The organism is Pseudonocardia sp., from assembly GCF_050250275.1.
In the GTDB taxonomy this organism is placed as follows: Bacteria; Actinomycetota; Actinomycetes; order Mycobacteriales; family Pseudonocardiaceae; genus Pseudonocardia.
This window is the reverse complement of the sequence record NZ_JBFWOY010000016.1, coordinates 1-52,414: the sequence shown is the minus strand read 5'-3', so window position 1 is coordinate 52,414 and position 52,414 is coordinate 1. Positions and strand designations below refer to the sequence as shown.

The following is a 52,414-nucleotide window of genomic DNA, read 5'->3' as shown; positions in this document are numbered from 1 at the left end:
TCGGCAGGCTCAGCGTCGGCCCGTCGTGCAGGGCCCACGGGTAGGTGATCCGGCCGAGCTGCAGCGTCTGCGCGCGGGAGTCGGGGCCACCGGCCATCGGGACGTCGACGGGCACGACGGGGGTGACGATGACGTCGAGATCGGCGAACACGCGCGCGAGACGGGCGCGGTACCCGGTCCGGAACGCCAGGGAGCGGACGAGGTCCACGGCAGGGACGTCGAGGCCGGCGGAGATGCGGCCGAAAACGTCGGGGGAGAAGTGGTCGGGGTGGGCGAGCAGTCGCTCCTGGTGGAACGACGCCCCCTCGCTGCCGACGATGCGCGTCCAGGCCTCGTGCGCGCCGGTGGCGCCGAAGTCGGGGACGTCGGCGGTGGTGGTGCCCTGGTCGGAGAGCCAGCCGAGGAACGTCTCGATGCGCTCGCCGACACCGTCGTCGAGGTCGTCGAAGAAGAACGACCGCGCCACGCCGACGGTGAGGCCGTCGAGCGGCTTGCCGATCGCCGAGGTGGCGGGCGCGCCCGTCGACACCACGGAGTAGGGGTCGGCCGGGTCGAACCCGGTGAGGGCCTCGGTGAGGCGGGCGGCGTCGACCGCGCGCCGCGCCATCGGGCCCACGGTGTCCTGGGTCTTCGCGGCGGGCAGTACGCCGTCGATGGAGATGGAGCCGACACTGGGGCGCAGCCCGACGACGCCGTTGAGCGCGGCGGGGATCCGGACCGAGGCACCGGTGTCGGTGCCCAGCGCGAGGTCGCAGTAGCCGGCGGCGATCGCGGCGCCGGAACCACCGGAGGAGCCGCCGGGGATACGGTCGAGGTCCCAGGGGTTGCGGCAGGCGCCGTAGGTCAGGTTCTGCGTCGTCGCGCCCCAGGCCAGCTCGGCCATGTTCAGCTTCGCGTTGACGACGGCTCCCGCCGCGCGCAGCCGTCGCACGACGGTCGCGTCGGCGGACGCGACGTTGTCGGACAGGAAGGAGGCGCCTGCGGTGGTCCGGACCCCGGCGACGTCGATGTTGTCCTTGAGCGCGACCAGGACACCGTCGAGCGGGCCCAGCGCGGCGCCCGTGGCGCGGCGCTCGGCGGCGGCCACGGCGTCGGCGCGCGAGGAGTCCACCCAGGTGATGACGGCCCGGACGCGGTCGTCGACCTCCTGGTACCGCGAGTGTGCGGCGTCCCAGCCCTGGGGGCCGCCGAGCGGTGCGTGGTCGTCGGGGAGCTGCACGCCCGACCTCCTGTCGTCGAGGGACGCCGTCGACCCGGCGCGGCTGCCCCAAACTGTATGCAACCCGCGGTTGTGGAGTCAACGGCCGAAAACGTGGTCCCGATGCTGAATCCGCAGCCAGCAGGCGCAGCGACGCGTAACCCGCCGGAAACAGTCGTGCGGATCGCGCGCCGTGAACTGTGCACAAAGTTCGACGATTCTCAGGGTTTCGGAGCCCGCGTGGGTGGCGCAGGCCGCGCGGACCTGTACCGTCTCGCCGGGTGACGTCGAGTAACGAACGGGCGGCCGACCGGGCGTACCGCATGATCCGGGCGGACATCATGTCCGGTGACCTGGAGGGCGGTTCCCGCCTGGGCGAGGCCAACATGGCAGAACGCTACGGCCTGTCCCGGACCCCGGTCCGGGAGGCGCTGCGCCGCTTGCAGTCCGAGGGGCTCATCGAAGCACTGCCCCATCGCGGTGCCCGGGTGGTCGACTGGCGCTCGCTCGACATCGCCGCGATCTACGACCTGCGCGCGGTGGTCGAGGGCTTCTTCGTCCGCCGCGCCGCGCTGACGATGTCCGAGGCCGACATCGACCGCCTCGCGGAGCTGTGCGACGAGGTCGAACGCAGCGCCGCGGCGCTGCCGCTCGGCGACCCCGAGCTCATCGACCTCACCGCGGCGTTCAACCGTGAGTTCCACGGCTCGATCGCCCGGGCGGCCGGCGGCGAGATCTTCGCCGCGGTGCGCGGCAGCGTCGTCATCGGCCCGCTGATGCTGCGTACCGTGCACGACTACACCCGCGAGGACCAGCAGCGCAGCAACCGGCACCACCGCGAGATCATCGCCGCGTTCCGCGCCCGCAGCCCCGAGTGGGCCGAGTCCGTGATGCTCGCCCACGTCTACTCGGCGAAGTCCAGGCTGCTCGAGGGACGCGAGCAGGTGTTCGGTCCCGCTTCCGTCGAAGCGAGCTGACTGCATACAATTCGCGGGCTTTCCTGCTGCGCGCCGGTTTCGCCGAGCGTTGCCTGCCCCCGAACGGAGCCCGCATGGCCGTGACGCCTGCCCCCGCCTCCTACGACGTCGTCGTCCTGCCCGGCGACGGCATCGGCGTCGAGGTCATGGACGCGGGTGTCGCCGTCCTGCGCGCCGTCGCCGAACCACTCGGCCTCCGCTTCGATCTCGCCTTCCACCAGGCCGGAGCCGGCGCATACAAGGAGACCGGCGTCGCGATCGCCGACTCGGTCATGACGGCGGCCGGCGACGCCGACGCCGTCCTGTTCGGGGCGATGGGCCTGCCCGACGTCCGCCGCGACGACGGGACCGAGGTCGCCCCGCAGATCGACCTCCGCGAACGCTTCGGCCTGGTCGCCGGTGTTCGACCCGCGACGCTGCTACCTGGCATTGCCCCGGTCTTGTATGCACCGAAGATCGATCTGGTCACCGTGCGGGAGAGCACCGAAGGCCTCTTCGCCGGCCGCAACGACCCGCCTTCGGCCGACCCGGACGTCGAGCACGACCGCATGACCGTCACCCGCGCGGCCAGCGAGACCCTGTTCGAGGTCTCCTTCACCCTCGCCGCCGCCCGCCGCCGCGCCGGCGGACCCGGCCGGGTCACGTTGTTCGACAAGGCCAACGTGCTCAAGAGCCAGGCGTTCCTGCGCCGCATCTTCGACGAGGTCGCCGAGCGCCACCCCGGCATCGAGACCGAGCGGATCTACGTCGACGCCGGCGTCATGATGATGGTCCGCGAACCCGAACGGTTCGACGTCGTCGTCATGGAGAACATGTTCGGCGACATCGTGTCCGACCTCGCCGCGGGCATCACCGGCGGACTCGGCCTCGCCCCGTCGGCCGACATCGGCCGCGACCACGCCGTCTTCCAGCCCTGCCACGGCAGCGCCCCCGACATCGCCGGACGCGACCTCGCCAACCCCGTCGGGATGATCCTCTCGGTCGCGATGATGCTCGACTGGCTCGGCGACCGGCACCAGGACACCCGCTGCACCGACGCCGCCCGCCGCGTCCGCACCGCCGTCGGCGACACCCTCGCCGCCGGGACCCGCACCCGCGACGTCGGTGGCACCGCGGGCACGACGTCGTTCACCGAGGCGGTCGTCGCCGCGCTCCGACCGTCGCCCCTCACGATCTCGCGGACTCCGTGAGGTCGCGGTCGGGCAGGCCGCCCAGGGTCGCGAAGGCGGACAGGTAGGGCTCGACGTCGCCGCGGGTCGTCCACGACCGCAGCTGCGCCGCGGACCGTCGGCCGACCAGGGCCCGCGCGAGGTCGAAGTCGGAGGCCTCGACGACGACCACCGGGTCGGCACCGGAGTCCCACGACCATGTCCCGCCCCTCAGCGCAACCGGCGGCAGACCGTCCACGGCCGCGGCGAAACGGGGCAAAAAGCGGTCACGGACGGCGATCAGGCCCGCGGTGTCCTGCCCACCCGGGACGCCGAGGGCACCGCGCAGGTCCTGCTCGTGGATGATCACGTCGCCCAGCGGGCGGGGACCGTTGGCGCGCATCCAGGCCCGCAGCGGGTCGGCGACCTCCTCCCACTCCGCGACCAGCGACGCGACGTCCCGCCCGCGGCGCGCCACGACCTGCGCCTGCGTCCACGCCGCACCGTGGTCGTCGGGCTCGTTGCCCGCGACGACGTCGGCCCCGAGGCCGACCATGTGCGAGAACAGGTCGCGCACCGTCCAGTCCGGGCACGCCGGCACGGTCGTCGCCGCCTGCTCCGCGGTGAGCCCCGCCACCAGCTCGACGACCCGGCGCTGCGCGTTCGTCCACTCCTCGATCGGATCCACGCCGCCAGCCAACCACCGCCGACCACGTGGCGCGCGGACCGGTTTTCCGGAGATCCGGGACGAACCAGGACGAACAGCGCCGGCTCCGGTAGTGCCGGCGGCCCGTCGTGCGACTACTCGTCAGAGCGCCGACGAAACGGGACGAGAATGACCGGGCTGATCCCCTTCACCAGCAACTTCTCCGACATGAGCACGAACGAGGGCTACCAGTTCGAGTTCCGCTGCCAGCGCTGCGGTAACGGTTTCCGGTCGCGGTTCCGGCCGTCTGCGGTCACTGCGGCACGCCTCCCTGAAGGGTCAGCGCCTGGCCACGACCCAGCGGAACGCGCTCGCCAACAGGTAGGACCCGTCGGTGGCGCGGTGCGGCGCGGCGGCGTCGAGGATGGCGGCGCGCACGGCGTCGGTGCCGATCTGCTCGATCGTCGCGACGACGCTGCCCGCCGACATCAGGCCGGGCAGGAGGGTCGCGTCGTCCGGTGGAGCCCACGGGACGGCGTCGTCACCGACCGCGGTGCCGTGCCCGAGCCCCCTGGCGTCGGCCACGGCCTCCCAGACGGGCGCGGTCATCGGCGCGTGGTGCTCGGCCCGGGCCGCGCGCCCACCGACCAGCGCCGCCCGTACGTGCGGGCGACGCCATCCGGCCCGGTCACGCCGCACCGCGCGGGGCCGGGTAGTCCCGCAGGTCGACGTCGGTCGCGTAGCCGTCGGTCATCCTCATCATGAGCAGGAGCATCGGCCGGAACCGGAACAGGGCGTTGCGCACCCACATGCCGTGGCGGGTGCGGGGCGCGAGGAACGGGCCCGCGTTGCCCTTCTCCGCGACCTTCGCGTAGCGGCGCATGACCTCTTCGTACTCCGCGAACGCCACCCGGTGGTCACCGCGGGCGGCGGCCAGCTCGCCGGCGAGGACGTGGGCGCCGACGACCGCCAGGCCGGTCCCGAAGCCGCCCAGCGTGTTGCCCCACGCCGAGTCGCCGAGCAGCACGATCCGCCCCGACGAGTACCGGTCGATGCGGACCTGGCTGATCGAGTCGAGGTAGAACCCCGTCGACCCCGGCAGCTTGTCGACGATGTCGCCCACCCGCCAGCCGGCGCCCCGGTAGGCCTCGGCGAGCAGCCGCTGCTGGGCGGGGGCGTCGTCGCGGACGGCGTCGAACCGGGCGGCGGTGTCCGTTGTCGCGAAGACGAAGAACGCGGGAGCCTTCGGACCGCCGACCGCGCACATGCGGCCGCGCTCGTTGTACATGACGGCGCCGTTCGTGCCCCCGACCGCGCCGACGTCGGCCAGCGCATAGTGGAAGCCGAGGTGGCGCACGTAGTCGGCCTCCGGCCCGAACGCGACGCGGCGGACCGCGGAGTGTATGCCGTCGGCGCCGACGACCAGGTCGAACGTCCGCGGTGCGGCGGTGCGGAAGGTGATGTGCACGCCGTCGGCGGTCTCGGTGAGCGAGGTGACCGTGTCACCGAAGACGTACTCGCAGTCCTCGACGGTGCGCTCGTAGAGCAGGGCGGCCAGGTCGCCGCGCCGGATCTCGACGTCGCCGCCGGTGAAGTCGCCGGGGATGACGGTGACGGCGCGGCCCCCGGCGTCGATGACGGTCTGGTCGTGGCCGCCGGTCGCCCGGCGCTCGATCTCCTCGTAGAGGCCCATCCTGTCGAGGACGGCGCGGTGGACGGCGCCCTTGAAGTCGACGGCCTGACCGCCGGTGCGCAGCTCGGGCGCCCGTTCCACGACCGTGACGGTCGCGCCGTAGCGGACGAGCCACCAGGCGAGTGCGGGGCCCGCGACGCCGGCGCCGGAGATGAGGACGGTGGTGCCGGTCAGGTCGTTGTTCGTCATGCCCCGAACGGTCGCGCGCACCGCTGACAGCCGGCCGACACTGCGCTGACAGGCTCACCGGGTCCGGAGGGCCTCGTCGCGGGGGAGTGCGGCGCCGCGGGCCCAGGCGGCGGAGAAGGCGTCGGGGCCCAGGGTGTCGCGGGCCGTCGCCGCCACGCGGGCGACGTGCGGGTCACCGGCCACCGCGGTGCCGCGCAGCGCGACCGCGACGCCGAGCAGGAACGGCGCCCGCTCGGGGTCCGTCGCCGCCAGCCCTTCGAGGGCATCGGCTCGTGCCGCGGCCGACAGGTGTGACGCCGCGAGCGCCGCCTCGTGGAGCCGGCGGGCCTCGGCGGGGTCGTCGGCGACGCGGCCGCGGGCTGTCAGGGCGGCCGGTCCCCGCCCGGCGCCGGCGAGTGCGGCGCGCGCCGCCCCGGCGTCGCCGCGCGCGATCGCGATCTCCGCCGACGCGAGGTGCGCCTGCTCCGGCAGCGGGTTGCGGCCCGCGGCGGTCCACAGGCCACGGGCGTGCGCGACGTCGGCCGCCGCGGCGGTGGTCTCGCCGCGCCGCAGCAGGCCCATCGCCCGGTGGCACAGCACCTCCGCGCACTCGTCGAGCGCGCCCAGTTCCTCCTGCAGCCGCAGCGCCTCCGACCACAGCTCGTGCGCGCGGGTCCACTCGCCGCGGCGGCTCGCGACGAGCGCCAGCCAGTCGAGCGCCTGCGCCCCGCCCCAACGCTCGCCCAGCTCACCGAACGCGTCGCGGGCTGCCGTCAGCTCCGGTTCGGCCTCCGCGGGGCGCCCGTCGAGCACGGCGAGCAACCCGCGGGAGAACCGCTCGAGGGCGAGACTCCAGGCGTCGGTACCGAGGATGCGCGGGCCGGGACCGCGGTCGTCGGGCGGGCCCGCGGCCATGCCCCACAGCGCGACGCCGAAGGGGTGGCGCAGCGAGCGGCCGGGGGTGCGCATGATCGTCTCGCCGCGCGCCCAGTGCTCCGGCGCCGCGCGCGGGACCGCGTGGGCGACGACGGCCGCGTACTCCTCGTCCATCCCCGCCGGCGGTTCGCCGTCGAGCAGCTCCGCCGCGACCGGGCCGGACCTGCTGTGCCTCCCGGACAGCCACCAGTACGCCGCCAGGGCCGCGACCAGCGCGAACGCGGTGGGCCGGTCGTGTGTGGCGGACCAGCGAAGCGCCGCGGTCGTGTTCGCGTCCTCGGCCGAGAGCCGCGCGAGCCAGCGGAGCTGGTCGGCACGGCGCAGCTGCGGATCGGCCTCCCGGGCCAGGGCGAGGTGGTAGCGGGCGTGGGCGGCGGCGGTCGTCTCGCGCTCCCCGGCGTCGTCGAGCCGGGCCAGGCAGAACAGGCGGACCGTCTCGAGCATCCGGTAGCGCTCGCCGTCGGTCTCGACGAGCGAGCGGTCGACGAGGTCGTCGAGGACGTCCCCGGGCACCCCGCACACGGGTTCGACGGCCTCGGCGGGTGCGCCACCCACGAAGATCGCGAACCGCCGGGCGAGGGTCTGCTCCGCCACGTCGAGCAGGTCCCAGCTCCAGGCGACGACGGCCTCCAGCGTGCGGTGCCGGGCGTCGGCGGTCGGGTCGCCGCGGGACAGGACCCGGAACCGGTCGTGCTCGGAGAGCTTGCGCGCCAACGTGTCCACCCCGAACTGCCGCAGCCGCGCCGCGGCCAGCTCGATGGCCAGGGGAAGACCGTCGAGGTCCGCGCAGACGGCCTGGACCGCGGCGCGGTTGTCGTCGTCGACGACGAAGCCCGGCCGCACGGCCGCGGCGCGTTCGGCGAAGAGCCGCACGGCGTCCGGGAGCGGCCCCAGCGGCAGCAGGGTCTCGCCGGTGAGCCCGAGGGGTTCCCGGCTCGTAGCCACGATCCGTGTTCCGGGGCACGCCGTCAGCACCTCGCGGGCGAGGGTGGCCGCGGCGGCGACGACCTGTTCGCAGTTGTCGAGGACCAGCAGCAGATCCTGATCGACGAGCGCCGCGACGAGGCGGTCGAGCGGGGCGCCGGTGGCGGTGGCGGTGGCGGTGGGTGAGTCTCGCACCCCGAGCGCGGCGAGGACGGTGGCGGCGACGGCGTCGCGGCCCGCCGACGGTCCGAGTGGGGCGAGGTCGACCCAGCACCCGTCGCGGGCCGCGTGCTCGGCGGCCAGCCGTGTCTTCCCCATGCCGCCGGGCCCCACGATCGTCACGAGCCTGGTGGCGTCGAGTGCGGCGAGCCGGTCGAGCTCCGCCGCGCGTCCGACGAACGACGTCAGCTGAGCAGGTGCCCGGCGGCGCCGTGGCGGGGCGGGGTGCTCGGCCCGCAGGATCGAGGTGTGCACCTCGGCGAGCTGCGGTGACGGGTCGGCGCCCAGCTCGGCGCGCAGCAGCCTGCGGACCTTCTCGTACTCCTCCAACGCCTCCGCCGGCCGGCCCGCGGCGTGCAGCGCGCGCATCAGCAGCCCGCGCAGGCGTTCCCGCAACGGGTGCTCGGCGGCGAGCTGCTGCAACGTCGCGACGGGAATGCCGCCCGGCAGCGCCAGCTCGGCCTCCGCGAGGTCCTCCCGGGCGTCCAGGCGCAGCTCGTCGAGGCGGGTGGCGTCGGGTCCGGGCGGAAGGTCCGGTACCGCGGGCCCGCGCCACAACGCGAGCGCGTCACGCAGGGCGGCGGCGGCGTCCGCCGGCGCCCCCGAGCGCAGCAGCCGACGACCGGCGGCGGCGAGCCTTGCGAACAGCAGCGCGTCGACGTCGTCGGGTTCGGCGACGATCCGGTAGCCGCCGCCGGTGAACTCGATCGTCCCCGGCGGCAGCGCCCGCCGCAGCCGCGACACCTGCGCCTGCACGGCGTTGGCGGCGTCCGTGGGGAGGTCGTCCCCGTACTGGCCGTCGACCAGCGCGTCCACACCCACGACCCGGCCCGCCTGCAGCAGCAGCATCGCCAGCAGGGCCCGGGGGCGGGGGCCGCCGACGGCGACGTCCTCACCCGCGTCGGTGCGGACCTGCAGCGGTCCGAGGATGCCGAACTGCACCTCCCGCATCCTGCCCCACGTACCGGCCGACGGCGGCGCGCGGTGGTTCGAGCGCACCCGCACGGTCGCCGGACGGCGCCGGGCCACAGTGGGGTTGCGCGCGTGTCACCGCCGGTCGGGCCTCGCCCACAGGCAGGATGCGGCGATGGCGTCGTACACCGTCAACCCGGACGCCGTCGCGTACGCGCGGCGGCTGATCGACTCCCGGCAGTACGTGCTCAGCAGCCGTTGGGGCGACGTGCAGCCGAGCGCCGAGCAGGAGAACGACTACCTCGAGCGGCACTCCTGGGACGACTACGCGGGCTGGCACCTCGGGCTCACGGAGGGCGCGAAGGACGAGACGAAGGCCCGGTACGCGTTCGTGTTCGGCGACTTCCGCCGCATCCACCGGATGGGCATCATCGCCTGCCACTACCGGGCCGCGGAGTGGCGACACAAGGAGGTCGAGCTCGCCGCGCACGAGCTGCTGCAGTACCTCGTCGCCGCGACCGCCCCGGGAGCGCGCTGAGCAGCTCGGGCCCACCGCGCAATGTCCACTACGGCCCGAGTCGTTCAGCACCCTCCCCGCCGAGCTCGGCCAGCACCTCCGCGGTGTGTTCGCCCAGCGTCGGGGGGTTGCGCAGCACGACGTCGGGGGACAGGAACGGCAGCCGCGGCAGGGCCGGGGCGCCGTCGGGGGCGCCGACGGGGTCGACGAGCAGCCGGCGTTCCTGCGCGACGGGGGTGGCGAGGGCCTCGTCGAGCCGGTTGACCGCGGACACCGGGACCTTCGCGTCGCCGAGGAGCCCCTCCAGGTCGCGCCGCGAGTACCGGGACGTCCGCGCCTCCAGCAGCCCGTGCAGCGCCTCCCGGTGCACGACGCGTTCGCCGACGGACCCGAACCGTGGGTCGTCGGCGACCCCGGGGACACCGAGGGCGACGCACATCCGCCGGAAGATGGCGTCGTTGCCGGCGGCGACCATCAGCTCGCCGTCGGCGCACCGGAACGTCTCGTAGGGGGCGGCCATCGGCGTGACCGCGCCGGTCTTGACCGGTGGGCGGCCCGTCGCGACGAGGTTGACCAGCTGGTGGCACATGAGCGCGAACCCGGAGTCGACGAGCGCCATCTCGACCCGCTCGCCCCGGCCCGTCCGTGACCGGCGCGCCAGCGCCGACATGATCCCCATGGCCGCCCACATGCCGGTGGTGATGTCGACGACCGACGCCGGCACCCGCGCCGAGGGCCCACCGGGGTGGCCGGTGGCGTCGACGAGCCCGGTGAAGGCCTGCACCACGGGGTCGTAGCCGGGCAGCTCCGCGCCGAGCGGGCCGCGGCCGAAGGCGGACACCGAACAGTGGACGAGCCGCGGGTTGCGCGCCGACAGCGTCTCCCACGACAGCCCGAGCTTGTCGAACTTCCCCGGCCGGTAGCTCTCCATGACGACGTCGGCCCGGTCGCACAGGCGCAACGCGGCCTCACGACCCGAGTCGGTCGTGAGGTCGAGGACGACGCTGCGCTTGTTGCGGTTGAACGTCGTGTAGATCGTCGAGATGCCGTCGTCGGCGAAGGGGGCGAGGCGGCGGGAGTCGTCGCCACCGGGGCGTTCCACCTTGACGACGTCCGCGCCCTGGTCGGCGAGGATCATCGCGGCGAAGGGCCCGGCGATCATGGCGGTGAAGTCGACGACCCGCAGGCCTGCATACGTCGAGCCCTGGGCGTTCACGGCAGCCGGGGGTCGAGGACGGGCTTGATCTCGGCCATGGCGCGCATGGCGGCCATCGCCCGGTCGAGCTCGGACAGGCCGTAGGTGGTCCCGAGGACGCGGTTCCAGTCGAAACGGTCGGAGTGGCGGTCGAGCGCGTCGAGGGCGACGGCGTAGTCGCCGATGTCGCCGCTCATCGAGCCGCGCAGCCGCAGCCCGTACCCGACGATCCGGGCGACGTCGACCTGCTGGCGGTCGCCGCCGAGGGTGCCCATGAGGACGTAGCGGCCGTTGCGCCCCATCATGTCGACGCCCTCGGCCGCGGCGCCGGGTGCGCCCGCCATCTCGAACCCGACGCTCGGGCCGCCGCCGGTGAGGTCACGGACCAGCTCGATGCGCGACTCGGGGTCGGGGTGCTCGTCGACGGACACGACGTCGGTGGCGCCCCATTCCTGGGCGAGGGCGAGGCGGTCGGCGGGCCCGCCGACGACGACGAGCCTGCGGGGCCCGTGCAGGGAGGCGAGCGCCGTCGTGAAGAGCCCGACCGGGCCGGCGCCCAGGACGAGGACGGTGTCGGTGAATTCGATGCGTCCCATGACGTCCAGGGCCCGCACCACCGTGCGGACCGCGCAGCTGCCGGCCGCGGCCCAGGTGCTCTCGACACCGTCGGGGACCACCAGCCGCCCGGCGCGGGGGACGACGTAGCCGACCTCGGCGAACGTGCCGGTGAAGTGGGGCGGGCGGCTGCAGTCGGACATGTAGCCGATGTAGCGCTGCGGGCACAGCGTCGGCTCCTTGTCGAGCGTGCACTGGCGACAGCGCCCGCACGGGGTGTGCGCCCAGACGACCCGGTCGCCGATCCGGACCGGGTTGCCGAGACTGTCGACGTCGGCACCCGCACCGATCGCCGTGACGCGCCCGGCCATCTCGTGGCCGAGGATCAGGGGCAGGGAGATCGGGAGGCGCCCTTCGAGGTCACCGGCCCACACGTGCACGTCGGAGCCGCACACGGTGGCGGCCTCGATGTCGACGACGAGCGCCCCGGGTTCGGGTTCGGGGCGCGGGAACGTCTCGACGGTGAAGGGGGCGCGGTACTCGGTGAGGACGGCTGCTCTGGCGTCGGTCACGCTCTCTTCCTAGCCGATGACGCGGCGCCGCGCCGGGCTCTCCGGGGTGCCGGACGCCGCCCTCGATCGGGTGAGGTGCCGGACCCGGGGACGGACGACTGCCAGTGTGACGACATGGGCGGCGGTGCGGGGCGCGTCATGACCGGGCTCGTGCGGGTCCTCGTCGTGTGCGCGGTGCTCGCGGCGGGGCTCGTGGCGACGACCGCGGCCGCGGCGCCCGGTGCGCAGGAGGCCGCGACCCCCGCGGGCATCACGATCTCCGGGCTCGACCTGCACGACGGCATGATCCTGCAGGCCGACGGGGCGTACCTGCTCTACGGGACGATGTACGGCTGCGGGTTCGCGTGGGGTGTCGCGTCGCCGTGGTGCGGGTTCGGCGTGTCCCGGGCGACGAGTCCGGCGGGCCCCTGGTCGGCGCCGACCCGGCTGTTCGCGCCCACCTCCGTGAGCCCGTTCCGGGGCGCGGTCTGGCAGACGATCTGCGGCGACTCGGGCGCGGGCTGCTTCAACCCGCGCATGGTGCACCGCACCGGCTGGGGTGCCGACGACGGCGCCTGGATCCTCTGGTTCAACGCCCCCGACGACTTCGCCCGCTCCCGCGCCAACGCCTACTACTCGATGGAGTTTGACCTCGGGGTGAAGAAGACCGACACCGGTACCTCGAGGACCCGGGCGACGGCTTCGAGGTCGTCGACGTCGAACGCCTGACGGCCGTCGAGGCGCTTCGCGACGAAGGACTGCGAGCGTCCGAGGGCGCGGGCGAGGCCGGCGCCTGACAGGCGGCGACGCGCGAGCCACGCACGGACCTCGTCGGCCACGTGCATGCGCAGTCCGTCGGAGCTACCGGTGGGCGCGGGGGCGGTCATGATGCCTGCCTTTCGTGCGGCTTTCATGTGCTGACCTGACGGTATTCGTGTCGAGACTAGTCGGTCAAGTGTTACTGACGCACGCATGATGTGTCGCAGCTTGCAATCAAGTCGCCATCGGACTAGAACTGTCCCTCATGCGCAACCCCCCGGACCCCATGGCGGGTCACATCCGAGCGGTGCTGGAGGGCGCGGGCCTCACGCAGACCGTCGTCGCCGAGGCCCTGGGCATCCAGCAGTCCGCGGTCAGCAAGCGGTACCGCGACAAGAGCGCATGGCCCGCCAGCGACCTCCGCGTCCTGGCCGAGCGCTTCGGCATCCCCATCACCGATTTCTACCCGGTGTCGTCCCCCGCAGAGGCGTCGTGACCGCCGACAACAAGAGCTGGAACAGCCCGCCCCAGCTCCTCACCCCCGCCGTCGAGAACACCCAGGCCGCCCGCGTCGCCCGACGACGCGCGTTCCGCCGCCAGTTCGAGTACGCGCACGAGGCCCGCGGCTACGTCCCGCAGACCTACAGGAACCAGCTCACCCCGACCCAGCAGCAGACCGTCGACGAGAACGCCTACCGCGACGACGACGGCAGCGAGTGGGGCGACGACCTCACCGCGTCCCTGCTCGACGTCATCGACCAGCACGCGAACGGCGAACGGGCCGGAGACCACCACAACTCCGGCCCGTTCTGACACCACCTGCACCCACGAGAAGCCACGAGGACACCTCACTCATGACCACCAAGAGCATCGCACACCCGATGCCGATCCCGACCCCTCCGCACGGGATTCCGCTCGTCACCGCGCCCCCGTCGGCTGTCCGGCCCCGCCCGGGCCGTCACCGTCTCGTCCGCCGCACGTGGTGGCAGCGGACCCTCGACGCCGTCACCGCCTGGGTGGTGTCGCCGTGATCCTCGCCGGGTTTCTGCGGGCCGTCGCCGACCGCCTCGACGGCGCGGACGCCCTCGACCGCCACGCGGCCGAGGCCGCCGCGCTGCTCGACGACCCGGCCGAGGTCGTCATCGCCGGGCCCGACCTCACCGACAACCAGCAGCTGCAGATGGCGGTCCACTTCCAGGAGACCCGCCGCGAGCTCCGGCGCTTCCAGCTGATGTACGGGAAGGCGTCCGCGACGATCGGCCACCTCCGCGGGCGCAACGCATTCCTCGCCGAGGAGCTGCTCGGCGCGCGGACGACGATCCGTCAGGCCCGCGCCGCGCTCGGCCTCGCGGCCGGAGAATCGCTGACCGAGGCGATCACCCAGGTCCGCGGGAACGCACGGACGCTCAAGGCCAAGCTCGCCGAGAAGAACGGGGCATCCGACGTCGACCGCGACGCCCTCGCCAACGAGCTGCTTCGCGCCTACACCGGCAACGACAGACTGCTGCACGGCACGGCACTCGGCTGGGGAGACGTCGCCGACCGCGCCATCGCCATTTTCACCGGCACCGAGGCGCACACGTGACCCGCGCCGCCGTCCTCGCCACCATCACCGGGCACCCCACCCGGCCCCGGCGGCTCAACTGCGACCACTGCGGCTCGATCGGCTGGCTTCACCTCGTCGACGACGAACTGCTCTGCGACACCTGCGACACACCATCCCGACGTCGGGATTTGCCGCGGGCCGTGCCCGCCCCCACCGCCGTCGTAGCCGTGATGGCCTGCGGGTCCTGCGGCACCGTCGTCGACCTCCACCAGCTCCGGTGGCGCAACCGGCGCACGCTCCACATCGGCTGCCAGTTCTGCACCCCGATGGAGGACCCGTGCCCGTGACCGCCGACTACCCCGGGCTCTACACCGACGTCGCCAGCTCCGCCCACGCGCTGCTCCAGTCCCACTCCTGGATCACCCGCGACCCCGACACGCGCGAGCTCCACCTCGTCGACCTCGACGCGATGACCCCCAGCCACCGCGCCCACCTCCTCGACTGGTTGCGCCGCAATGCCCACGTCATGCGCGGCCACGTTCACCGATCCATCAACCAGTCCCAGCGGTGGGGCGCGATCACCTGGGTCGAACGCGCCGAGCTGATCCGCGACCTCGAGGCCTACCCGCCCGAGGTGTGGATCGAGGACACGCCCCTCGTCCGCCGCCTCGTCCAGCTCGAACCGCCGGCCGCCCCACGTCGGGAACGGCAGCGCTGGCTCCCCGCCCGCCTCCGGAGGAACCGTTGAACCTCACCTATCCCGGCGACGTCCGCAACGTCGCCGTCGGCCGCGTCATGGGCCCTGACCTCCACGGCGGATTCGTCGTCGCCACCGCCGCCGAGTACGACCCGGGCACCGACAAGACCCGCGTCGCGTTCCGCCCCCTGCAGCCCGCCGAGCGCGAGCACGTCGTCGAGGGCACCGACGGCGCCCCTTGGCTCGGACAGATCGGAGTCGCCTGGTGAACACCTACGTCGGGCCCATCCGCCGCCGCCAGTACGGCCGCAGCGGCCACGGCTACATCGACGCCAACGGACTCAAGGTCCCCGGCGTCACCACCATCCTCAAGGCGCTCCCCAAGGACGCCCTCATCAACTGGGCCGCCAACGCCACCGCCGACGCCGCCGTCGACCGCTGGGACGAACTCGCCGCGCTCAAGCCCGCCGCCCGCCTCGCCACCCTCAAAAAGGCCCGCTACGAGGACCGCGACACCGCCGCCAACCGCGGCACCGAGGTCCACAACGCAGCGCAGCGCTACCTCCAAGGCGAGGAGATCGAACTCCCCGACGACATCGCCGGCCACGTCGAGTCCTACATCGCGTTCGTCGAGGACTGGCAGCCCGAACCGCTCCTCGTCGAAGCCGTCGTCATGAGCCACAAGTACGGCTACGCCGGCACCTGCGACCTCGCCGTCACCTTCGACGACCCCGCCATCATCGCCCGCCTCGCCGAGCAGATGCGCATGCCCGAACTCGTCGACCTCGACCGGCCCGTCGTCGGCATCGGCGACATCAAGACCAGCCGGTCCGGGATCTTCCCCGAGACCGCCTGGCAGGTGTGCGCCTACCGCTACGCCGACGTCTACATCGACGCCGCCGGAGCCGAGCAGCCCATGCCCGCCTTCGACTTCGCGTTCGCGCTGCACGTCCGCGCCGACGACTACGGCCTGCGCCCCCTCGTCGCCGGGCCCGAGCAGCTCCGCGAGTTCCTCTACATCCGCGAGGTCCACCGCGCCGTCGAGGAGACGTCCAAGGCCTACGTCGGCGAGGAGCTCACCCCCGGGCGCCGGCTCAAGCGCCGCCGCCTCGAGGTTGTCGAGGAGCCCGCCCCCACGACCGCGCGCCGCCGCGCGAAGGAAGGACAGCCCGCATGAGCGCCGAGCTCGACCACTACCAGACCCCACAGGCCCCGGTCATCCCGATCACCGGCGGGCAGCTCGTCGCACCGCTGCCCCCGGCGAACGACGTCGACGGCTGGATCCAGGTCGTCGCGCAGGTCGCGCACCTGGCCGAGCGCATCGCCGACACTGACTTCGTCCCCGACGCCCTGCGCCGCAAGCCCGCCGCGATCACCGCGGCGATCCTGTCCGGCCGGGAGATGGGCGTCGCGCCGATGACGGCGCTCGCCCACATCAACGTCATCAAGGGCAAGCCCGGCCAGGACGCGCTCCTCATGCGCGCCCTCGTCCTCGCCGCCGGACACCAGATCGAATACGGCGACTGCTCCGACACCCGCGCCCTCGTCCGCGGGAAGCGCCGCGGCGAAGAGACCTGGACCGAGGTCGTGTTCACCGCCGACCAGGCCCGCCGCGCGAAGATCGACCTCGGCGGCTACCCCGAGGACAAGCTCATCGCCCGCGCGACGTCGCGGCTGTGCCGCCGCAAGTTCGCCGACGTGATCTCAGGCCTGTCCTACACGCTCGAGGAGCTCCAGGACGGCGACACCGAGTTCCTCGTCGGCGACGAGCAGTCAGCCGCGCTCCCGGCCGGAGGCGACGAGGCACCCGCGCCGGCGCCCAGGACCGCGCAGCGCGCCACACGCCGAAAGGCAGCACCGAAGACCCCCGCGGCCGCAACCGGCGGCGGCACGGCCGCGGGAACGGGCGCGGCGGCCCCGAGTTCGGCGGGGCCGCCGCTGCCCGGTGAGGACGGCTACGACCAGCCCGCCGACGAGCCGGCCGACCGCGACCCGAACCGGCCGTCGAGCACCGAGCAGAACCGCCTCATGCACGCGCTGTTCCGTAAGGCCGAGCTCGGCGGCCAGGACGACCGCGACGACCGGCTCCGCCTCACCGGCCTCCTGCTCAAGCGCCAGCTCGACACGTCGAAGGGCCTGACCGTCGCCGACGCCTCGCTCGTCATCGACGCCCTGTCCCAGCTGGAGAGCAGCGGGCACCCCGACGGCCTGGCTGGCGCCGCGGCGGACCTGCTCACTGCGGACGACGTCCGGCGCGAGGAGGCAAACCTCGCAGCCGAGGAGCAGCAGGAGGCGGCCGAGCAGGACGCCGCGAACGACGACGCCCGGACCGAGTCGTGATCCCCGGCGTGCAGATCGCCGGCCACACCGGCCGCGTCGTCATCGAACCCATCGCCTCCACCGACGGCAAAGCCGCCGTCTGGCTCCGCCCACCCGACGAACGCGCCACCTGCGTGTGGCTCACCGCCGCCCAGCTCCGCCACCTCGGCGAGATCGCCACCGAGCGCGCCGACTACCTCACCGCGAACGCCCCCTACGTCTGCCAGATCGAAGCCCTCACCGACCCGGCACCCGAGCCGGCTCCGCCCGCGCGCACCTGGCGGTCGCGGCTCCGCGACGCCCTCGGGTTCCCCACCACGCCCGAGCCCAACGCATGACCGGCCGACCCCCACCCGGCCGCGTCCTCCCCAGGCCCGCCGGCCACGCACCAGCACGACGTCGACGACGCGACCCCATCCCGTACGAGCTCACCGACCTCGCCCGCGCCGCGCTCGCCCAACCCCCGAAGGGACACACCCCATGAGCGACAAGCCCGACCCCGACGAGACGTTCGTCCGGTTCACCGGCATGAAGGCCGCCGCGATCGTCGAGGAGCTCCCCACCCTCGGCGGCCGGATGCGGTTCTCCGGCATCGCCGAGTGCGTCAAGGAACCCCACCACGAGCTCATGGCCGACGGGCACCACCGCCCGGTCGTCGGGATGAAGGTGATCGAGGTGGAGCTCGGCGAGGTGACGCCGGCGCCCGAGGGCGACCCGCAGCTGCCGTACGACGCCGACACCGAGGAGATCGGCTGATGGCCGCGCAGCGCTACCGGAAGCGGCCCGTCGAGGTCGACGTCGCCGGCCCCCTCACGCCGGAGAACCGTGACGAGATCGCCGCCTGGTGCAACGGGAAGGCCGAGGAGGCGAAGGTCGCCGGGCCCGGTCGCGGGCTCGTCACCGCTGTCGTCATCCACACCCTCGAAGGCGACATGAGGGCGTCCTACGGCGACTACGTGATCCGCGGGGTGAAGGGCGAGCACTACCCGTGCAAGCCCGCGATCTTCGCCGAGACCTACGAGGCCGTCGCGCAGGAGTGACCCGACGTCGGCGCGCCAGCCCTCGCGGCGCGCCGACGGTGCCGCCCCGGTGCCCCGGGAGCAGCACCACCCGGCCGGGCGTCACTTCCCCTCCGACGCCCGGCCGGGCACCACCGCCGACACTGACCCTCCAACACCACCGAGGAGGACCCCATGGCCGTCACGAAGCGTCTCCGCTACGAAATCCTGCGCCGCGACAACCACGCCTGCCGCTACTGCGGAGCGACCGCCCCCGACGTGAAGCTCACCATCGACCACGTCGTCCCCACCGCCCTCGGCGGCACCGACGAGCCGACGAACCTCGTAACCGCGTGCGCACCCTGCAACAGCGGCAAGAGCGCCAGCAACCCCGATGCGCCCCTTGTCGCGAACGTCGCCGACGACGCCGTCCGCTGGGCCGCAGCCATGCGTCGCGCCGCCGAGATGCAGGCCGTTGAGCGCCACGACGAGCACACCTACGTGCACACGTTCACCGAGCGGTGGCAGGAGTGGCACGGCCGCGATGGCGAGCCGTTCCTCGCCATCACCGGCGAGCACATCCCGTCCCTGCTCAACTTCCGTCGCGCCGGCCTCTCGCTCGACGACCTGGCCTACGCCACCGGTGTGGCCATGAACGCCACCCAGGTGCCGCAGGGCCGCCTCTGGCGCTACTTCTGCGGCATCTGCTGGCGCCTCATCGAGGAGCGGCGCGAGATCGCCGCGTCGCTCATTCAAGCCGAGGAGGCCTCACCCGATGGCACGTGAGCACGCCCGGATCCTGTGCTCCATCTGGCGCCCCGGGGACGACTTCCGTGATCGCTCCCCGGAGGCCCAGCGCCTGTACTTCCTGATCGTCTCCCAGCGCGAGCTCAACAACGCCGGCGTCATCCCGCTCATGGTGTCGAAATGGGCCCGCTGCTCCGCCGGCACCACCGTCGACGACGTCGAGGACGCCCTCGCCGAGCTCGAGCAGAGCCGCTATGTCGTCGTCGACCGCGAGACCGACGAGGTCCTCGTCCGCACGTTCATCCGGAACGACGGCGTCGCGAAGCAGCCCAACATCCTCAAGTCCGCGCTCCGCATCGCCCGCCAGATCGAGTCCCAGACGATCCGCGACGCCCTTGCCCGCGAGCTGACCCGCATCCCCTCCCGCGACGCCTTCGACACGGCCGTGGAGATCGCTCCGGCCGTCGTCCAGCGCCACACCGACAACCCTTCGGGAAAGGGTTCCGCAGACCCTTCCGTAGACCTTTCGGCGAACCCTTCCCACGGACCCGCAGCGAACCCTTCCCGCGGACCCGAGACGAACCCTTCGCCCAGCCCTGCGGGGAGGGGAGGGGGTAGGGGAAGGGGGAAGGGGTCTAGTTCCGTAGGTGGTTCCGTTGGGGGGACGCGCGAGCGCGCAACCACACCCCCCGCCGAACCGAACCTCGATCCGAACAACCCGCGCTGCGCCGACCACGCCGCGATCCCCGCGACCGAACGCGGCCCCGACTGCCGCGCCTGCCAGGCCGTCCGCCGCGAGGTCCAGGAGCACGTCGCCGACGACGTCCTCGCCGAGACCGCCCGCCGCGCCGCGTGGCGCGCCGAGGTCGACGCCTGCGACGAGTGCGACGAGAACGGCAAGCGCCAGCTCGACGACGGATCGCTGACCACCCACCACCCGCATCCGAGCGCACGCCGGGAGGCGTCGTGAACCTCGAGTGCGCCAAGGACCGCGACCGCGCGATGACCGTGCCGTGCGCGTACTGCCTCGCCCAGGCCGGCGAGCCGTGCGTGCGGAAGGGCACCGACGAGGTCCTCGCGAACCTGCCTGCACACGTCTCGCGCCTGTCCGACGCCGGCGTCGTACACGCGCCCCTCGACTCCCGGGAGTACACCCGTGGCTGACTCCGCGCCCACCACCTGCAACTACTGCCGAGCCGAGATCATCTGGCTCACCACCAGCACCGACAAGCGCATGCCCGTCGACGCCCGCCCCGACCCCGAGCGCGGGAACGTCCTGCGCCAGGGCGACCGCGCCGGCGTCCTAGGCAAGAACCAGGCCGCCGCGGCCCGCGCGCAGGGCACGCCGCTGCGCACACACCACGCCGTGACCTGCCCGTACGCGTCGGCGTGGAACGGCCCGCGAGGAGCCCGCCGTGCCTGACGACGTCCCGCCCTGCTCCGGCTGCCGCAGCGCGCTCTGCCCCGACTGCAGCCCCACCATGCGCATCCCCGGCATCCGCATCGACCCGCCCACCGCCCCGATCGGGATCCGGCCCGAGTGGCTCCCCGGCCAGTGGCAGCCCGCCCCGCCGACCAACGGCCACGACCACGAGCTGAACCAGGCCATCGACGACGGCGGCCAGGTCCTGCGCATCGCCGCGGCCACGTGCTCGCTCGCCGTGCTCGTGTCGACAGGCGGCCTCTGGGCCACCGGGAACCTGCTGTGGCTCCTCGGGATCATGCCGGGCGCGGTGATCGCCGCGGCGGTCGTCGTCGGGCTGGCCGAGCTGGTCAGGCGGCGGCGATGAGCGGGCCTGTGAGCGTCGCCGCGTTCATCACCGGTATGCCGACCCTGGGCACCCCCCGTTCGGGGTTGCGTAACGCTGTTGGGGGGTCGCAATGAGCCCCCACGTTCTCGGCCTCGACCCGTCCTTGACCGGATTCGGCGTCGCTCGCTACACCGAGACCCAGCGCATCGACACCTGGGTCAAGGGCACCGACTCGCTCCCCAAGGACGCCCCGATCCTCGCCAGCTCCGCCCGCATCGAGGTCCTCTACCGCTGGCTGTTCCGGTCCGAGGCGAACCTCGTCAACGCCAACACCGTCCTCGCGATCGTCGAAGAACCGCTCAAGGCCACCCACGGCGGCGCCGGCCTCGGGAAGCCCATCGAACGGCACTGGCTGTTCGGCCGGATCATCGACGGCTTCCGGCTCCGCGACATTCCCGTCGCCGTCATCAACCCGACCTGGGTGAAGATGTACATCGCCGGCCACGGCCGCGCCGACAAGGGCACCGTGAAGCGCGCGGTCGCCGCATCCTGGCCCGGGCAGGGCCTCGGTCGGATCGGTGACAACGAGGCCGACGCGGTCACGCTCGCCGCGATGGGCGCGGACTGGCTCGGCTGGGACGGGCCGTGGCTCGACGGCCGGCGCGGTGTCGACTGGCTGAAGAAGGCGAACTGGCCCGAGCGCGAGTCGGTGCGCGCATGACCGCCGAGTCGAGCTGGGCCCTGATCGTCGACGGCGGCCGAGCTCACCGAGTCCAGCCCGCCGGCGGAGACGGCTACTGGCGCTGCGGCTGCGGCGTCATCGTCAACCGCGAGCCCACCCCCGCCCCGAGCCCCGACCACCCCCGCTGCGGGAAGTGCGTCCGACAGCTCGAGGGCAGCCAGGCCAACCGCCCCATCATCAACGGAGGTCGTCGGTGACCGCCTCGCTGGACCCGGACGTGGTCGACGCCCTCGACGCCGGCCTGCGCTGGCTGTTCGACACCGAGCAACCCGACAACGCCCTCGCACCGTTCGCCGCCAGCCTCGACGCCGCCGAACGCCACCTCACGTTCAACCCGGCCTGGCACCCCATCGGACAGCCCGCGCGTCCCCGCATCTGGCTGTCCACCTGGCCGATCACCGAGCTGTCCGACCGCGAGCTCGTCGCGTTCAAGCGGGCGCTCGCCGCCCGCGTGCCCGTGCACTCGACCCCGGCCCGCGACGGCTGGCTCCTCGCCCGCGACGCCCACCCGTCGCTGCTCGCCGCGGTCGGCCGCCACTACGACCCCGGCTGCCCCGAGCACGGGAACCGCCAGTGCGAGCTGCGTGATGACTGCCCGTGGCGACCCGAGGGCCGGGCCGCGCTCCGTCCGCCGGCCGTCGTGGGCCGGCCTGTCCAGCTCGCGCTGTTCGCCGCATGACCACCACGGAGACCCCGATGACCACGACGCCCGCCCCGCCGGCGCCCCTGTACCCCTGCGACCGCTGCTCCGAGGTCCGCCCCGTCTACCCGTACCGGCCCGGTGAGCTGCTGTGTCGCCCGTGCCGGGACGCGGCCCGCCATGCCGAGAGGAACCCACGATGACCACCACACCCGACGCGTCCCGGGACAGGCCGTGGACGTGCCCGATCTGCACGAACAGCCCGTGCACGTGCGAGGGGAAGCGGTGACCGCCCCGACCCCGGACGAGGCCGCCGCACCCGTCACCCGCACGTTTCGCGCGGCAGTCGCCATGGCTCAGACCGAGCAGAAGCCGCTGACACTCCACGACGTGAACGGGCTGGCGCGGCTGCTCGCCGCCTTCGATCGCTGCACCACCGAGCGTGACGCTCTCCGCGCCGAGGTGGAGCGGGCGCGTGACCGAGAGCAGGCCGTGCGCGGCGCAGCCCGTCAACTCCTCGACGCCCTCACCTCGGAGCCCGTCTTCACCCACCGCGAGATCGCCGAGAGCGAGCGCCGGACACACCAGGCAGTCACGAGCCTCCGCGCCGCTCTGGGCCCTGTCGAGACCCCGCAGGAGGACAAGTGATGACCGAGCAGACACCGGGCAACCTGCCGCCGCTGGTGGAGATGGACTGCTACGACGCCATCGAGATCGTCGCGGCCCGACCTGATGCTGCGTCCCGGCTCCTGGCGGAGAACGCCCGCCGGGTGGCTGACCTGTGGAACGACCCGCCGGGCTCGATGTGGCCTAGGGAAGAGGCTGCGCGGGCGTTCCCGGAGCTGGCTGAGGCGCTGTACGAACTGCTGGGAGGTGGCCCCTGTGGCTGACCGGACCTCGAACGTCGACCGGGCGCTCAAGATGCAGGAGGGCTCGGTGTTGGCCCGTGAGGTGCTGCAGCTGCGTGCCCGGGAGCAGGCCGCCCGCCCCGTACTCGACGCCGCCGCGGCATGGCTCGCGCACATGGACGGGTTCCGCGACTTCCGCGGCAACGTGGGCACCGGCCCGGAGCGGCGTCTCGTCGACGCGGTCGACGCTTACCGTGCGGCAACCGAAGACGATTACCTCCCGACCTGCCCTGAGTGTGGCCACGATTCGGACCACAGTGGCGGCGCGTGCATGTGGTACTCCGACGAGCTGGTCAACGGCGAGTCTGTGCAGCGGACGTGTGGGTGCACGGGTTCCGCCGAGGCGGGCGCCGGTGAGCACGACACCGACGGGGTGCACCGCGACGACGTCTACCCAGACGTCACGCGGGCCCTGCTGCGAATCGACGCCGAGGCAGGCGCCCCGGCCGCCGAACCCGCGCCGCCTCTGCAGATGCGCCGCATGCACCTCGCCTGGTCCATCGCCCGCGGCGACCACACCGCCGACTCGGTCATCCGCAGCGAGAGCAGCACGCGGCCCGTCCCGGACGATGAGCGGCTGCAGTACGTGCGGGCCGAGCTGAGGTGCCGAGGCCGCCAGTACGGCAAGGCGTCGGAGACGATCGGGCACCTTCGAAACGAGATCGCCGCACTCCGGGCTGGGGCGGGCGCCCCCGAACCCGCGCAGGACGACGAGCCCGACTGGGCCGCCCTCTTCGCCAAGCACATCCACGACGACACGTTCCGCGAGGCGTTCCACCGAGCCGAGCGGGAGTACGACGACACCCACTGCTCGTGCGGCGGGGATCGCTGGGTCGATGACCAGAACTGGGAGCCCGCGTTCCGCGGTGATCGACGGCAGCCCGGCGGCCCGGGGCGGCTGCCGTGTGGGTTCTGCAACGAGGGCGGCTGGGACGTCGCCGACTGCGTCGCGCTCGCTGCTGGTGCGCCGCAGTCCCCGACCGAGGAGACCTGATGGGTTACATCCACCGCGCACACCACTGCCCGAAGCCCTCGGACGGGCGGAGCGGCGACATCTGGGAGTGCGACGAGTGCCGCCGGCAATGGCAGATGACGATCCTCGGCTGGCTGCCCCACGTCCCCAAGCCCGCGCCGCAGCCGGACGTGACGACATGAGCGCGCAGGCCCACCTCGACCACCCGGACGACTTCCACTGGTTCAAGGGCGAAGGGCCACGCACCGTCATGGGCCCCTGCCCGCACACAACCTGCCGGCACCACGCCCAGTCCGTCATCGCGTGGGGCCCCGACCTGACCCGCTACGAGCTGGTCACCTGCGATGTCGACGAGCACTGCGCCGGGAACTGCCGAGCCTGGACGGACGGCTCCGCTCGCTCGACCTCGCCGTGGCTGCAGGTCGCCGCGCTGGCTGGGTCGGCCGACGACACCCGCGAGGAGACCTGATGAGACCCGGAACGAAGTGGGCGATGCTGCTCGCAGACATCACCCACTGGATCAGCGACCTGCTGCCCGGCGTGATCTGCGACCTCGCCCACGAGAACGACCGGCCCCGATGCACGTGGCGTGACCTGCGAGGTAGCGATGTCTGACGACGGGCACGAAGACCACGCCGAGCTGGTCATGCCGTTCGTCGTCGTCGCATCCAAGGGCGGCCCGTTCGACGACGATGCCTACACCGCGGGCTACGAGATGGGACTGCTCGACGCGGCTCTCGCGGCAGGTGGCATCGCCATCGGGCAACGAACGCTCCGCGAGGAGAACCGCGCCCAGGCCGACCTGATCGCGATGCGGCACGGCTACGTCGCCGAGTTCCAGCACTCGGATGTAGAGGGCTGGGTGTACATGCGCTTCACGCGGCCTGAGGCCGACGACACCCGCGAGGGGACGACATGAGGCTCACCCTCTGGCTCCTCGGCACCGAGGTCCTCACCATCAGCACCGACCGAGCCGACCCCGACCAACCCGACGACGACCACCACATCCGCCACGACGGCGCCTTCGAGATCGGGTTCCGGACCACACCGGGCTGGCTGTCCGACGTCGAGGCCCGGCTCCAGCGCCACCCCCCGGGTCCTCGCAGATGACCCCCCGCCGGCGCTCACCACTACCCCCCGGGTGGCCGAAGCTCCGCCGCCACGTCCTCGACCGCGACGGCGAGCGCTGCCAGCTCCGGCTCGCGGGCTGCACCGGCAAGGCCACCGAGGTCCACCACACCCGAGCCCATGACGACCACCGACCCGAGCACCTCGCCTCCGCCTGCACCCGATGCCACGCCACCGTCACCGGACAAGACGCCATCGCCGCACGACACAAGCTCCAACGCCGGCCAACCACCCAACACCCAGGAGTCCGACCATGACCGAACAGCAGCACGCCATCGAGCAGGCCGAGCCGATCGCCGAGCAGCATGATGACGCAGGCAACCTCGTCGTCATCCTCACCGACGGCACCGTCCTCACCTGGCCCGCTAAGAGGACAGCGTTCGTCCACAAGGCGAGTGGCTCACTCCATCTCTATCCCTGGGACGCCGGGACCAACACCCGGAGCGAGGAGATCATCGCCATCTTCGCCCCGGGCCAGTGGGCAACGATGTACGACGACCAGCACCTCGCGAGCTGACCCAGGGGGGCCGCCCCCCGCCCCCGGCCACCGCCCACTCGGTAGGCATAGCCGCTCCGGCCCCGTACGCCTGGGGCAACGCCTGGGGGCAATGCCCCGGCCCGATTAGCATTCTGGATGTCCTGTTTCGGTGGGCACGCCCTTGGAGGTTCTCGAATGGCCACGATTCCGAAGCCTGCGGAGCAGCGGCAGCGCCGAAACAAGCGGGTCGTCGACACGCCCCCGGTCGCACCGCCGGAATCGGCGGTACCGCGGCGGGCGTCGGAATGGCGGCGGGCTTCGTCGAAATGGCACACGGCTGCGCGGGACTGGTATCTGTCGTTGCGCGATTCGGGGCAGTCGTTCTATTACCAGCCGTCGGATCGGATGGCGGCGTGGTTCGTGGCGGAGCAGATGTCGCGGGCGTTGCTGGATCCGGAGACGAAGGCGTCGGGCTATGACTCGGTGATGCGCGGCATGGAGCAGTTGCTGTGCACGGAGCGGTCGCGGCGGCAGGCGCATGTGGAGCTCGCGCCGCCGGGGGCGTCGTCGCGGCCGCCGGCGGGCGCGGGGTCGGCGGGGGAGCGGCGGGCGGCTGAGGTGGACGCGGGGATCGCGCATCTCGACGACGCGCGGCGCCGGCTGGCCGGGTCCTGAGCCCGGCGTGCTGGAGCCGCTCGACACGCTCCCGCCGGGCATCCCGGACCTGACGCTGGGGTGGGGTGTGCTGGAGTGGGCCGCCGGGGCCCAGCACGGGGAGCCGCTGTTCTACGTCCCGGACGGGGAGCTGGCGGGCCTGCCGATGGCGCTGACGGACTACCAGATCCGGTTCGTGCTGTGGTGGTACGCGCTGGACGAGCACGCGCGCTGGTTGTACCGGGCGGCGCTGGTGCGGCTGGCGCGCGGCACGATCAAGTCCCCGACGGGCGGGTTCCTGTCGCTGGCGGAGCTGTGCGGGCCGGTGCGGTTCGCCGGGTGGGACCCGGACGTGCCGGGCGGCGCGCGGGGGAAGCCGGTGTCGATGCCGCTGGTGCAGCTGTCGGCGGTGTCGGCGGCGCAGGTCGGGAACACGTGGAACTACGTGGCGGCGTGGACGGCGCGGGGGACGCCGCTGCAGCGGTTCTACAACCTGGACCCGGGGCAGGAGCGGATCTATCTGCCGGCGGCGCCGGGCATCGCGGGTGGTGCGTTGCGGCGCACGACGACGTCGCCGTCGACGGCGCGTGGCGGTCGGCCGACGTTTGTCCTCGCCGACGAGCTGTCGGAGTGGACGGTGTCGAACCACGGGCAGGACTTCTATGGGGTGCTGTCGGACAACGCGGCGAAGGTGCCGGGGGCGCGGGTGCTGGGGCTGGCGAACGCGCCGGAGCCGGGTTCGGGGTCGGTGGCTGAGGACCTGTGGGAGGCGTGGTCGGCGGAGCAGGAGGGCCGGACGCGTGGCCGTCAGCGGTTGCTGATGGTGGTGCGGGAGGCGCCGGCGGACACGGATTGGTCGGACCCGGAGTCGATCCGGGCGGCGCTGCACACGATCTATCACGACTGCCCGTGGGTGGATCAGGAGCAGATCCTGGAGCAGGTGCTCGACCCGCGGCGGCCGATCGAGCAGTCGCAGCGGGAGTTCGGGAACTGGCGGGTGTCGAGCTACAGCACGTGGGTCGCGGCGCAGGCCTACGACGCGTGCGCGGACCCGGAGGTCGTCGTCGAGGACGGCGAGGAGATCGCGCTGGGGTTGGACCCGTCGGAGTCCGACGACGCGACGGCGCTGGTCGCGTGCCGCATCTCGGACGGGTTCTCGTGGCCGATCTGGATTCACGAGCCGCGGTTCGCCGGCGCCCCGGTCGACGTGGCGGAGCTGGACTACTGGGTGACGCAGGCGCACGAGCGGTACCGGGTGTGCGCGTTGTGGTCGGACGTGCGGCCGATGGAGCAGTTGGTGCGGGTGGAGTGGCCGGGCCGGTGGGGCGCGGGCTATGACGCGCCGGCGACTCCGGCTTCGCAGGGCTCGCCGTCGGACCCGATCGCGTTCGACATGCGCCGCCACATCTACCGGTTCGCGTTGGGGGCGGAGCTGGTGGCGTCGGAGATCGAGCAGGGGACGCTGGTGCATTCGGGGGACCGGGTGATGGCCCGGCACGTCTACTCGGCGTGGCGGCGCCCGTATCGGGATCGGGTGTCGATCGGGAAGGGCCCGGACCGGGACCGGAAGGTGGATGCGGCGGTGTCGTTGGTGATCGCGAGGATGGCGCGGCGGGCGGTGTTGGAGTCGAAGTCGTACAAGAAGCGGCACCGCTCGCGGGCGGTCGTGGTCCTCGGGTGATGGGAGAGTGGCGTGGTGAGCGAGCTGATCGAGTGGTTGTCCGCGTGTCTGGATGACGACGAGCGTGCCGCCAAGCTGATGGCCGAGTTCTATCCCGGGACGTGGGAGATCGCGGATCGGGGCTGGATGGCTCGGGTTGTCGCTGACGGCCCGTCGTTTTGGGAGGTGACGCGGCTAGAGCAGTGGCCGACGATGCCGACCGGCGCTGACGCCGCGACGTTGGGCCAGATCATCGACCATGTCGAGCGCTGGCAGCCGGATCGCGTGTTGGCCGAGGTCGCAGCCAAGCGCCGGATCCTCGCCCTGTACACCGGTCCGGCTGACTTCCCGGACTGGGATGGGGGTTACACGTCTGCCATGGGCGACGTGCTGCGGGCCCTCGCGCTGCCCTACGCGGCGCGGGACGGTTACCGCGACGAATGGCGGCCCGTTGACGAGGAAGCCAGCACGGGGTGAGGCTGGCTCGGTGACCGCCGCGCTGCCCCGCACCGACGCCCAGGTCCTCGACCGCATCGAGGCCGACGCCCTCGCCTACGGCGGCGAGGAGTTCCTCGCCGAGGTCCGCGACGAGGCCGCGGCGTGGGCGCTGGAGCACGACGACCCGGCGCGCTGGTCCGCGTACCTCGGTGTGGCGTGGCAGCTCGTCGACGCCCACCGCGCCGAGCTCGTCGGGCAGCTCGTCCCGACCCCCGACGGGAAGTGGCGGACCGTGACGCCCGCGCGCTGCCCCGCCGGGCACTCGTGGGACCACCAGAAGGTGTCCCCGCTCGTGTCGTCGTGGCTGCCGTGCCGCGGGCCGGACCATCGCGGGCATCACCGCGTGCGCTGTGTCGCCGACGTCGGCGGCCGCGAGTGCGGGGAGATCGTGGTGTTCCCCGACACCGTCGAGGGCTGCTCGTTCGTGGGCATCGGCGAAGGGGAAGGATGACGGCCGTGAGCGAGGAGCAGCCCGGCGCGGTCCCGACGGTGCGGGACCGGCTTGTGTCGGCAGGCCTGTCCGCGGGCCGGATCGAGCGTCACCTGCAGACCGGCCGGATCGCGGTCGACGGGGAGCCGGTCAAGGACCTCGACGCCCCTGCTCCGATGCCCGGGCGCATTACGATCCTCGGATCGTGACCGGCGGGGGTCGCCCCCAGGTAAGTCCAGACCGCAGGAAGGGGCACAACGGGAGGTCTGGCGCCCCCACCGCCGGTCCGTAGGATCGGGCCCAGATCCGCCCCTCGGTGGGCTCCCGGCGCCCCGGTGGCCGCGCACCGAAAGGGCGCCCAGCGTGGCCGACCTCGACGTCCTGCGTGGCCTGATCGAGAAGATCTCCGACGGCGCGACCGAACGCCGCCGCCTCAACGCCTACTACGACGGCGAGAAGCGCCTCGAAGCTCTCGGCATCACCCTGCCGCCGGAGATGCGCCGGCTCGCCGTCGTCGTGAACTGGCCCCGCCTCGCGATCCGCAGCCTCGAGGAGCGGCTCGACGTCGAGGGGTTCCGCCTCGCGGGGGAGCCCCGGGTGTCGGAGCGGCTGTGGGAGTGGTGGCAGGCGAACAACCTTGACACCCGCGGCCCGCTCGGGCACAAGGAGGCCCTCGTCACCGGCGACGCCTACATCGTCGTCGGGCGCCGGGACGGGGACGACGAGACCCCGCTGATCACCGTGGAGTCCGGGGCGCACCTGCACGCCGACATCGACCCGGGCACGGGCGAGGTCCGGTCAGCGGGTCGGGTGTACGCGGCCGACGACAACGGGGTGCCGCAGCGGGCGGCGCTGTACCTGCCCGACGTCACGCTGCTCTACGAGCTCCGGGCGGGGTCCGGGTTCCGTGAGGTCGACGCGGTCGAGCACGAGCTCGGCACGGTGCCGGTGGTGCCGATGCTGCACGCGGACCGTCTGGACGACGTCGGGGGCCGCTCGGACATGCTCGACATCATCGGGCTGACCGACGCCTGCTGCCGCACCCTCACGAACCTCGGTGGCGCGCAGGAGCTGCTCGCCGTGCCGCAGCGGTACGTGCTCGGCGCGACGGCGGGCGACTTCCAGAACACCGACGGCACCGCGAAGACGGCGTGGGAGGCCTACATCGGCCGGATCCTCGCCCTCGGCAACGAGGACGCGAAGGTCGGCCAGTTCACCGCCGCGGACCTGCGGAACTTCACCGAGGTCATCAACCAGTACAGCAAGCTCGTCTCCGCGATGACCGGGCTGCCGCCCCACTACCTCGGCTACTCCACGGAGAACCCCACGAGCGCGGACGCGATCCGGTCGTCGGAGTCGCGGCTGGTGAAGCGCGCGGAGCGGGTCGGTACCCAGTTCGCCGATGCGTGGGAGTCGGCGCTGCGGATCGCGCTGCGCTGGATCGACGACACCGACGACGTGCCCCGGTTGGAGACCCGCTGGCGGGACCCGTCGACGCCGACGTTCGCGGCGAAGGCCGACGCCGTCACGAAGCTCGTGCAGGCCGGGATCATCCCGAAGGAGGCCGCGTGGGATGCCCTCGGCTACTCCCAGGAGCAGCAGGCTCACTACGCGCAGCTCATGGCGTCCGACCCGCTCGCCGCGCTGATCCGGTCCGTGGGCGCCGACGGCGCCCAGCAGCCGGCCGCGGTGGCTGCGGCGCCGGCGACCGTCGAGGAGTGACGCGGGGTGCCGCTCATCGAGCTCCGCCGCCAGCAGGACCTGATCAGCCAGGAAGCGACCCAGCTGCTGCTGCCGATCCTGCTGCGCGGTGCCGAGGCCGAGCTGCCCGACGCGGGGTGGGTGCGGCTGGCGACGATGCTCTACCCGCAGCTGGTGGGGTGGCGTGGGCAGTCCGCGTCGATCGCCTACCTCGCCGCCCGGGCGGTGCTGCCGGGTGCGTCGCGGCCGCCGGCGCTGCCGTATGAGCTGCCGTGGACGGTGAAGGCGCTGCAGAAGACCCTGTTCGGGGTGCCGCGGAACACGCCGGGCTGGTCCCCGGCGAAGGTCGCCGCCGACGGCACGGCGCGGCTGGTGCGCCACGTCGAGCAGGCTGGGCGGGAGACCACGATCCAGGTGTCGGCGGCGGCGACGACGAAGACCCGGTGGGCGCGGGTGTCGGACGGGTCGCCGTGCGCGTTCTGCGCGCTGATGATCTCCCGTGGGCCGGTCTATCACTCCGACGCTGCGGGGGCGGGCGGGTTCCGCGCGCACGATAGGGACCGGTGTGTGGCGGTGCTGGTGCCGAAGGGGTCGCGTGATTGGCCGGGCCGCGATGAATACGAGCGGGTCAGCGAAATCTATGCCGATTCGACCAGTGGGCAATCCGGTAAGGACGCGGTGAATGCATTTCGGCGCGCATGGGAGCGCCCTGCTGAGTGAAGTAGTATTTGCTGGTCGCTAGCGGTGCCGAATGGCCGCGACCTGTGAGCCCCGGGTGGGCGAGCTCCCCGCGATTCTGGAGTCTTTCGTGACTGAGCAGCAGCAGACCACGAACACCACCGAGACGGTCGACCCGAACGGCGCGGGGGAGGGCGGAGAGCAGCACGAGCCGTTCGACTCCGACCGCGCCATGGAGAAGATCCGCAAGACGAACTCTGAGAACGCCGGGCTGCGGAAGCGGCTCAAGGAGCTGGAGCAGTACGAGGCCGCGGCGAAGGCCGCCGAGGACGCGAAGAAGTCCGACGCGCAGCGGTTCGCCGAGCAACTCGCCGAGGCCAACCGGCGCGCCGAGGAGGCCGAGCTGGGTCGTCTCCGGGAGCGGGTCGCGCGGCGCGCGCAGCTGCCCGACGAGCTGGCCGACCGGCTCCGCGGCACCACGGAGGAGGAGCTGACGGCCGACGCGAAGGCGTTGGCGGCGCTCACCGCGAACGTTCAGGCGACCGCCCGCGAGGAGCGGCGGAAGGCTCCTGACCCGTCGCAGGGGCAGGGGATGGCGCTCAACGGTGACCCGCTGCTGGACTCGTTGAAGTCCAAGCTCGGCATCTGATCGGCTACCCTCGCCGCATCCAGTCCCCCGCGGTGGGGGCGCGCTCGCCCGAGGTGGCGGTCCGACATCGGATCCTCACACTCGAAAGGCGGGCCCAGTGGCTATCACCGCCCCCACCGTCACCGGCGACTTCTCCGGCTTCCTGACCAAGGAGCGCGCGGAGCCCATCTTCAACGAGGCCTACCGGGCCTCCGCCGCGCAGCAGCTCGCGCGGAAGGTTCCGCTCGGCCTGGCCGGCACCGAAGTCCCTGTCATCACGTCGAAGCCCACCGCGGCATGGGTCGCGGAGGCCGGGCAGAAGCCCGCGTCCAAGGGCGGCATGACGCTCAAGTCGATGACCCCGAAGAAGATCGCGGCCATCGCGGTCGTCTCCGCCGAGGTCGTGCGCGCCAACCCAGGCGGCTACGTCGACGAGATCCGCCCCCAGCTCGGCGAGGCGTTCGCCATCGCGTTCGACGCTGCCGTGTTCCACGGCACGAACACCCCGTTCGGCGCCTACCTCGACCAGGCCACGAACGCCGTCGGGATCGGCAGCACCGCCGCGAACGCGGGCAGCGTGCACGGCGACCTCGTCGCGGCGCTGCGGTTGCTCGTCTCCAGCGGGAAGAAGCTCACCGGGTTCGCGCTCGACACCCGCTTGGAGCCCGACCTCCTGGGCGCCGTCGACACCACCGGCCGCCCGCTCTACATCGAGTCCCCGTACGAGGGCACCGCGCCCGCGGCCCGTGGCGGCCGGCTCCTGGGCCGCCCGTCGTCGATGGCGGACGGGATCGGCGCCGCGACCCCCGGCGGCACGTCGGTGACCTACCCCCTCGGGTACGCGGGTGACTGGTCGCAGGTCGCGTGGGGCCAGATCGGCGGCATCTCCTACGACGTGTCCACCGAGGCCACGGTCACGATCAACGGTGAGCTCACGTCGCTGTGGGAGAACAACCTCGTCGCGGTGCGGGCCGAGACGGAGTTCGGGCTGCTCATCAACGACGTGTCGGCGTTCGTGAAGCTGACCAAGACCACGCCGAGCTCCTGATGACCGTCTACAGGCACCCGGAGGCGGGGACCGTCGTCGAGACCGACGGCCCTGCCCCGGAGGGGTTCGAGCCCACCGACGACCTCGACTACGGCGACCCGGCGGAGGGCAGCGACGATGGCGCTGGCGGAGACGACGGACGTGGCGACCGCGCTGCGGCGGGAGCTGACGGCGGAGGAGAGCCGGTTCGTCCGCGGGCAGCTCGAGGCCGCCGAGGCAAGGCTGCTGACGCGGCTGCCGAACCTGCGGATAAGGACTGACTCCGACCCGTCCTACGCGACGCTCGTCCGGAACATCGAGGCCGAGGCTGTCGCGCGGGTGCTGCGGAACTCCGAGGGGTTCCGGCAGGAGTCCATCGGGCCCTGGTCGGCCACCCTCGACACGCGGGTGGCGGCTGGGTTCCTCACGATCCTCGACGAGGAGTGGCAGCTCCTCGGCGCTGGTGGCGGGGCGTTCACGATCGCCCCGTTCGCCGAGGTGCCCACACTGCTGCCGTCGCACCTGGCGGGGTGGGCCTGATGCGTTACCCCGACACGGTCGTCCGGTGCCGCCCCGGTGGCGTCAACCGGTTCGGCGACCGCGGTGCGGAGACCCGCACGGAGATGGCCGGGGCGTTCGCGCCGGTGTCGTCGACGGAGGACCACGTCACCCGCGGCGACACGGTCACGACGCAGGCGACGCTGTTCCTGCCCTACGGCAGCGACGTCGTCGCCACGGACGTCATCGAGATCGGTGGCCGGCGCTGGCACGTCGACGGCGACCCCGCGCAGTGGTCGTCGCCGCTGACGGGCCGCCGCGCGGTGTGCTCGGTGTCGCTGCGGGCGGTGTCGGGATGAGCACGCCCAGGGCCCGGTTCCGCCGCAACAGCAACGCGATCCGCGCGTACCTCGCTCGCGACGTCGCGTTGCGCCAGGCGGTGCGCCGCCACGCCGACGACGTCGCCGCCCGGGTCGCGTCCGCGCCCGCCGGGGTCTACGACCGCATGCCCACCCCGGTGGTCACGCAGTCCGCGGCCGCCGGGGTGCGCCGTGACCGCGCCGGCGCGACCGTCGTCGTCCCGGCCCCACCGGCCGGGGAGGTCCGCTGGCCGGACGTGAAGTCGCGGTTCCGCGGTGTCGTCGGTGTCGTCGGGTCGGTGACCCATGGCTGAACTGCTCGCGGCGTGGCCCGACGCCGAGGTCGTGATGCTGGAACTCCTCGACCCGGCTGTCGCGCCCGCATGCACCGCGACCCCCGAGAAGATCGTCACCCCGCTCATCCGGGTGGTCCGCACGGGCGGCTCCGACGACGGGATCACCGACTCCCCGGTGGTGGAGGTGACCTGCATCGGCGCAACCCGCACGGAGTCGTGGGCGCTGTCGGAGCAGTGCAGGCAGGTGATCCTCGCCAGCCCGAACACGGTGGTCGGCGGGGCTCTGATCGACGCGGCGTCGACGTTCACGCCGCCGCAGCAGATTCCCGATCCCGACCTCGACAAGCGGTCGGTCACAACGAACTTCGTGCTGGCGTGGCGCCGGCCGCGATCGTAGGAGAGGAACATCATGCCGGGATTCACCACGCTGCAGCAGCGGCAGCAGCAGCTGATCCGGAAGGCGCTCAACGGCGGCATCTGGATCGCGGCGAACAGCGCCGCCGCGCCGACGTCGCTGACGACCGGAGCCACCTCGGACCCGGCCGCGCTGCCGGTGGGCTACACCGACGTCGGCTACATCACGAAGGACGACGGGGCGTCGTGGTCGCGCGACATGGACACCTCCGACACCACGAGCTGGGGTGCGTTCGAGCCGACCCGCCGCGACATCACCTCCGACGTCACGAACCTCAAGTTCACGATGCAGGAGACGAAGAAGACCAGCCTCGAGCTGTACTACGGCGTCGACCTGGGCGCGGTCGTCCCCGACATCACGACCGGTGAGGTGGCGTTCAACCAGGCCACGTCGAACGTCACGATCTACCGCCGCTTCTTCGCGATCATGGCCGACGGTGTCGGAGCGGACGCCGTCTACATCGGCCGGTTCTGCCCCCGCATGTCGGTCACCACCGTCGACGACCAGGCGTGGACCGACGGCTCCGAGCTGCAGTACCCGGTCACCGGGACCGCGTTCGTCGACCCGACCCTCGGCTACTCGGTGCGGCACTTCTTCGGCGGGCCCGGCTGGAAGGCGCAGCTCGAGGCGGCCGGGTTCGACGACGGCTCCTGATCACCGCTCCCCAGTGCCCGGCCGGCGGCGAGCTTCCTGCTGCAGCCCGCCGCCGGCCGGTCCCAACCCTCTCCAGCACGTCGACCCGGAAGGAACCACCGTGCAGAACACGACCCTCATCGCCCCCGACGGACGCGAGTACGTCACCAGCGACCCCGTCGAGATGAACAACCTCGTGTACGGGCAGGGCTACCGGATCAAGTCCGGGCGGTCATACGACGCGACCGTCGCGGCGGGCAGCGGCGGGAAGGCCTCCGACGCGAAGGAGCCGGTCGACACGAACACCGCCACCAGCGGCGGCGGGAAGGCCGCGTCGAAGTGAGCACGCCTGTGCCGAACCGTCGGGAGCGCCGGTCGTGGAACCGGATGGTCGCCGAGGCCCGCGACGTCACGGCCGAGGTCCCGGTGTCCGATGAGCCCGGCGACATCGTCGAGGTGCACATCCCGACCGCCGAGGCCCTGCAGTCCCTGCAGGAGCTCCAGCGCAAGGGCGACTTCGCCGGCGCCGTGTCCGTCCTGATCGGGAAGGACAACTACGAGCGGCTCGCCGAGGCCCAGCCCGACGCCCCGTTCACGGCGTGGCGTGACCTGATCGTCGACGTCATGCAGGACCTCAACCTCGGCGGCCCGGGGGCCTCCCCGGAACGGTAGGCCGTGCCGTCGAGCTGATCGACCGGTACGGCCACGAGCTCGAGTTCGACCTCCAGACCCTGTGCAACGGGATGGACCTGCACGACTTCTTCCGCGGCCGATACCCGTGGGGGAAGCTGCTCCGCCTCGCAGAGCAGCTCCCCCGCGAGTCCCGCTACATCGCCGCGCTCCACGACGACGACGAGATCGCGCCGCTGCTCGTCGCCGGCCAGGCCGACAGCGGAGAGGAGCCCCGGATGTCACTGGTCGGGTGGACCCCGGAGCGGGAGCTGCTCACCGAGCTTCTCCACGCCGTGAACGCCATGCACTCCACGCTCATCGGGGTCAACAGCAAGTCCGGCAAGGGGCCCGAGGTCCCGAAGCCGCACCGGCCCCGGACCCTCGTCGACGACTTGCGCAAGCGCGCGGACCGTGACGAGGCGCAGCAGGTCATCGACATGTTCTCCCCACGGCTCGAGGAAGCGGCGTCGTGAGCCAGTACACCGCGGGTGACATCGCCGTCCCGATGGTCCCGTCGTTCGGCGGGTTCTTCGAGGAGATCACCTCCCGCATCAACTCGTTCACCCCGCCGGACATCGTCATCACCCCGGTCGTCGACACCGACGAGGCCGAGGACCAGGTGTCGAGCCCCGGCATGGTCGCGGCCGGGGTCGCGGCCGGCGCCGCGATCGGGCTGGCGCTGACGAAGGCGCTGACCGACGCCATGGACTTCTCCGCGGCGAACGGGAAGCTGCAGGCCCAGCTCGGGCTGTCCTCCGCGGACGCCGGCCGGTACGGGAAGATCGCGGGGGAGCTGTACAGCCAGGCGTACGGCGAGTCGATCGGCGACGTCAACGACGCGATCCGGTCGGTGCTGCAGTCCGGGGCGCTCGCCGCGGACGCCACCGACGCCCAGATTCAGGACGTCACCGGCAGCGTGCTCAACCTGTCGTCGGCGTTCGGGGTTGACGCCGCCGGCGCCGCGAACGCGCTCGGGCAGGTCATGCGGACCGGGCTGGCCCCGAACGCCGAGGTCGCCCTCGACGTCATCTACCGCGGCTTCCAGTCCGGCGCCGACAAGGCCGAGGACTTCCTCGACACCCTGAACGAGTACGGCACCCAGTTCCGCAAGCTCGGTCTCGACGCCGCCGACGCGACCGGGCTGATCACGCAAGGGCTGCAGGCCGGCGCCCGCGACGGCGACCTGGTCGCCGACGCGCTCAAGGAGTTCTCGATCCGGGCGATCGACGGGTCGGAGTCGTCGAAGACCGCGTTCGACGGGCTGGGGCTGTCGGCGGAGAAGACGAGCGCGCAGATCGCGGCGGGTGGGCAGGGCGCGAAGGACGCGCTTGGGCAGGTCCTCGACCGGCTCCGCGCGGTGAAGGACCCGACCGACCAGGCGGCGATTGCGACCGGGCTGTTCGGCACCCAGGCCGAGGACCTCGGCGCCGCGTTGTTCGCGCTGCACCCGGAGACGGCCGCGGCGGGGCTGGGGCAGATCGGTGGGGCGGCCGACGCGGCCGGTGAGGCACTGATGACGCCGGCCGCGCGGATGGAGTCGTTCCAGCGGACCCTGCAGACGACCGTCGTGGACCTCATCGGCGGGAAGATCCTGCCGATCTTCTCCACGCTCATCGACTGGGGCTCGGCGATCTTCAACTGGGGCCCGGTCCCGGAGATCCTCAGCTTCCTCGCGACGTCGGGTGGCGTGGCCGTTGGGCTGCTCCTGGCCGTCGTCGGCGCCACGAAGGCGTGGACGCTGGCGCAGGCCGCGCTCAACATCGTCATGAACGCCAACCCGGTCACGCTGATCGTGCTGGCGATCGGCGCGCTCGTCGGTGCCCTGATCTGGGCCTACAACAACGTCGAGTGGTTCCGCGACTTCGTCGACAGCGCGTTCCGGGTGATCGCCGGGGTCGCGACCTGGCTGTGGCAGTCGGTGTTCAAGCCCGCGTTCGACGGGATCGCCGCGGCGGCGACGTGGCTGTGGCAGTCCGTGCTGCAGCCGGTGTTCTCGTTCATCGGGAAGGCCGCGCAGGTCCTGTTCGCCGTGATCATGGCGGTCCTCGTCGGGCCCCTGATCGTCGCGTGGAACGTGCTCGCCGCCGTCGCGACCTGGCTCTACGAGAACGTCCTCGCGCCGGTGTTCACCGCGATCGGGGCGGCCGCGCGCTGGCTGTGGGAGAACGTCCTCAAGCCGACGTGGGATGCCCTCGTCGCGCTGTGGCAGAACGTCCTCGCCCCGGCCGCGACGTGGCTCTACCAGAACGTGTTCCTGCCGATCTTCAACGCCATCGGCGCCGTCGTGCAGTGGGTGTGGCTCAACCTCATCAAGCCCAACCTCGACGCCATGGTGTGGCTGTGGCAGAACGTGCTCGCCCCGGTCCTGACCTGGTTGTGGCACAACATCTTCGAGCCCGCTTTCCAGGGGATCGGGACGGTCATCTCGTGGGTGTGGACCAACGTCATCAAGCCCACCTTCGACGCCATCGTCGCCGGCGTGAACTGGGTGAAGGACGGCTTCCAGACCGCCGTCGACTGGATCGGCCGGATCTGGGACGGGATGAAGCGGCTCCTCGCGAAGCCCGTGAACTTCCTGATCAACACCGTGTGGAACAACGGCATCCTGAAGGCGTGGAACTGGGTCGCTGACCTGCTCCCCGGCGTCGAGCCGGCGAAGCCTCTCGACGGCATCCCGGAGTACGCCGCTGGTGGCCCGGTGCCGCGCGACACCCTGCTCCGCGCCGGTGAGGCCGGGCCGGAGTACATCCTGTCCGCGCCTGCGGTGAAGTCCCTCGGCGGGCTCGGCGCGGCGGACGCGCTGCATCGCAAGCTGCTCGCCGAGCAGGACGTCGAGATCGGCGCCGGCCTCGGCGGCGTGTCCGGGTCGAGCTCGGCCGGGGCTGGTGGCGGCGCGGTGTGGCAGGCGCTGTGGAACATCATCCGCGGCGCGTTCCCGTCCGCGCGGCTCACCTCGTCCGTGCGGCCCGGGGCGGCGGACTACCACGGCGCGGGGAAGGCGGTCGACATCGCCGGGCCGCGCCCGGGCGATGCGGCGTTCATGCTGGGCGTCGACCGGTGGATCGCGTCGAACTACCCCGGCTCGACCGAGCTGATCCACACGCCGGGCATCAACCTCAAGAACGGGCGCCCCTTCACCTACAGCCCCGGCATCCAGGCCCAGCACTACAACCACGTCCACTGGGCCATGAACGGGTTCCCCGGCGCGGCCGGGTCGAACGCCGTCGGGTTCTCCGGGTCCGCGGTCGGATACAACTGGTTCGAGATGAAGGTCCGCGACCTCGTCAACTCCGCCACTGACGGGCTCGCCGCGCTCATCCCGTTCCACGCCCCGCCGGCCTTCCTCGACATCCCGAAGAACACCCTGAACTGGGGTCGGCAGAAGGTGCTCGACTTCCTGGTCGGGGAAGGCCAGAAGGAAGACGCGAAGTCGTCGGCGGCATCGTCGTACACCGGCGGTGCCGGGGTGGAGCAGTGGCGAGGCCTCGTCACGCAGGCCCTGGCCCGGCTCGGGCTGTCCGCCGGCGACGTCGACCGGACGCTGCGCCGGATGAACCAGGAGTCGGGCGGGAACCCGCGCGCGATCAACAACTGGGACTCCAACGCCGCCCGGGGGACGCCGTCGAAGGGCCTGATGCAGGTCATCGACCCGACGTTCCGGGCCTACCGCGACCCGTCCCTGCCCAACGACATCTGGGACCCGATGGCGAACGTCGTCGCGTCGATGCGCTACGCCCGAGCCCGGTACGGATCGCTCGCCGCGGCCTACGACCGACCGGGCGGCTACGACTCGGGTGGGTGGCTGCCGCCCGGGCTCTCGACGGTCTACAACGGCACGTCGAAGCCCGAGGCGATCCTCACCCCGGAGCAGTGGGACAAGGTCCGCCCGGGCGGCGGCGACGGCTCCGAGGTCCACCTCCACGCCCGAGAGCCCATGTCCCAGTCGGAGATCTCGCGGCTGGCCGACGAGGTCGTCCGCAAGCAGCAGTGGGCCAGGAGGACCGGATGAGGCTCGTGACCCTCGACGTGCTGACCGCCTCCCACGGCCCGACGCACGAGCAGTACACCGACGCCAACGGCACCGCGTGGATCTGCACCAGCATCAAGGGCTGGCTCGCCGCCCCGGCCCGGCGCACAAAGCACGACGAGCGCCCGACTGGCGACGGCGCGCACCGCTCGGCCGCCTACCGGCAGACCCGCAGCATGTCGATCGAGGGCCGGTTCTTCCCGCTGAACGACATCGTCGGCTGGGACACCGCCGAGCAGCTCCTCGCGATCTGCCCGGACCCGGGGGAGCGGTACCCGCTGACCGTCGACGGCGCGACGCGGCCGCTGCTGTCCTACGTCGAGCAGGCCGGGGAGGTCCTCGTTGACCAGACCGGGCCGCGGCAGTGGGACTGGTCGATCCCGGTGATCGCGGCGGATCCGTACCGGTACGCGGTGGCGTGGGCGTCGGTCGGGCCGTCGTCGGCGGGCACGGACGGCGTCGGGGGCATCGTCACCTCCGGCAGCGGGATCACGTCGAGCTCGCCCGGGATCGCGACCGGGACCGCGCCGACGCTGGCGACCGCGACCGTCACCGGGGCGGGCACCGTCGACAACCAGGTGGTGCTGCAGGTGACCGGCCCGACGTCGGGCGTCCAGGTCGCCGACCTGTCCGGGACGTCGATCGTCGGGGTGCGCGGCAACCTCGCCGCGGGCGAGTCGCTGTTCATCAACACCAGCGGGCGGGTCGCGTTCGACGTCCCGGGCTGCCCGACCCCGATCCCCGCGTACGGCGCCGTGCTCGGCGGGGCGAACGCGCGCGGCGCGGTCTGGGTGACCGGCGGCTGGCCGCGGCTGCGGCCGGGCGAGATCCGGACGTTCCGGCTGACCGGGGCGACCGGGTCCGGGACGGCGCTGACGGTGCACACCCGCGGCACGTGGGTCTGAGGAAGGAACCAGGATGGGCGCATCATCTGTCAGCACGACCGACCCGTGGCTGTCGAACCAGAAGGTCACCAGCCCGGAGGCGCGGCTCGCGCTGTCCGCGTCGTGGGCCAAGCAGGTCGGATCGTCGATCCTCGCCGAGTCCGGCGCGGTGGAAGGCGCGGGACCGTCGGCGTCGGTGTCGGGGAACAACATCCTCGTGACCGCGCACCAGGCCATCGTCGAGGCCGCGCTCGGCACGTACGTGTGCTCGTCCACGGCGACGATGACGGTGCCGATGGACACCCCGCTCCCGACGTCGGGGCAGTCGCGCTACGACATCATCTACGGCGAGATCGTGGACTCGTCGGACTCGGCGACGTACCGGCTCAACACCGTGAAGTCCGCGGCGTCGGCGTCCCCGAGCATCCCGAACGCGCCGTCGAACACCGTGCCGCTGTTCCGGGTGCAGGTCACCAGTGCCGGGCCGCAGACCCCGGTGCCGATCATGTCGTGGGCGCGGGCGCCGGGCGCGCCCCGGCTCGTCGAGACCGGCGACACCCGCAACGGCGCCTACATCGGGGACCGCCGCAAGTTCCGCGACGGCTCCGAAGACGTCTGGTCCGGGTCCGCGTGGCAGCGCGTCGTCGCACCGGCCTCGTGGAGCCAGTTCACCCCGCAGCTGCTCACCTCTGGCGACGCCTCCGGCGTCCCCGTCGGCCCCAACGGCTCCGCGATCGCGCGGTACCTGGTGCAGGGCAAGAGTATGCACCTGCGCTACATCTTCCGAGTCGGCGCCGGCGCACCCCCGGCAGGCTGGGGCGACATCTACACCCAGCTCCCGCCCGGGATCACCTCCGCGCCGACCGAGGAGACGCAGATCCTCGCGAAGCTCAACGCCCACAACCCGGTCGGCACGCTCTACGGCATCTTCCTCGGGAAGTGCTTCATCCCGCCGAACTCGAACGGCATGTATCTCTACTTCCCGTTCAGCAGCGCCCGCTCCGACCTGGGCACCTACCGCATGTCGGACAGCTCCGCGGGCACGGCCGGGACCGGCCGCCCGCTGGTCCCCGGCGGCTACCCGATCCCCGGGATCCTCGTGATCCAGGGGACGATCGAGATCTCCTGACGTGGACGAGCCCGAGTACCGGGTGCTCGTCGCCCTGACCCGCACCGGGCAGGTCGTCGATGCCCTCGACGACCCCGGGTGGTCGTTCGAGGAGAACCTCGCGTGGGCGTCACTGGGGAAGATGACCATCACCGTGCCGCTGCCGGGCGCCGACCGGGCCGGGAAGCTGACCCGGGACACGCTGCGCGGCATCCGCAACGGCATGTCGTCGATCTCGCTGGCCCTGGTCCGGCGCGACGGCGCCGTCCCGTGGGCGGGCCCGGTGTACACGCTGGGCTGGGACGACGGGTCGGTGTCGATCGGGTGTGCCGCGCTGGGGAAGCTGTTCGACAAGCGCATGGTCCTCTCGCCGGGCTACCTGACGAACCCGACGAACCCGGCCGCCGACGTCACCCTGTCCCTCCCCCCGCGGGACCGCGTGATCCGGCTCCTCGACCTCGCCACGACCGGCACCCGCCGCTCGCTGCCGTTGACACTGCCGGCGCTGTCCGGCACGGCGGGCGACGAGGTCACCTACGCCGGTGTGGACCTGCGCACGACCGCGGAGGCGGTCAAGGCCGTCGTCGAGGCCGACGGCGGCCCGGACGTCCTGCTGCTCCCGCAGCTCTCGGACGACCAGTCGCAGCTGTCGTGGACCGCCGCGGTCGGGGACCCGACCCTCGGCGCGTACAACCCGGACGCGACGTGGGACTACCCGCTCGTCGTCGCGACCGGCGACGTCGATGACTCCGAGACCACCGAGGTCGCCTACGTCGTCGGGGACTCGTCCGGGTCGGACTCGGCGTCCCGCCTCATCGGGGTGTCGGCTACCGACCGGGGTGAGCCGTGGCCGGCGCTGGAACGCGCGGACCGCACGAGCGTGTCGGAGCCGCGGCAGACCCAGCTCGACGCGCTCGCAGCGTCCTACGGCGACGAGTACGGCCACGCCGTCGAGACCGTCACCTACACCGCCCCGACGGACCTCGCCCCGGCCTACCGGACGGCGTGGAACCTCGGCGACGTCGCGTCGTTCGCGTTCACCGGGCACCCCTGGCTCGACGACGGCACCGCGACCGCCCGCATGATCGGGGTGTCGGTGACGGCCGAGGAGACGAAGTTCGTGACGAAGGCGGTGAGCGGCTGATGGGGCGGATCGGGGAGACCTCGAGCGAGGCGTCCGCGGCGCGCCGCGACGAGTCCCGGTTCCGGGAGCTCGACCGGAAGGCGCTGCGGGCGCAGCAGGCCGCGGCCGGTGGGGCGCGCGGCATCGTGGCGGGCGGGCTGGTCGTGAAGACGTCGGGCTCGGCGTCGACGTCGGGGACGACACCGGGCACGGGCGCCGCGATCCTGAGCGCCGCGGTGAGCCTGCCCTATGGCCGCCAGTTCGAGGTCCGGGTCCCGAACCTCGGGTTCACCAGCGTGGCGACGGGCTTCGTGATTGCGCAGATCACCTACACCCTCGACGGGTCCGACCCGACGCCATCCTCAACGGTCCTCGACACCGGCACGACCGACACCTCCGGCTCGGGCCGCGGCCTCCACATGGTCGGGTTCGTGTCCCTGGCCCGCCCCGTCGGCGTCGACGACAGCGTCACGACCGTGCCGCTCAAGGTCCTCGTCACGTTCTGGGCGGGCCTCGCCGGCACCTACACCGCGCAGGCTGCCCCGACGTGGCCGGCGAAGCTCGTGATCGAGGACAAGGGCCCGGCGCAGGTCGTGGCCTGAGCAACAGCCCGTCGGCGCCACCACGGGCGGGTAGCATCCCCGACACCGGCCCTCGGTGGCCGAGGTCCCGCCCCAGGTGGCATCCGCCCGATGCCGACCAGGGGGCCGCATGGCGCGCCACGAGCTGGAGCAGGACCTGCAGTCGCTGGCCTACCGCGACATGCCCGACGAGCAGGTCACCACCGACGACCAGATCCGCCACTTCCTCGTCCGTGAGCACGACCCGATCCGGTCGGTCGCCGAGCTCACCCTGCCCGGCCAGTACGAGCTGGACGAGTGGGACGCCGGACGGCAGGACCCGCGATGAGCGGGATCTTCGTGCCGTGGCTGGCCGACGCCGCCCGCCTCACCGGCTACCCCGTCTCCGAGGTGTCCGGGTGGCGCTCCCGCGGCCACGGCGGCATGACCGCCGTCGAGGGCGTTGTCTGCCACCACACGGCCGGCCCGCGGACGGGGGAGTACCCGTCGCTGCAGGTGGTGCGTGACGGCCGGACCGGGCTGCCCGGGCCGCTGGCGAACTTCGGGATCGGCCGCTCCGGCACGGTCTACGTGGTCGCGGCCGGGCTGGCCTACCACGCCGGTGTGTCGTCCTACGCCGGGTTCACGGACCTGAACTACAGGTTCCTCGGGATCGAGGCCGAGTCCACCGGGCTCGGCTCCGGCGACTGGACGCCCGAGCAGCTCGACTGCTACCCGCGGCTCGTCGCGGCGCTCCTGTACTACATGCGCCGCAACGCATCCCGCGCGTGCGCGCACCGCGAGTGCGCCCCGGGCCGAAAGATCGACCCGACCGGCATCGACATGCCGGCGTTCCGGGCCCGGGTCGCGGCCATGCTCGCCGACCCCCTGCACCGCATCCCCCGCGGCGGCGGCCCCGCCGGCACCGCTCCCACGCTCCGACCGGAGGACGACGTCATGTACATCAAGTGCGATCTCGGGAAGGGCGTCACCGGCACAGCCCTCCTCACCGGCCCGATCTTCGTCGGCCTCACCGGCGGTGAAGTCGCCTCCGCCGACGACCAGATCTCCAAGGGCGCCCCCGTGCAGTGGGTCGGCCTGGCCACCTGGAACGAGCTCGACCGCCGCTCCCACGCCCTGTGCGACAACCCGCGCCCGGTCACCGTCGTCGAGCCGAAGCCGGCGGCGCAGTCGTGAGGCGCGAACCCGCCCTGCTCTACGTGGGGCTCCTCGCTCCCGTCGTGCAGGTCCTCGCCGCGTTCGTGTTCGACGCCAACCCCACCGTGCAGGGCGCGATCAACGCCGCCGCCGTCGCCATCGCGGGCGCCGTCACCGCCGTCCTCGTCCGCACCGACAGCATGGTCCCCGCCATCCTCGGCGCCGCGCAGGCCGTCCTCGCCCTGGTCCTCGCGTTCGGCGTCCAGTGGGACTCCGAACAGCAGGCCGCGCTCATGGGCCTCGTCGGTGTCGTCGTCGCGATCGTCGTCCGCGACCGCGTCGAGGCACCCGTCCCCGCCGTCGTTCCCGCCCCGCCGGCCGCGACGCTCGACGGCCCCTGACCGCCGTGCTGATCCGCTGGCTCGTCCGCCGCTGGCGGGCCCCCGACCGCATCGAGCAGGCCCTGCTCGAGGTGCTGCGCAACGTGAAGGAGAACCGGAAGATGGCAGAGCAGACGAACGCCGCGCTGGCCGAGCTGTCCAGCGCGATCGACGAGGTCGCCGGCGAGCTCGACGACGTCAGCGCGAAGCTGGAGGCCGCGCTCGCCGACGACGCGACCGTGGACCAGGCCACGGCCGACCAGATCCGGGCGGCGGCGGAGCGGCTGCGCGGTCTGCGCCCCGACGACGTCGAGGCCCCGGCCGAGCCCGAGGTCCCGGCCGACCCGGAGCAGCCGGCCGAGCCCGCCGACAGCGGCGAGCAGCAGGCCTGACCGTCGTGGCCGTCCGCTCCGACCTGACGATCTACCAGGGCGACACCTACCTGTCGCCCTGGTGGGTCGTCGTCGTCGACGGGGCCGGCGTCGACCTCGCCGACCCTGAGTCGGGGTGGACGGTCAAGGCCCAGGCCCGCCGCGGCGACGAGGTCGTCGCCACCTGGGCCGCGACCGACCCCACCCCCGGCGCGCACCTCGTCACCGCGGCGTGGAGCGGCGACATCAGCGGTCAGCCCATCGAGACGACCGCGCTGCGGCTCTACCTCACCCCGACCGCGACCGCGGAGCTCGAGGCGAACCGGTCCCTCGCGTTCGACGTCGAGCTGAACAACCCGACCGCCGGGCCGCTCGGCGACCCCTACCGGGTCACGCTCGTCGTCGGGGCCATCTCGATCACGAAGGACGTGACGGAGTGACGGCGCCGATCCTGCCCGGCGAACAGGTCGTCATCGTCGAGGTCGGCGACCCCGGCCCGAACGTCGTGCAGGTCGGCGCCGACTCGTCCGTCGTGCCGGTGTTCGTGCCCGGCACCGCCGTCGGGGGCGCGGCCCGCCTCGACGACCTCCTCGACGTCGACGCCCCCGTCGGCGCCCCGGGCCTGCTCGAGCGGCAGGACGACGGCCGGGTGCACCCGGTGACCCGCGACGAGGTCCTCGCCCCGCACATCGTCGCCCCGGAGCCGCACCCCGCCTACGACGACCTCCCGAGCTTCCGGCTCCTGTTCGAGAACGGACTGATCTGATGTCCCTGTCCAGCAACGTCACCGACCTCGCGACGCGCGTCGCGACGGAGATCAAGGCCAAGGCCACCCAGATCAACGGGAACGCCGCGGACCTGTCGGCGCTCACCACGACCGCGAAGTCCAACCTCGTCGCCGCGATCAACGAGGTGAACTCGGCCGTCGCCGGATCGTCCGGCATCGACGACGGCACGACCGGCACGTCGTCGACCTGGTCCTCGTCGAAGATCGCGTCGGAAGACGCCGCGGCGTCGACCGCGGACCGGGCCCGCGCGAACCACACCGGTACCCAGTCCGCCGACACCATCACCGACGGCACCACGAACAAGGCCTACACGGCGGCGGAGAAGTCGAAGCTCGCCGGCGTCGCTGCCGGCGCCACCGCGAACGCGACGGACGCGCAGCTCCGCGACCGGTCGACGCACACCGGCACCCAGGCCTCGTCGACGATCAGCGACTTCACGACCGCGGTGAACGCGCTGGTGTCCGCCGGGGTGAACAGCCTTGTCGACTCCGCGCCGGGCACCCTCGACACCCTCAACGAGCTCGCCGCCGCGCTCGGGGACGACCCGAACTTCGCCGCGACGACCACCACCGCGCTCGGGAACCGGGTCCGGACCGACACCGCCGCGCAGGGCCTCACCACGACCCAGCAGGGCAACGCGCGCACGAACATCGCCGCGGCTGCCGCCGCGGACGTGACGGCGCTGTCGGTGGCGGTCGGGGACACCGACGCCGACTTCGTCGCGACGTTCGTCGCTGGGCTGTCGTGACCCTCGCGAGCCGGATCTCCGCGCTCGCGACCAGGCTCGCCACCGAGTTCAACACGCTCCGCGGCGAGGTGGCGACGGGCCTCGCGGGCAAGGCGAACACCAGCCACACCCACGCCGCTGGCGACGTCACGTCCGGCACGCTGGCGGTCGCGCGCGTCCCGACCGGCACGTCAGGAACCACGGTCGCGCTCGGCAACCACACCCACAGCTACCAGGACGCCGACGCCGACCTCACCGCGATCGCCGGCCTGTCACCGACGAACAACGACTTCCTCCAGCGGAAGTCGAGCGTCTGGACGAACCGCACCCCCGCACAGGTCGCCGCCGACCTCGTCGGCACGACGTCGACGACGCTCGCCGCGGGGAACCGCGGCCTCCCCACCGGCGGCGCGTCCGGGCAGATCCTCGCGAAGACCTCGGCCAGCGACTACGCGGTCGGCTGGATCGACTACCCGGACGCGATGCCCCGCGGTGTGATCGCGCGCGCCCGCCGCAACACCGGGAACCTCACGATGGCCTCCGGCACCGCCTACAAGATCGTCGAGGTGTCCGCGGCGCTGCTGGCCGGGCGCATGTACCGGTTCACCTCCCGCGCGGGGTTCTACGCCGACTCAGGCGCCACCATCGCCGACGTGTTCCTGCGCTACACCACGAACGGGACAGCGCCGACCACGTCATCCACGGTGTTCGAGCACACCTCCGCGCCACTCCAGGCGGGGGTTCGTGTCGGCGCGGCGAGCACCGAGGACTTCTACACTCCGGCGTCGAACCAGACCATTCGGTTGCTGCTCACCGCGTCGATCATCGGGTCTTCCGGAGCCTGTTACGGCGCCACCAGCGATGCCTGGCCCGCCCGCATCACCGTCGAGGACGTCGGCCTCGCCGTCGCCGTTGGCGGCACGAACTACTAGCGCGGGCCCCGGTTGGGGCGAGAGGTGGCAGGTGATGCGTGGACGGGCTCTGGGAGCTGATCGTCGACCTCCTCAGCAGGTTCGGGGTGTTCACCCTGCTCCTGATCGGGATGGCTCTGATAATTCGGACCCTGCGGTCGGACCTGGCGAAGCAAGCGGCCGAGGCCCAGGCCCGGCTGGTCGCCCAGGACGAGGACCACGCCCGGGACCGGACCCGATGGCGGGAGAACGAGACATGGCTCCGCGAGGAGATCGAGGACCTGCGCCGCACCGTCGACGTCGAACGCCGAGCCCGCTGGGAAGCGGAGGACGCGATCCGGCGTGGACCGCCACCGCGGCACGCCGCGGACGAGGCCTGATCCGCCGCTTCGGGTGGGCGCCGGTGCTCCTCGTTGTGGCCGGCGCGATCGGGACCGTCGGCACGTCGGTGCACGGCGCGGCGGAGACGCAGACCGCCCGTGAGGACAAGGCCGCGGCCGAGACCACCGCCGTGGAGGTCGCGAAGCCGCTCGCCCGGATCTGCGGCTCCAACCCGGCGGCCGCGGCCGAGGCCGGCGCGGACTGCGGGATGGTGTCGGCGGTCGCCAGCGGTGTCCCCGGCGCGGTCGGCGCCACGGGCGCGACCGGTGCGGCGGGGCGCGGGATCACCGGGACCGCGATCGGCGCGGATGGGCACCTCACCGTCTCCTACGACGACGGCAGTTCCCGCGACGTCGGGAAGGTCGTCGGCGCGGACGGCCGCGGCATCGCCACGACCACCCTCGACGGGGGCCGCCTCGTCCTCGTGTACTCCGACGGCACCCGGGTGGACCTCGGCGGTGTCGTCGGACCTGCCGGGCGCTCGATCACGGCGGCGGCGACCGACGGCGGGCGCCTGGTCCTGACCCTCGACGACGGGTCGACCCTCGACGCCGGGCCACTTCCCGCCGGACCGGCCGGGCAGGACGGCCAACCCGGTAGCGAGGGGCCGCCTGGGCCGGCGGGCCCGGCGTGCCCCGACGGCTATCAGGCGGTCGTCGTGGCGGGCCCGGTGTTCGGTGAGGACGGCACCCGCTACTCGCGGGCGATCACCTGTGTCGACCCGACGTCGGCGTCCGGCGGCTGACCGTGGCCGAGCAGCGGCTCACCCCGGCCGAGGCGGAGGAGGCCGCGTTCCGGCGGGTCCTCGTCGCGCACGAGCGGTTCCTGCGGGCGCTCGCCGAGCACCGGCAGGCCAGCGAGCAGCTGCTGCGGGAGTCCGCGGCCCGCGCCGTCGAGGACGCCGACCTGGTCCGGAACTTCCGGGCGCTGCTGCCGTTCGCGACACGGCGGTCGCGGATCCCGCCGCAGCGCCGCCCCCGGGACTGATCAGCCGGCGGGCAGCTCGAACTCGAAGCCTGGCCCGGTGTTGCGGCTCTGCCCGAGGATCAGGAAACCGGCGCTCGTCGGGACGTCCACGTTCACGGTTCCTCGGTAGCTGCGGCCCGGCTTGAGCTGGGAGAACGGCGCTTCCTTGCCTGTGCAGTAGAACGCGACCGTCGTATCGACGTCGTCGACGGCGCGGCCGTCGGCACCGACGAAGTCGTATTGCTGAGCCGTGCCCGCGTAGTAGCCGGGCTGGGTCGAGTCGTAGGCCGCGGTGTTCTCGATCGTCACGTCGATCGCCATGAACCGGCCGTTCTCCGGCTTCGCCGGGATGGTCTCGCCCCCGGGGCCGATGGCCTTCCCCGGGCATGAAGACACAGGGGTTATCGAGTTGACGGTGACGTACTGCCCGATGCCCGCGGCCATGGGCGGGCCCCAGAGCTGAATCCGCTCTCCGACCTTCCACGGGCGCGCGCCCCGGGTCGACAGGTCCCCGACCCCAGAGTCGACCATCGCAGCCATCTCGGGCGACCCGGCATCCGATTCGACCACGCCAGTCGGCGGCGAGTCAGGGCTGGGCACCGGCACGCCAGCAGTGCTGCACCCCCCGACAGAGAGCAGCAACGCGACCGCACCAGCGACTAGCGCGACGACGCGCTTCGACATCCCCGACTCCCAGATTGTTCGGACCTGCACGACGTGTTTGCAGAAGGTACTCACGGCGTTACGCCCCCCGCGGGCGGATCGTCAGCTCGACACCGGGACGGCCCAACAGGACCACCCGACCGAGCAGAACACTGGCGATCCGCACCCCGTCGGACATACACGCAGCGACGGCCACCTCACCGACATGGACCACCACCTCTGCCGCGCGCTGGCAGGACGGCTCCGCGCACCTCATCCGGGCCCCCGCGTGGCCCCGCGCGACCGGATCACCGTCAGCGCATCAGCCGCCAACTCGGCGATCTTGCACGGGAACGCCGCATGCAACGACGTCCCCGCGACCCGACAGACAACACAGCGGCCGTCGTTCGTCGGACGGTGCTCGACCACCAGCCGCCCGACGAGTTCGACGTTCTGGGCGATCGTGTCGACCAGCTCGGGCCAGTTAGCGTCCTTCATGGGTCCCCTCCCGGGGGGATCAAGGTCCCGGCCGGAGGCGGAATCTCCGAGCCGGGACCGACTCATCTACGCGGGCGCCCGATCGGGGCCCGCAGGCTTCCCCACCCGCGGGTCATTCACACCCGCGAAGAAAACGCGGTGGAGCACGGTGAAATCGGCAAGAACGCCGGAGGAATCGGCAACGCCTCCGACACCGTGCCGGACGTGCCCGAGTACCTCACGACGCCGCAGGCCGCGAAGGAGCTGAACGTCAACGAACGCACCCTCCGACACTGGGTTGCGACAGGGCTGATCGAGCCGGACTTCCGCACCGCGGGCGGGCACATGCGTTGGGACGTCGACCGGGTCCGCGCCGAGCTCCGGCGCGACCTCCGCCGACGACGCGACGAAGCCGAATAGAGCCTTCACGCCGCCGCCCCCGTCTCGCCGTCGACCTGACTGAGGCCCCGACGCGCCGGCCGAGGAGGACGCAACGACTTCGACAGCCGGTCCATCGCCTTCGTCGCAGCCACGCCCGTCGTCCGCACGTACAGCCGCGTCGTGTTCGGCGACGCGTGCCGCATCACGTCCTGCGTCAACAGCAGGTCCCGGGTCGACGCGTAAAACGCAGTCCCGAAGCTGTGCCGCAGCCAGTGCAGCGAGTACGGCATGCCCTGCCGGGCGAAGAACTGCCCGACGAGCTTGCTCAGGGTGGCCGGCTTCATCACGTTCCCGAACCGGGTCCAGAACAGCGGGCCCCGCATGTGCATGTACTGCCGCAGGCTCGGCTCCACGTGCAACGGGACAGTGATCCGAAAGGGCTTGCGCCCCTTGCCGATCCCCGACAGCACGAGACGCCCCTCGATCTCGTCGATGCTGTCGCGGGTCAACTGCGCGATCTCCATCGCCCGAAGCCCCATGAACGCGGCGAGGACCAGCCACGTCCGCATCGGCTCTGGCGCGATCTGGATCGCTAGTTTCAAGTCGCGGTCCGGGACGGGGTGGGCGTGAGCCGCAGGCACCTTGATCTTCGCCATCCGTTTCGTGGGGTCCGTGTCGATCAGCTCGGCCTCCAGCGCCCAGGCGTAGAAGGCCCGCGCGTTCGAGGTGTATGTCGAGAGCGTGCTCATCTTGTAGGGGGTGCCGAGCCGGGAGACGCCGCTCCGGAGCGCGCTCTGCCACGCGAGCAGATCGGCCGGTGTGGCCTCGAGGAGTGGGCTCGGCAGTGCTGCCGCAAGCCGCCGGAGGTTCTCCCGGCGGTGACCCACGGAGATCGGGGTTGCGCCGTTCAGGTCGAACCAGCGGCAGTGTCGATCTATGAGTTGCTGATCGAAAGTGGTGGTGGTCACCTTTTTGAGTGGTACCGGACGATCCCTAGTCGAGTCACGCCGCAGCGTCATGTTCACCGCCTCGGCCCGCACTCCTCCGGGGGACGGGGGCACTGCTGCGTCGTCCGGTCATGTCGATGACCTGGGCAGATGCGACTACCGAAGGCCGACTTCCGGGCAACTTATCGATGGAGTGCGCGGGGCCGACCGGGCCGTGCGGCGGCGCCGGGCGGGCCACGACCAAGCCGTCGATGTACGACTGCACCGACAACGGCGACTTCTCGATCGTCGTCGACGCCCCGCGCCCACCGGTGATGCTGTGCACGATGGCCGACCAGACACTCGCGTCGGAACGGCTGACCCCGGCGGGCACCGCGGGCGCCGGTGGCGGGGCCCGCCGGCTCGCGGGGCTGACGAACACCGAGGCGCCGGGTGCCTACCGCGACCCCGCGACCGGCGTGTGGATCATGACCTACAGCGACCCCCACTGCGGGTACTGCGCGGGCGCGCCGACCGGGTACGCGACGGCGACGTCGCTCGCCGGGCCGTGGACCGCCCCGCCCAACACCAACCCGGACTGGGGCGCGCCGCCCTCGGGGCGCCGGGCGATCTCGGCGACGTCGTGCGGAGGGCAGGCACGCACCGTCGTCACGCTGTCCGGGCAGGCCTACCAGTTCATCGACCTGTGGCTGGGCACCCGCAACGAGACCGCGGCGGCGCTGCGCCTGGAGCCGCTGGTCCACCGCGGTGCGGCGCCGCCCGGCAGCCCGCTGCAGGCGTTCGCGCCGTGGACGTGCGGGGCCACCGAGGGCGAGCCACACGGGTCGCCGCATCGGGGCCGGGCTGTGTGAGGGGCCGGGCTGTGTGAGGGGCCGGGCTGTGTGAGGGGCCGGGCTGTGTGAGGGGCCGGGCTGTGTGAGGGGCCGGGCTGTATGGGGGGCTGGGCTGTGTGAGGGGCGGTCAGGCGACGCCGACGTAGGCGATGAACCGTCCTGGGTCTGCGAGAGGCTGAGGGTCAGGCCACCGCACCCTGTTGGGCGATGGACGTAGCGTACACCATTTCCCGTTCAATCGGAGGCAAATAGTCAATCGACGAGTGGAGCCTCGCA

The 52,414-nt window shown here is 72.5% G+C and carries 79 protein-coding genes (1 of these 79 cut by a window edge); 68 read left to right on the top strand and 11 right to left on the bottom strand.

Going from position 1 to position 52,414, the window contains the following annotated elements; genetic code table 11:
* Positions 1–1,219, bottom strand: partial view of an amidase gene (locus AB7F12_RS15955; protein WP_428500647.1) — the 5' portion only. 146 nt of this gene lie to the left of the window's left edge; the window shows 1,219 of its 1,365 coding nt (coding positions 1–1,219); the start codon lies at positions 1,217–1,219; its stop codon lies off the left edge, out of view.
* A 260-nt stretch (positions 1,220–1,479) separates the two neighbouring features.
* Here AB7F12_RS15955 and AB7F12_RS15950 point away from each other — a divergent pair, with 260 nt between their 5' ends.
* Positions 1,480–2,175 carry a GntR family transcriptional regulator gene (locus tag AB7F12_RS15950; RefSeq protein ID WP_428500648.1) on the top strand — a complete coding sequence of 232 codons (696 nt, stop codon included), beginning with the start codon at positions 1,480–1,482 and terminating at the stop codon, positions 2,173–2,175.
* Positions 2,176–2,249: 74 nt separating this feature from the next.
* Positions 2,250–3,365 (top strand): isocitrate/isopropylmalate dehydrogenase family protein, encoded by a 1,116-nt coding sequence (locus AB7F12_RS15945; RefSeq protein WP_428500649.1) that lies wholly within the window; start codon positions 2,250–2,252, stop codon positions 3,363–3,365.
* Here the strand turns inward: AB7F12_RS15945 and AB7F12_RS15940 are convergent.
* The 4 genes from AB7F12_RS15940 to AB7F12_RS15925 all read right to left on the bottom strand — a co-directional run bounded on the left by AB7F12_RS15940 (position 3,343) and on the right by AB7F12_RS15925 (position 8,851).
* On the bottom strand, positions 3,343–4,011 hold the full coding sequence (locus AB7F12_RS15940) for a maleylpyruvate isomerase family mycothiol-dependent enzyme (RefSeq protein ID WP_428500650.1): 669 nt from the start codon (positions 4,009–4,011) through the stop codon (positions 3,343–3,345). The genes AB7F12_RS15945 and AB7F12_RS15940 overlap by 23 nt on opposite strands.
* A gap of 297 nt (positions 4,012–4,308) precedes the next feature.
* On the bottom strand, positions 4,309–4,578 hold the full coding sequence (locus AB7F12_RS15935) for a hypothetical protein (protein ID WP_428500651.1): 270 nt from the start codon (positions 4,576–4,578) through the stop codon (positions 4,309–4,311).
* A gap of 79 nt (positions 4,579–4,657) precedes the next feature.
* Entirely contained in the window at positions 4,658–5,851 is a 1,194-nt protein-coding gene (locus AB7F12_RS15930) for an FAD-dependent monooxygenase (protein WP_428500652.1), read from the bottom strand.
* Positions 5,852–5,905: 54 nt separating this feature from the next.
* Positions 5,906–8,851 carry a BTAD domain-containing putative transcriptional regulator gene (locus tag AB7F12_RS15925; protein WP_428500653.1) on the bottom strand — a complete coding sequence of 982 codons (2,946 nt, stop codon included), beginning with the start codon at positions 8,849–8,851 and terminating at the stop codon, positions 5,906–5,908.
* Between the two features lie 145 nt (positions 8,852–8,996).
* On the opposite strand from AB7F12_RS15925, the gene AB7F12_RS15920 reads away from it, so the two are divergent.
* Positions 8,997–9,359 (top strand): hypothetical protein, encoded by a 363-nt coding sequence (locus tag AB7F12_RS15920; RefSeq protein WP_428500654.1) that lies wholly within the window; start codon positions 8,997–8,999, stop codon positions 9,357–9,359.
* A 28-nt stretch (positions 9,360–9,387) separates the two neighbouring features.
* Here AB7F12_RS15920 and AB7F12_RS15915 read toward each other — a convergent pair whose 3' ends face one another.
* Positions 9,388–10,554, bottom strand: coding sequence for a CaiB/BaiF CoA transferase family protein (locus AB7F12_RS15915; RefSeq protein WP_428500655.1), 1,167 nt, complete (start codon positions 10,552–10,554; stop codon positions 9,388–9,390).
* On the bottom strand, positions 10,551–11,660 hold the full coding sequence (locus tag AB7F12_RS15910) for a zinc-binding dehydrogenase (RefSeq protein ID WP_428517952.1): 1,110 nt from the start codon (positions 11,658–11,660) through the stop codon (positions 10,551–10,553). Before AB7F12_RS15910 ends, AB7F12_RS15915 begins: the two co-directional genes overlap by 4 nt.
* 114 nt (positions 11,661–11,774) lie before the next feature.
* Between AB7F12_RS15910 and AB7F12_RS15905 the strand changes: the two genes are divergently transcribed.
* Complete coding sequence (locus tag AB7F12_RS15905; RefSeq protein ID WP_428500657.1) at positions 11,775–12,368, top strand: hypothetical protein; 594 nt, start codon at positions 11,775–11,777, stop codon at positions 12,366–12,368.
* Here the strand turns inward: AB7F12_RS15905 and AB7F12_RS15900 are convergent.
* Complete coding sequence (locus AB7F12_RS15900) at positions 12,272–12,484, bottom strand: helix-turn-helix domain-containing protein (RefSeq protein WP_428516713.1); 213 nt, start codon at positions 12,482–12,484, stop codon at positions 12,272–12,274. The genes AB7F12_RS15905 and AB7F12_RS15900 overlap by 97 nt on opposite strands.
* 179 nt (positions 12,485–12,663) lie before the next feature.
* Here AB7F12_RS15900 and AB7F12_RS15895 point away from each other — a divergent pair, with 179 nt between their 5' ends.
* From AB7F12_RS15895 to AB7F12_RS15760, 28 genes are all read left to right on the top strand, one after another.
* A complete protein-coding gene (locus AB7F12_RS15895) occupies positions 12,664–12,894 on the top strand; it encodes a helix-turn-helix domain-containing protein (RefSeq protein ID WP_428500659.1) in 231 nt (76 codons plus the stop codon).
* A complete protein-coding gene (locus AB7F12_RS15890; RefSeq protein ID WP_428500660.1) occupies positions 12,891–13,211 on the top strand; it encodes a hypothetical protein in 321 nt (106 codons plus the stop codon). Before AB7F12_RS15895 ends, AB7F12_RS15890 begins: the two co-directional genes overlap by 4 nt.
* 41 nt (positions 13,212–13,252) lie before the next feature.
* Positions 13,253–13,429 (top strand): hypothetical protein, encoded by a 177-nt coding sequence (locus tag AB7F12_RS15885; protein ID WP_428500661.1) that lies wholly within the window; start codon positions 13,253–13,255, stop codon positions 13,427–13,429.
* Positions 13,426–13,983 (top strand): hypothetical protein, encoded by a 558-nt coding sequence (locus AB7F12_RS15880; protein ID WP_428500662.1) that lies wholly within the window; start codon positions 13,426–13,428, stop codon positions 13,981–13,983. Before AB7F12_RS15885 ends, AB7F12_RS15880 begins: the two co-directional genes overlap by 4 nt.
* Positions 13,980–14,291 carry a hypothetical protein gene (locus AB7F12_RS15875; protein WP_428500663.1) on the top strand — a complete coding sequence of 104 codons (312 nt, stop codon included), beginning with the start codon at positions 13,980–13,982 and terminating at the stop codon, positions 14,289–14,291. Before AB7F12_RS15880 ends, AB7F12_RS15875 begins: the two co-directional genes overlap by 4 nt.
* Positions 14,288–14,692, top strand: a complete 405-nt coding sequence (locus AB7F12_RS15870; protein ID WP_428500664.1) for a hypothetical protein — start codon at positions 14,288–14,290, stop codon at positions 14,690–14,692. Before AB7F12_RS15875 ends, AB7F12_RS15870 begins: the two co-directional genes overlap by 4 nt.
* Complete coding sequence (locus AB7F12_RS15865) at positions 14,689–14,910, top strand: hypothetical protein (RefSeq protein WP_428500665.1); 222 nt, start codon at positions 14,689–14,691, stop codon at positions 14,908–14,910. The genes AB7F12_RS15870 and AB7F12_RS15865 overlap by 4 nt, the downstream gene beginning before the upstream one ends.
* Positions 14,907–15,818, top strand: a complete 912-nt coding sequence (locus tag AB7F12_RS15860; RefSeq protein WP_428500666.1) for a hypothetical protein — start codon at positions 14,907–14,909, stop codon at positions 15,816–15,818. Before AB7F12_RS15865 ends, AB7F12_RS15860 begins: the two co-directional genes overlap by 4 nt.
* Positions 15,815–16,981 (top strand): hypothetical protein, encoded by a 1,167-nt coding sequence (locus AB7F12_RS15855; RefSeq protein WP_428500667.1) that lies wholly within the window; start codon positions 15,815–15,817, stop codon positions 16,979–16,981. The genes AB7F12_RS15860 and AB7F12_RS15855 overlap by 4 nt, the downstream gene beginning before the upstream one ends.
* Positions 16,978–17,298, top strand: a complete 321-nt coding sequence (locus AB7F12_RS15850; RefSeq protein WP_428500668.1) for a hypothetical protein — start codon at positions 16,978–16,980, stop codon at positions 17,296–17,298. The genes AB7F12_RS15855 and AB7F12_RS15850 overlap by 4 nt, the downstream gene beginning before the upstream one ends.
* Positions 17,299–17,440: 142 nt before the next feature.
* On the top strand, positions 17,441–17,716 hold the full coding sequence (locus tag AB7F12_RS15845; protein WP_428500669.1) for a hypothetical protein: 276 nt from the start codon (positions 17,441–17,443) through the stop codon (positions 17,714–17,716).
* Positions 17,716–18,000, top strand: coding sequence for a hypothetical protein (locus tag AB7F12_RS15840; RefSeq protein WP_428500670.1), 285 nt, complete (start codon positions 17,716–17,718; stop codon positions 17,998–18,000). The genes AB7F12_RS15845 and AB7F12_RS15840 overlap by 1 nt, the downstream gene beginning before the upstream one ends.
* A 153-nt stretch (positions 18,001–18,153) precedes the next feature.
* Complete coding sequence (locus tag AB7F12_RS15835; protein WP_428500671.1) at positions 18,154–18,744, top strand: HNH endonuclease; 591 nt, start codon at positions 18,154–18,156, stop codon at positions 18,742–18,744.
* Positions 18,734–19,675, top strand: coding sequence for a hypothetical protein (locus AB7F12_RS15830; RefSeq protein ID WP_428500672.1), 942 nt, complete (start codon positions 18,734–18,736; stop codon positions 19,673–19,675). Before AB7F12_RS15835 ends, AB7F12_RS15830 begins: the two co-directional genes overlap by 11 nt.
* Positions 19,672–19,869: a zinc finger domain-containing protein gene (locus tag AB7F12_RS15825; RefSeq protein ID WP_428500673.1), complete on the top strand. Its 198-nt coding sequence runs from the start codon at positions 19,672–19,674 to the stop codon at positions 19,867–19,869. The genes AB7F12_RS15830 and AB7F12_RS15825 overlap by 4 nt, the downstream gene beginning before the upstream one ends.
* Positions 19,862–20,128 carry a hypothetical protein gene (locus AB7F12_RS15820; protein WP_428500674.1) on the top strand — a complete coding sequence of 89 codons (267 nt, stop codon included), beginning with the start codon at positions 19,862–19,864 and terminating at the stop codon, positions 20,126–20,128. Before AB7F12_RS15825 ends, AB7F12_RS15820 begins: the two co-directional genes overlap by 8 nt.
* Positions 20,121–20,495: a hypothetical protein gene (locus tag AB7F12_RS15815; RefSeq protein WP_428500675.1), complete on the top strand. Its 375-nt coding sequence runs from the start codon at positions 20,121–20,123 to the stop codon at positions 20,493–20,495. Before AB7F12_RS15820 ends, AB7F12_RS15815 begins: the two co-directional genes overlap by 8 nt.
* Before the next feature lie 91 nt (positions 20,496–20,586).
* Positions 20,587–21,177 carry a hypothetical protein gene (locus tag AB7F12_RS15810; protein WP_428500676.1) on the top strand — a complete coding sequence of 197 codons (591 nt, stop codon included), beginning with the start codon at positions 20,587–20,589 and terminating at the stop codon, positions 21,175–21,177.
* A complete protein-coding gene (locus AB7F12_RS15805) occupies positions 21,174–21,395 on the top strand; it encodes a hypothetical protein (protein ID WP_428500677.1) in 222 nt (73 codons plus the stop codon). The genes AB7F12_RS15810 and AB7F12_RS15805 overlap by 4 nt, the downstream gene beginning before the upstream one ends.
* Positions 21,392–21,877 (top strand): hypothetical protein, encoded by a 486-nt coding sequence (locus tag AB7F12_RS15800; RefSeq protein WP_428500678.1) that lies wholly within the window; start codon positions 21,392–21,394, stop codon positions 21,875–21,877. The genes AB7F12_RS15805 and AB7F12_RS15800 overlap by 4 nt, the downstream gene beginning before the upstream one ends.
* 246 nt (positions 21,878–22,123) lie before the next feature.
* The gene (locus AB7F12_RS15795) at positions 22,124–22,486 is read left to right on the top strand and encodes a hypothetical protein (RefSeq protein WP_428500679.1); all 363 of its coding nucleotides are present in this window, start codon (positions 22,124–22,126) and stop codon (positions 22,484–22,486) included.
* Positions 22,486–22,728, top strand: coding sequence for a hypothetical protein (locus tag AB7F12_RS15790; protein WP_428500680.1), 243 nt, complete (start codon positions 22,486–22,488; stop codon positions 22,726–22,728). Before AB7F12_RS15795 ends, AB7F12_RS15790 begins: the two co-directional genes overlap by 1 nt.
* The gene (locus tag AB7F12_RS15785) at positions 22,721–23,740 is read left to right on the top strand and encodes a hypothetical protein (protein WP_428516700.1); all 1,020 of its coding nucleotides are present in this window, start codon (positions 22,721–22,723) and stop codon (positions 23,738–23,740) included. Before AB7F12_RS15790 ends, AB7F12_RS15785 begins: the two co-directional genes overlap by 8 nt.
* Positions 23,740–23,901, top strand: a complete 162-nt coding sequence (locus AB7F12_RS15780; protein ID WP_428500344.1) for a hypothetical protein — start codon at positions 23,740–23,742, stop codon at positions 23,899–23,901. Before AB7F12_RS15785 ends, AB7F12_RS15780 begins: the two co-directional genes overlap by 1 nt.
* On the top strand, positions 23,898–24,188 hold the full coding sequence (locus AB7F12_RS15775; protein WP_428500345.1) for a hypothetical protein: 291 nt from the start codon (positions 23,898–23,900) through the stop codon (positions 24,186–24,188). Before AB7F12_RS15780 ends, AB7F12_RS15775 begins: the two co-directional genes overlap by 4 nt.
* Positions 24,188–24,334, top strand: a complete 147-nt coding sequence (locus tag AB7F12_RS15770; RefSeq protein WP_428500346.1) for a hypothetical protein — start codon at positions 24,188–24,190, stop codon at positions 24,332–24,334. Before AB7F12_RS15775 ends, AB7F12_RS15770 begins: the two co-directional genes overlap by 1 nt.
* Entirely contained in the window at positions 24,327–24,638 is a 312-nt protein-coding gene (locus AB7F12_RS15765; RefSeq protein WP_428500347.1) for a hypothetical protein, read from the top strand. The genes AB7F12_RS15770 and AB7F12_RS15765 overlap by 8 nt, the downstream gene beginning before the upstream one ends.
* Positions 24,635–24,829 carry a hypothetical protein gene (locus AB7F12_RS15760; protein ID WP_428500348.1) on the top strand — a complete coding sequence of 65 codons (195 nt, stop codon included), beginning with the start codon at positions 24,635–24,637 and terminating at the stop codon, positions 24,827–24,829. Before AB7F12_RS15765 ends, AB7F12_RS15760 begins: the two co-directional genes overlap by 4 nt.
* A gap of 20 nt (positions 24,830–24,849) precedes the next feature.
* Here the strand turns inward: AB7F12_RS15760 and AB7F12_RS15755 are convergent, their stop codons facing one another.
* Positions 24,850–25,017: a hypothetical protein gene (locus tag AB7F12_RS15755; protein ID WP_428516698.1), complete on the bottom strand. Its 168-nt coding sequence runs from the start codon at positions 25,015–25,017 to the stop codon at positions 24,850–24,852.
* 83 nt (positions 25,018–25,100) lie between these two features.
* Between AB7F12_RS15755 and AB7F12_RS15750 the strand changes: the two genes are divergently transcribed.
* The 34 genes from AB7F12_RS15750 to AB7F12_RS15585 all read left to right on the top strand — a co-directional run bounded on the left by AB7F12_RS15750 (position 25,101) and on the right by AB7F12_RS15585 (position 48,879).
* Complete coding sequence (locus AB7F12_RS15750; protein ID WP_428500350.1) at positions 25,101–25,364, top strand: hypothetical protein; 264 nt, start codon at positions 25,101–25,103, stop codon at positions 25,362–25,364.
* A gap of 156 nt (positions 25,365–25,520) precedes the next feature.
* Positions 25,521–26,000: a hypothetical protein gene (locus tag AB7F12_RS15745; RefSeq protein WP_428500351.1), complete on the top strand. Its 480-nt coding sequence runs from the start codon at positions 25,521–25,523 to the stop codon at positions 25,998–26,000.
* Between the two features lie 7 nt (positions 26,001–26,007).
* Positions 26,008–27,660, top strand: coding sequence for a hypothetical protein (locus tag AB7F12_RS15740; RefSeq protein WP_428500352.1), 1,653 nt, complete (start codon positions 26,008–26,010; stop codon positions 27,658–27,660).
* Positions 27,661–27,675: 15 nt separating this feature from the next.
* On the top strand, positions 27,676–28,116 hold the full coding sequence (locus AB7F12_RS15735; protein WP_428500353.1) for a DUF6221 family protein: 441 nt from the start codon (positions 27,676–27,678) through the stop codon (positions 28,114–28,116).
* Between the two features lie 10 nt (positions 28,117–28,126).
* The gene (locus AB7F12_RS15730) at positions 28,127–28,588 is read left to right on the top strand and encodes a hypothetical protein (protein WP_428500354.1); all 462 of its coding nucleotides are present in this window, start codon (positions 28,127–28,129) and stop codon (positions 28,586–28,588) included.
* Positions 28,589–28,593: 5 nt separating this feature from the next.
* The gene (locus AB7F12_RS15725) at positions 28,594–28,776 is read left to right on the top strand and encodes a hypothetical protein (protein ID WP_428500355.1); all 183 of its coding nucleotides are present in this window, start codon (positions 28,594–28,596) and stop codon (positions 28,774–28,776) included.
* Between the two features lie 154 nt (positions 28,777–28,930).
* Positions 28,931–30,289, top strand: a complete 1,359-nt coding sequence (locus AB7F12_RS15720; protein WP_428500356.1) for a phage portal protein — start codon at positions 28,931–28,933, stop codon at positions 30,287–30,289.
* Positions 30,290–30,295: 6 nt separating this feature from the next.
* Positions 30,296–30,988, top strand: coding sequence for a hypothetical protein (locus tag AB7F12_RS15715; RefSeq protein ID WP_428500357.1), 693 nt, complete (start codon positions 30,296–30,298; stop codon positions 30,986–30,988).
* 88 nt (positions 30,989–31,076) lie between these two features.
* Positions 31,077–31,595 (top strand): hypothetical protein, encoded by a 519-nt coding sequence (locus AB7F12_RS15710; protein ID WP_428500359.1) that lies wholly within the window; start codon positions 31,077–31,079, stop codon positions 31,593–31,595.
* A gap of 97 nt (positions 31,596–31,692) precedes the next feature.
* Positions 31,693–32,622, top strand: coding sequence for a phage major capsid protein (locus tag AB7F12_RS15705; RefSeq protein WP_428500360.1), 930 nt, complete (start codon positions 31,693–31,695; stop codon positions 32,620–32,622).
* A 117-nt stretch (positions 32,623–32,739) separates the two neighbouring features.
* A complete protein-coding gene (locus tag AB7F12_RS15700) occupies positions 32,740–33,141 on the top strand; it encodes a Gp19/Gp15/Gp42 family protein (RefSeq protein ID WP_428500361.1) in 402 nt (133 codons plus the stop codon).
* Entirely contained in the window at positions 33,141–33,458 is a 318-nt protein-coding gene (locus AB7F12_RS15695) for a hypothetical protein (RefSeq protein WP_428500362.1), read from the top strand. The genes AB7F12_RS15700 and AB7F12_RS15695 overlap by 1 nt, the downstream gene beginning before the upstream one ends.
* A complete protein-coding gene (locus tag AB7F12_RS15690; protein ID WP_428500363.1) occupies positions 33,455–33,772 on the top strand; it encodes a hypothetical protein in 318 nt (105 codons plus the stop codon). The genes AB7F12_RS15695 and AB7F12_RS15690 overlap by 4 nt, the downstream gene beginning before the upstream one ends.
* Positions 33,765–34,151, top strand: coding sequence for a hypothetical protein (locus AB7F12_RS15685; protein WP_428500364.1), 387 nt, complete (start codon positions 33,765–33,767; stop codon positions 34,149–34,151). The genes AB7F12_RS15690 and AB7F12_RS15685 overlap by 8 nt, the downstream gene beginning before the upstream one ends.
* Positions 34,152–34,163: 12 nt before the next feature.
* A complete protein-coding gene (locus AB7F12_RS15680) occupies positions 34,164–34,823 on the top strand; it encodes a hypothetical protein (RefSeq protein ID WP_428500365.1) in 660 nt (219 codons plus the stop codon).
* 100 nt (positions 34,824–34,923) lie between these two features.
* Positions 34,924–35,145 carry a hypothetical protein gene (locus AB7F12_RS15675; protein ID WP_428500366.1) on the top strand — a complete coding sequence of 74 codons (222 nt, stop codon included), beginning with the start codon at positions 34,924–34,926 and terminating at the stop codon, positions 35,143–35,145.
* Positions 35,142–35,474: a hypothetical protein gene (locus AB7F12_RS15670; protein WP_428500367.1), complete on the top strand. Its 333-nt coding sequence runs from the start codon at positions 35,142–35,144 to the stop codon at positions 35,472–35,474. Before AB7F12_RS15675 ends, AB7F12_RS15670 begins: the two co-directional genes overlap by 4 nt.
* 71 nt (positions 35,475–35,545) lie before the next feature.
* Positions 35,546–35,947, top strand: coding sequence for a hypothetical protein (locus AB7F12_RS15665; protein WP_428500368.1), 402 nt, complete (start codon positions 35,546–35,548; stop codon positions 35,945–35,947).
* A complete protein-coding gene (locus tag AB7F12_RS15660; RefSeq protein ID WP_428500369.1) occupies positions 35,944–39,483 on the top strand; it encodes a phage tail tape measure protein in 3,540 nt (1,179 codons plus the stop codon). The genes AB7F12_RS15665 and AB7F12_RS15660 overlap by 4 nt, the downstream gene beginning before the upstream one ends.
* A complete protein-coding gene (locus AB7F12_RS15655; protein ID WP_428500370.1) occupies positions 39,480–40,406 on the top strand; it encodes a hypothetical protein in 927 nt (308 codons plus the stop codon). The genes AB7F12_RS15660 and AB7F12_RS15655 overlap by 4 nt, the downstream gene beginning before the upstream one ends.
* Before the next feature lie 13 nt (positions 40,407–40,419).
* Positions 40,420–41,514, top strand: a complete 1,095-nt coding sequence (locus AB7F12_RS15650) for a hypothetical protein (RefSeq protein ID WP_428500371.1) — start codon at positions 40,420–40,422, stop codon at positions 41,512–41,514.
* A 1-nt stretch (position 41,515) separates the two neighbouring features.
* Positions 41,516–42,637, top strand: a complete 1,122-nt coding sequence (locus AB7F12_RS15645; protein WP_428500372.1) for a hypothetical protein — start codon at positions 41,516–41,518, stop codon at positions 42,635–42,637.
* Entirely contained in the window at positions 42,637–43,218 is a 582-nt protein-coding gene (locus tag AB7F12_RS15640; protein WP_428500373.1) for a hypothetical protein, read from the top strand. Before AB7F12_RS15645 ends, AB7F12_RS15640 begins: the two co-directional genes overlap by 1 nt.
* Positions 43,219–43,327: 109 nt before the next feature.
* Positions 43,328–43,525, top strand: a complete 198-nt coding sequence (locus AB7F12_RS15635) for a hypothetical protein (RefSeq protein ID WP_428500374.1) — start codon at positions 43,328–43,330, stop codon at positions 43,523–43,525.
* Positions 43,522–44,373, top strand: coding sequence for an N-acetylmuramoyl-L-alanine amidase (locus tag AB7F12_RS15630; protein WP_428500375.1), 852 nt, complete (start codon positions 43,522–43,524; stop codon positions 44,371–44,373). Before AB7F12_RS15635 ends, AB7F12_RS15630 begins: the two co-directional genes overlap by 4 nt.
* Positions 44,370–44,735, top strand: coding sequence for a hypothetical protein (locus AB7F12_RS15625; RefSeq protein ID WP_428500376.1), 366 nt, complete (start codon positions 44,370–44,372; stop codon positions 44,733–44,735). The genes AB7F12_RS15630 and AB7F12_RS15625 overlap by 4 nt, the downstream gene beginning before the upstream one ends.
* A 5-nt stretch (positions 44,736–44,740) precedes the next feature.
* Entirely contained in the window at positions 44,741–45,106 is a 366-nt protein-coding gene (locus tag AB7F12_RS15620) for a hypothetical protein (protein ID WP_428500377.1), read from the top strand.
* 5 nt (positions 45,107–45,111) lie between these two features.
* A complete protein-coding gene (locus AB7F12_RS15615; RefSeq protein ID WP_428500378.1) occupies positions 45,112–45,525 on the top strand; it encodes a hypothetical protein in 414 nt (137 codons plus the stop codon).
* Positions 45,522–45,851 carry a hypothetical protein gene (locus AB7F12_RS15610; protein ID WP_428500379.1) on the top strand — a complete coding sequence of 110 codons (330 nt, stop codon included), beginning with the start codon at positions 45,522–45,524 and terminating at the stop codon, positions 45,849–45,851. Before AB7F12_RS15615 ends, AB7F12_RS15610 begins: the two co-directional genes overlap by 4 nt.
* Complete coding sequence (locus AB7F12_RS15605; protein ID WP_428500380.1) at positions 45,851–46,621, top strand: hypothetical protein; 771 nt, start codon at positions 45,851–45,853, stop codon at positions 46,619–46,621. The genes AB7F12_RS15610 and AB7F12_RS15605 overlap by 1 nt, the downstream gene beginning before the upstream one ends.
* The gene (locus AB7F12_RS15600; protein WP_428500381.1) at positions 46,618–47,532 is read left to right on the top strand and encodes a hypothetical protein; all 915 of its coding nucleotides are present in this window, start codon (positions 46,618–46,620) and stop codon (positions 47,530–47,532) included. The genes AB7F12_RS15605 and AB7F12_RS15600 overlap by 4 nt, the downstream gene beginning before the upstream one ends.
* A gap of 38 nt (positions 47,533–47,570) precedes the next feature.
* Positions 47,571–47,891, top strand: coding sequence for a hypothetical protein (locus tag AB7F12_RS15595; protein WP_428500382.1), 321 nt, complete (start codon positions 47,571–47,573; stop codon positions 47,889–47,891).
* A gap of 23 nt (positions 47,892–47,914) precedes the next feature.
* Complete coding sequence (locus AB7F12_RS15590; protein WP_428517220.1) at positions 47,915–48,637, top strand: hypothetical protein; 723 nt, start codon at positions 47,915–47,917, stop codon at positions 48,635–48,637.
* A gap of 2 nt (positions 48,638–48,639) precedes the next feature.
* Entirely contained in the window at positions 48,640–48,879 is a 240-nt protein-coding gene (locus AB7F12_RS15585) for a hypothetical protein (RefSeq protein WP_428500384.1), read from the top strand.
* Here the strand turns inward: AB7F12_RS15585 and AB7F12_RS15580 are convergent, their stop codons facing one another.
* Positions 48,880–49,542: a hypothetical protein gene (locus tag AB7F12_RS15580; RefSeq protein ID WP_428500385.1), complete on the bottom strand. Its 663-nt coding sequence runs from the start codon at positions 49,540–49,542 to the stop codon at positions 48,880–48,882.
* Between the two features lie 375 nt (positions 49,543–49,917).
* On the opposite strand from AB7F12_RS15580, the gene AB7F12_RS15575 reads away from it, so the two are divergent.
* Complete coding sequence (locus AB7F12_RS15575; protein WP_428500386.1) at positions 49,918–50,397, top strand: MerR family DNA-binding transcriptional regulator; 480 nt, start codon at positions 49,918–49,920, stop codon at positions 50,395–50,397.
* Between the two features lie 5 nt (positions 50,398–50,402).
* Here AB7F12_RS15575 and AB7F12_RS15570 read toward each other — a convergent pair whose 3' ends face one another.
* The gene (locus AB7F12_RS15570; protein WP_428500387.1) at positions 50,403–51,326 is read right to left on the bottom strand and encodes a tyrosine-type recombinase/integrase; all 924 of its coding nucleotides are present in this window, start codon (positions 51,324–51,326) and stop codon (positions 50,403–50,405) included.
* 230 nt (positions 51,327–51,556) lie between these two features.
* Between AB7F12_RS15570 and AB7F12_RS15565 the strand changes: the two genes are divergently transcribed.
* Entirely contained in the window at positions 51,557–52,156 is a 600-nt protein-coding gene (locus AB7F12_RS15565) for a hypothetical protein (RefSeq protein WP_428500388.1), read from the top strand.
* The last annotated feature ends 258 nt before the right edge of the window (positions 52,157–52,414 follow it).

What these genes read in the sequence shown, in the direction of transcription:
- AB7F12_RS15845 (WP_428500669.1), top strand. Translation starts at nt 17,441, where the DNA reads ATGAGCGACAAGCCCGACCCCGACGAGACGTTCGTCCGGTTCACCGGC.
- AB7F12_RS15750 (WP_428500350.1), top strand. Translation starts at nt 25,101, where the DNA reads ATGACCGAACAGCAGCACGCCATCGAGCAGGCCGAGCCGATCGCCGAG.
- AB7F12_RS15855 (WP_428500667.1), top strand. Translation starts at nt 15,815, where the DNA reads ATGAGCGCCGAGCTCGACCACTACCAGACCCCACAGGCCCCGGTCATC.
- AB7F12_RS15920 (WP_428500654.1), top strand. Translation starts at nt 8,997, where the DNA reads ATGGCGTCGTACACCGTCAACCCGGACGCCGTCGCGTACGCGCGGCGG.
- AB7F12_RS15810 (WP_428500676.1), top strand. Translation starts at nt 20,587, where the DNA reads ATGAGCCCCCACGTTCTCGGCCTCGACCCGTCCTTGACCGGATTCGGC.
- AB7F12_RS15640 (WP_428500373.1), top strand. Translation starts at nt 42,637, where the DNA reads ATGGGGCGGATCGGGGAGACCTCGAGCGAGGCGTCCGCGGCGCGCCGC.
- AB7F12_RS15790 (WP_428500680.1), top strand. Translation starts at nt 22,486, where the DNA reads ATGACCGAGCAGACACCGGGCAACCTGCCGCCGCTGGTGGAGATGGAC.
- AB7F12_RS15770 (WP_428500346.1), top strand. Translation starts at nt 24,188, where the DNA reads ATGAGACCCGGAACGAAGTGGGCGATGCTGCTCGCAGACATCACCCAC.
- AB7F12_RS15835 (WP_428500671.1), top strand. Translation starts at nt 18,154, where the DNA reads ATGGCCGTCACGAAGCGTCTCCGCTACGAAATCCTGCGCCGCGACAAC.
- AB7F12_RS15650 (WP_428500371.1), top strand. Translation starts at nt 40,420, where the DNA reads ATGGGCGCATCATCTGTCAGCACGACCGACCCGTGGCTGTCGAACCAG.
- AB7F12_RS15945 (WP_428500649.1), top strand. Translation starts at nt 2,250, where the DNA reads ATGGCCGTGACGCCTGCCCCCGCCTCCTACGACGTCGTCGTCCTGCCC.
- AB7F12_RS15580 (WP_428500385.1), bottom strand. Translation starts at nt 49,542, where the DNA reads ATGTCGAAGCGCGTCGTCGCGCTAGTCGCTGGTGCGGTCGCGTTGCTG.
- AB7F12_RS15565 (WP_428500388.1), top strand. Translation starts at nt 51,557, where the DNA reads ATGTACGACTGCACCGACAACGGCGACTTCTCGATCGTCGTCGACGCC.
- AB7F12_RS15690 (WP_428500363.1), top strand. Translation starts at nt 33,455, where the DNA reads ATGAGCACGCCCAGGGCCCGGTTCCGCCGCAACAGCAACGCGATCCGC.
- AB7F12_RS15695 (WP_428500362.1), top strand. Translation starts at nt 33,141, where the DNA reads ATGCGTTACCCCGACACGGTCGTCCGGTGCCGCCCCGGTGGCGTCAAC.
- AB7F12_RS15605 (WP_428500380.1), top strand. Translation starts at nt 45,851, where the DNA reads ATGTCCCTGTCCAGCAACGTCACCGACCTCGCGACGCGCGTCGCGACG.
- AB7F12_RS15765 (WP_428500347.1), top strand. Translation starts at nt 24,327, where the DNA reads ATGTCTGACGACGGGCACGAAGACCACGCCGAGCTGGTCATGCCGTTC.
- AB7F12_RS15935 (WP_428500651.1), bottom strand. Translation starts at nt 4,578, where the DNA reads ATGACCGCGCCCGTCTGGGAGGCCGTGGCCGACGCCAGGGGGCTCGGG.
- AB7F12_RS15685 (WP_428500364.1), top strand. Translation starts at nt 33,765, where the DNA reads ATGGCTGAACTGCTCGCGGCGTGGCCCGACGCCGAGGTCGTGATGCTG.
- AB7F12_RS15930 (WP_428500652.1), bottom strand. Translation starts at nt 5,851, where the DNA reads ATGACGAACAACGACCTGACCGGCACCACCGTCCTCATCTCCGGCGCC.
- AB7F12_RS15745 (WP_428500351.1), top strand. Translation starts at nt 25,521, where the DNA reads ATGGCCACGATTCCGAAGCCTGCGGAGCAGCGGCAGCGCCGAAACAAG.
- AB7F12_RS15905 (WP_428500657.1), top strand. Translation starts at nt 11,775, where the DNA reads ATGGGCGGCGGTGCGGGGCGCGTCATGACCGGGCTCGTGCGGGTCCTC.
- AB7F12_RS15885 (WP_428500661.1), top strand. Translation starts at nt 13,253, where the DNA reads ATGACCACCAAGAGCATCGCACACCCGATGCCGATCCCGACCCCTCCG.
- AB7F12_RS15830 (WP_428500672.1), top strand. Translation starts at nt 18,734, where the DNA reads ATGGCACGTGAGCACGCCCGGATCCTGTGCTCCATCTGGCGCCCCGGG.
- AB7F12_RS15780 (WP_428500344.1), top strand. Translation starts at nt 23,740, where the DNA reads ATGGGTTACATCCACCGCGCACACCACTGCCCGAAGCCCTCGGACGGG.
- AB7F12_RS15655 (WP_428500370.1), top strand. Translation starts at nt 39,480, where the DNA reads ATGAGGCTCGTGACCCTCGACGTGCTGACCGCCTCCCACGGCCCGACG.
- AB7F12_RS15665 (WP_428500368.1), top strand. Translation starts at nt 35,546, where the DNA reads ATGGACCTGCACGACTTCTTCCGCGGCCGATACCCGTGGGGGAAGCTG.
- AB7F12_RS15680 (WP_428500365.1), top strand. Translation starts at nt 34,164, where the DNA reads ATGCCGGGATTCACCACGCTGCAGCAGCGGCAGCAGCAGCTGATCCGG.
- AB7F12_RS15760 (WP_428500348.1), top strand. Translation starts at nt 24,635, where the DNA reads ATGAGGCTCACCCTCTGGCTCCTCGGCACCGAGGTCCTCACCATCAGC.
- AB7F12_RS15775 (WP_428500345.1), top strand. Translation starts at nt 23,898, where the DNA reads ATGAGCGCGCAGGCCCACCTCGACCACCCGGACGACTTCCACTGGTTC.
- AB7F12_RS15700 (WP_428500361.1), top strand. Translation starts at nt 32,740, where the DNA reads ATGGCGCTGGCGGAGACGACGGACGTGGCGACCGCGCTGCGGCGGGAG.
- AB7F12_RS15895 (WP_428500659.1), top strand. Translation starts at nt 12,664, where the DNA reads ATGCGCAACCCCCCGGACCCCATGGCGGGTCACATCCGAGCGGTGCTG.
- AB7F12_RS15840 (WP_428500670.1), top strand. Translation starts at nt 17,716, where the DNA reads ATGGCCGCGCAGCGCTACCGGAAGCGGCCCGTCGAGGTCGACGTCGCC.
- AB7F12_RS15900 (WP_428516713.1), bottom strand. Translation starts at nt 12,484, where the DNA reads ATGCACGTGGCCGACGAGGTCCGTGCGTGGCTCGCGCGTCGCCGCCTG.
- AB7F12_RS15805 (WP_428500677.1), top strand. Translation starts at nt 21,174, where the DNA reads ATGACCGCCGAGTCGAGCTGGGCCCTGATCGTCGACGGCGGCCGAGCT.
- AB7F12_RS15635 (WP_428500374.1), top strand. Translation starts at nt 43,328, where the DNA reads ATGGCGCGCCACGAGCTGGAGCAGGACCTGCAGTCGCTGGCCTACCGC.
- AB7F12_RS15630 (WP_428500375.1), top strand. Translation starts at nt 43,522, where the DNA reads ATGAGCGGGATCTTCGTGCCGTGGCTGGCCGACGCCGCCCGCCTCACC.